This window comes from Mesorhizobium sp. ESP6-5 (assembly GCF_020164695.1).
GTDB lineage: Bacteria > Pseudomonadota > Alphaproteobacteria > Rhizobiales > Rhizobiaceae > Mesorhizobium > Mesorhizobium australicum.
The window spans coordinates 1-57,671 of sequence record NZ_JAIUGR010000009.1 but is presented as its reverse complement, the minus strand read 5'-3'; the positions used below and the strand labels follow the sequence as shown (position 1 = coordinate 57,671).

General features: G+C 60.5%; 48 protein-coding genes and 2 pseudogenes (1 of these 50 running past the window's edge). 38 read left to right on the top strand and 12 right to left on the bottom strand.

What is annotated here, in order from left to right; translation table 11 throughout:
• The 7 genes and pseudogenes from LB524_RS16350 to LB524_RS16320 all read left to right on the top strand — a co-directional run.
• Window positions 1-333, top strand: partial view of a YidB family protein gene (locus LB524_RS16350; protein WP_015316679.1) — the 3' portion only. Its footprint begins 135 nt before the window's first position; only the last 333 of its 468 coding nucleotides appear in the window; the start codon falls outside the window, past its left edge; its stop codon occupies window positions 331-333.
• Window positions 334-339: 6 nt separating this feature from the next.
• Window positions 340-789 (top strand): DUF4112 domain-containing protein, encoded by a 450-nt coding sequence (locus tag LB524_RS16345; protein WP_015316680.1) that lies wholly within the window; start codon window positions 340-342, stop codon window positions 787-789.
• A gap of 376 nt (window positions 790-1,165) precedes the next feature.
• Entirely contained in the window at window positions 1,166-1,675 is a 510-nt protein-coding gene (locus tag LB524_RS16340) for an EF-hand domain-containing protein (RefSeq protein ID WP_224528192.1), read from the top strand.
• A gap of 239 nt (window positions 1,676-1,914) precedes the next feature.
• Complete coding sequence (locus LB524_RS16335; protein WP_015316681.1) at window positions 1,915-2,208, top strand: hypothetical protein; 294 nt, start codon at window positions 1,915-1,917, stop codon at window positions 2,206-2,208.
• Between the two features lie 195 nt (window positions 2,209-2,403).
• Window positions 2,404-2,927 (top strand): annotated as a pseudogene (gene folP, locus LB524_RS16330) (dihydropteroate synthase); the annotation flags it as partial.
• A gap of 3 nt (window positions 2,928-2,930) precedes the next feature.
• A complete protein-coding gene (gene folB, locus LB524_RS16325; RefSeq protein WP_015316682.1) occupies window positions 2,931-3,290 on the top strand; it encodes a dihydroneopterin aldolase in 360 nt (119 codons plus the stop codon).
• A 709-nt stretch (window positions 3,291-3,999) separates the two neighbouring features.
• Window positions 4,000-4,326, top strand: a complete 327-nt coding sequence (locus LB524_RS16320; RefSeq protein ID WP_015316683.1) for a SemiSWEET family sugar transporter — start codon at window positions 4,000-4,002, stop codon at window positions 4,324-4,326.
• 78 nt (window positions 4,327-4,404) lie between these two features.
• On the opposite strand, the gene LB524_RS16315 is transcribed toward LB524_RS16320, so the two are convergent.
• Window positions 4,405-5,037: a protein adenylyltransferase SelO family protein gene (locus LB524_RS16315; RefSeq protein ID WP_263486618.1), complete on the bottom strand. Its 633-nt coding sequence runs from the start codon at window positions 5,035-5,037 to the stop codon at window positions 4,405-4,407.
• Entirely contained in the window at window positions 4,940-5,368 is a 429-nt protein-coding gene (locus tag LB524_RS28875; RefSeq protein WP_263486617.1) for a protein adenylyltransferase SelO family protein, read from the bottom strand. Before LB524_RS28875 ends, LB524_RS16315 begins: the two co-directional genes overlap by 98 nt.
• On the opposite strand from LB524_RS28875, the gene LB524_RS16310 reads away from it, so the two are divergent.
• The 4 genes from LB524_RS16310 (at window position 5,348) to LB524_RS16295 (ending at window position 9,586) form a co-directional block, all read left to right on the top strand.
• Window positions 5,348-5,578, top strand: coding sequence for a helix-turn-helix domain-containing protein (locus LB524_RS16310; protein WP_263486616.1), 231 nt, complete (start codon window positions 5,348-5,350; stop codon window positions 5,576-5,578). The two genes, LB524_RS28875 and LB524_RS16310, sit on opposite strands and share 21 nt — an antisense overlap.
• A gap of 17 nt (window positions 5,579-5,595) precedes the next feature.
• Window positions 5,596-5,949: a DUF6894 family protein gene (locus LB524_RS16305; RefSeq protein WP_224528186.1), complete on the top strand. Its 354-nt coding sequence runs from the start codon at window positions 5,596-5,598 to the stop codon at window positions 5,947-5,949.
• 452 nt (window positions 5,950-6,401) lie between these two features.
• Window positions 6,402-6,665: a hypothetical protein gene (locus LB524_RS16300; RefSeq protein WP_224528183.1), complete on the top strand. Its 264-nt coding sequence runs from the start codon at window positions 6,402-6,404 to the stop codon at window positions 6,663-6,665.
• Window positions 6,666-6,976: 311 nt separating this feature from the next.
• On the top strand, window positions 6,977-9,586 hold the full coding sequence (locus LB524_RS16295) for an EAL domain-containing protein (RefSeq protein ID WP_263486636.1): 2,610 nt from the start codon (window positions 6,977-6,979) through the stop codon (window positions 9,584-9,586).
• Between the two features lie 80 nt (window positions 9,587-9,666).
• Here the strand turns inward: LB524_RS16295 and LB524_RS16290 are convergent, their stop codons facing one another.
• Entirely contained in the window at window positions 9,667-10,737 is a 1,071-nt protein-coding gene (locus tag LB524_RS16290; RefSeq protein ID WP_224528180.1) for a LacI family DNA-binding transcriptional regulator, read from the bottom strand.
• 213 nt (window positions 10,738-10,950) lie between these two features.
• Between LB524_RS16290 and LB524_RS16285 the strand changes: the two genes are divergently transcribed.
• The 3 genes from LB524_RS16285 to LB524_RS16270 all read left to right on the top strand — a co-directional run bounded on the left by LB524_RS16285 (window position 10,951) and on the right by LB524_RS16270 (window position 14,579).
• Entirely contained in the window at window positions 10,951-11,760 is an 810-nt protein-coding gene (locus tag LB524_RS16285) for an ABC transporter substrate-binding protein (RefSeq protein WP_224528663.1), read from the top strand.
• Between the two features lie 89 nt (window positions 11,761-11,849).
• Entirely contained in the window at window positions 11,850-13,391 is a 1,542-nt protein-coding gene (locus LB524_RS28995; RefSeq protein WP_141907393.1) for an amino acid ABC transporter permease/ATP-binding protein, read from the top strand.
• Window positions 13,392-13,457: 66 nt separating this feature from the next.
• A complete protein-coding gene (locus LB524_RS16270; protein ID WP_224528177.1) occupies window positions 13,458-14,579 on the top strand; it encodes an NAD(P)/FAD-dependent oxidoreductase in 1,122 nt (373 codons plus the stop codon).
• Window positions 14,580-15,146: 567 nt separating this feature from the next.
• Here LB524_RS16270 and LB524_RS16265 read toward each other — a convergent pair.
• Window positions 15,147-15,374 carry a hypothetical protein gene (locus LB524_RS16265; RefSeq protein ID WP_141907391.1) on the bottom strand — a complete coding sequence of 76 codons (228 nt, stop codon included), beginning with the start codon at window positions 15,372-15,374 and terminating at the stop codon, window positions 15,147-15,149.
• Between the two features lie 398 nt (window positions 15,375-15,772).
• On the opposite strand from LB524_RS16265, the gene LB524_RS16260 reads away from it, so the two are divergent.
• From LB524_RS16260 to LB524_RS16245, 4 genes and pseudogenes are all read left to right on the top strand, one after another.
• On the top strand, window positions 15,773-16,669 hold the full coding sequence (locus tag LB524_RS16260; RefSeq protein ID WP_224528651.1) for an SIR2 family NAD-dependent protein deacylase: 897 nt from the start codon (window positions 15,773-15,775) through the stop codon (window positions 16,667-16,669).
• Window positions 16,670-16,695: 26 nt separating this feature from the next.
• A complete protein-coding gene (locus tag LB524_RS16255; protein WP_140792713.1) occupies window positions 16,696-17,883 on the top strand; it encodes an NADH-quinone oxidoreductase subunit D in 1,188 nt (395 codons plus the stop codon).
• Between the two features lie 114 nt (window positions 17,884-17,997).
• A pseudogene (gene glnQ, locus LB524_RS16250) lies at window positions 17,998-18,185 on the top strand (glutamine ABC transporter ATP-binding protein GlnQ); the annotation flags it as partial.
• A 127-nt stretch (window positions 18,186-18,312) separates the two neighbouring features.
• Window positions 18,313-18,528, top strand: coding sequence for a hypothetical protein (locus LB524_RS16245; RefSeq protein WP_140792711.1), 216 nt, complete (start codon window positions 18,313-18,315; stop codon window positions 18,526-18,528).
• A gap of 2,452 nt (window positions 18,529-20,980) precedes the next feature.
• Here LB524_RS16245 and iolD read toward each other — a convergent pair.
• Window positions 20,981-22,822 (bottom strand): 3D-(3,5/4)-trihydroxycyclohexane-1,2-dione acylhydrolase (decyclizing), encoded by a 1,842-nt coding sequence (iolD, locus tag LB524_RS16240; RefSeq protein WP_224528175.1) that lies wholly within the window; start codon window positions 22,820-22,822, stop codon window positions 20,981-20,983.
• A 35-nt stretch (window positions 22,823-22,857) separates the two neighbouring features.
• Here iolD and LB524_RS16235 point away from each other — a divergent pair, with 35 nt between their 5' ends.
• The 4 genes from LB524_RS16235 (at window position 22,858) to LB524_RS16220 (ending at window position 27,181) form a co-directional block, all read left to right on the top strand.
• Window positions 22,858-23,892 carry a MurR/RpiR family transcriptional regulator gene (locus LB524_RS16235; protein WP_224528172.1) on the top strand — a complete coding sequence of 345 codons (1,035 nt, stop codon included), beginning with the start codon at window positions 22,858-22,860 and terminating at the stop codon, window positions 23,890-23,892.
• Window positions 23,893-24,266: 374 nt separating this feature from the next.
• Window positions 24,267-25,208: a sugar ABC transporter substrate-binding protein gene (locus LB524_RS16230; protein ID WP_224528170.1), complete on the top strand. Its 942-nt coding sequence runs from the start codon at window positions 24,267-24,269 to the stop codon at window positions 25,206-25,208.
• A gap of 108 nt (window positions 25,209-25,316) precedes the next feature.
• The gene (locus LB524_RS16225) at window positions 25,317-26,393 is read left to right on the top strand and encodes an ABC transporter permease (protein WP_224528167.1); all 1,077 of its coding nucleotides are present in this window, start codon (window positions 25,317-25,319) and stop codon (window positions 26,391-26,393) included.
• Between the two features lie 2 nt (window positions 26,394-26,395).
• Window positions 26,396-27,181 (top strand): ATP-binding cassette domain-containing protein, encoded by a 786-nt coding sequence (locus LB524_RS16220; RefSeq protein WP_224528166.1) that lies wholly within the window; start codon window positions 26,396-26,398, stop codon window positions 27,179-27,181.
• 118 nt (window positions 27,182-27,299) lie between these two features.
• On the opposite strand, the gene iolE is transcribed toward LB524_RS16220, so the two are convergent.
• Window positions 27,300-28,199 carry a myo-inosose-2 dehydratase gene (gene iolE / locus LB524_RS16215; RefSeq protein WP_140789754.1) on the bottom strand — a complete coding sequence of 300 codons (900 nt, stop codon included), beginning with the start codon at window positions 28,197-28,199 and terminating at the stop codon, window positions 27,300-27,302.
• A gap of 280 nt (window positions 28,200-28,479) precedes the next feature.
• Here iolE and LB524_RS16210 point away from each other — a divergent pair, with 280 nt between their 5' ends.
• The 5 genes from LB524_RS16210 to LB524_RS16190 all read left to right on the top strand — a co-directional run bounded on the left by LB524_RS16210 (window position 28,480) and on the right by LB524_RS16190 (window position 34,265).
• Window positions 28,480-29,916, top strand: coding sequence for an NAD-dependent succinate-semialdehyde dehydrogenase (locus LB524_RS16210; RefSeq protein ID WP_224528164.1), 1,437 nt, complete (start codon window positions 28,480-28,482; stop codon window positions 29,914-29,916).
• Window positions 29,917-29,927: 11 nt separating this feature from the next.
• Window positions 29,928-30,743 (top strand): HpcH/HpaI aldolase family protein, encoded by an 816-nt coding sequence (locus LB524_RS16205; protein ID WP_140789750.1) that lies wholly within the window; start codon window positions 29,928-29,930, stop codon window positions 30,741-30,743.
• The gene (locus tag LB524_RS16200) at window positions 30,743-31,708 is read left to right on the top strand and encodes a hydroxyacid dehydrogenase (protein ID WP_140789748.1); all 966 of its coding nucleotides are present in this window, start codon (window positions 30,743-30,745) and stop codon (window positions 31,706-31,708) included. The genes LB524_RS16205 and LB524_RS16200 overlap by 1 nt, the downstream gene beginning before the upstream one ends.
• Entirely contained in the window at window positions 31,683-32,822 is a 1,140-nt protein-coding gene (locus LB524_RS16195) for a Gfo/Idh/MocA family protein (RefSeq protein WP_224528615.1), read from the top strand. The genes LB524_RS16200 and LB524_RS16195 overlap by 26 nt, the downstream gene beginning before the upstream one ends.
• 156 nt (window positions 32,823-32,978) lie before the next feature.
• The gene (locus tag LB524_RS16190; protein ID WP_140789743.1) at window positions 32,979-34,265 is read left to right on the top strand and encodes a substrate-binding domain-containing protein; all 1,287 of its coding nucleotides are present in this window, start codon (window positions 32,979-32,981) and stop codon (window positions 34,263-34,265) included.
• Window positions 34,266-34,335: 70 nt separating this feature from the next.
• Here the strand turns inward: LB524_RS16190 and LB524_RS16185 are convergent, their stop codons facing one another.
• Window positions 34,336-35,154 carry an SDR family oxidoreductase gene (locus LB524_RS16185; RefSeq protein WP_140789741.1) on the bottom strand — a complete coding sequence of 273 codons (819 nt, stop codon included), beginning with the start codon at window positions 35,152-35,154 and terminating at the stop codon, window positions 34,336-34,338.
• Between the two features lie 147 nt (window positions 35,155-35,301).
• On the opposite strand from LB524_RS16185, the gene iolG reads away from it, so the two are divergent.
• The 4 genes from iolG (at window position 35,302) to LB524_RS16165 (ending at window position 40,316) form a co-directional block, all read left to right on the top strand.
• Window positions 35,302-36,315, top strand: a complete 1,014-nt coding sequence (iolG, locus tag LB524_RS16180) for an inositol 2-dehydrogenase (protein ID WP_224528150.1) — start codon at window positions 35,302-35,304, stop codon at window positions 36,313-36,315.
• A gap of 379 nt (window positions 36,316-36,694) precedes the next feature.
• On the top strand, window positions 36,695-37,759 hold the full coding sequence (locus tag LB524_RS16175) for a sugar ABC transporter substrate-binding protein (protein WP_140620354.1): 1,065 nt from the start codon (window positions 36,695-36,697) through the stop codon (window positions 37,757-37,759).
• Between the two features lie 29 nt (window positions 37,760-37,788).
• Window positions 37,789-39,273, top strand: a complete 1,485-nt coding sequence (locus tag LB524_RS16170) for a sugar ABC transporter ATP-binding protein (RefSeq protein WP_224528148.1) — start codon at window positions 37,789-37,791, stop codon at window positions 39,271-39,273.
• A complete protein-coding gene (locus LB524_RS16165) occupies window positions 39,270-40,316 on the top strand; it encodes an ABC transporter permease (protein WP_140789735.1) in 1,047 nt (348 codons plus the stop codon). Before LB524_RS16170 ends, LB524_RS16165 begins: the two co-directional genes overlap by 4 nt.
• A 449-nt stretch (window positions 40,317-40,765) precedes the next feature.
• Here the strand turns inward: LB524_RS16165 and LB524_RS16160 are convergent, their stop codons facing one another.
• Complete coding sequence (locus tag LB524_RS16160; protein WP_140789733.1) at window positions 40,766-41,845, bottom strand: hybrid-cluster NAD(P)-dependent oxidoreductase; 1,080 nt, start codon at window positions 41,843-41,845, stop codon at window positions 40,766-40,768.
• Window positions 41,846-41,934: 89 nt separating this feature from the next.
• Window positions 41,935-42,792: a LysR family transcriptional regulator gene (locus tag LB524_RS16155; RefSeq protein ID WP_140789731.1), complete on the bottom strand. Its 858-nt coding sequence runs from the start codon at window positions 42,790-42,792 to the stop codon at window positions 41,935-41,937.
• 134 nt (window positions 42,793-42,926) lie between these two features.
• On the opposite strand from LB524_RS16155, the gene LB524_RS16150 reads away from it, so the two are divergent.
• From LB524_RS16150 to LB524_RS28990, 5 genes are all read left to right on the top strand, one after another.
• Entirely contained in the window at window positions 42,927-44,009 is a 1,083-nt protein-coding gene (locus LB524_RS16150; protein ID WP_140789729.1) for an amidohydrolase family protein, read from the top strand.
• An 11-nt stretch (window positions 44,010-44,020) separates the two neighbouring features.
• Window positions 44,021-44,374, top strand: coding sequence for a Rieske (2Fe-2S) protein (locus LB524_RS16145; protein WP_140789727.1), 354 nt, complete (start codon window positions 44,021-44,023; stop codon window positions 44,372-44,374).
• Window positions 44,375-44,574: 200 nt separating this feature from the next.
• Window positions 44,575-45,507 (top strand): glycine betaine ABC transporter substrate-binding protein, encoded by a 933-nt coding sequence (locus LB524_RS16140; RefSeq protein WP_181171232.1) that lies wholly within the window; start codon window positions 44,575-44,577, stop codon window positions 45,505-45,507.
• An 86-nt stretch (window positions 45,508-45,593) separates the two neighbouring features.
• Window positions 45,594-46,724, top strand: a complete 1,131-nt coding sequence (locus LB524_RS16135) for a glycine betaine/L-proline ABC transporter ATP-binding protein (protein ID WP_224528145.1) — start codon at window positions 45,594-45,596, stop codon at window positions 46,722-46,724.
• Window positions 46,711-48,237 (top strand): ABC transporter permease, encoded by a 1,527-nt coding sequence (locus LB524_RS28990; protein ID WP_210241771.1) that lies wholly within the window; start codon window positions 46,711-46,713, stop codon window positions 48,235-48,237. Before LB524_RS16135 ends, LB524_RS28990 begins: the two co-directional genes overlap by 14 nt.
• A 69-nt stretch (window positions 48,238-48,306) precedes the next feature.
• Here the strand turns inward: LB524_RS28990 and LB524_RS16125 are convergent, their stop codons facing one another.
• From LB524_RS16125 to LB524_RS16115, 3 genes are read right to left on the bottom strand one after another with little or no spacing between them, the layout of a single operon-like run.
• Complete coding sequence (locus LB524_RS16125; protein WP_140789722.1) at window positions 48,307-49,869, bottom strand: trimethylamine methyltransferase family protein; 1,563 nt, start codon at window positions 49,867-49,869, stop codon at window positions 48,307-48,309.
• A gap of 14 nt (window positions 49,870-49,883) precedes the next feature.
• A complete protein-coding gene (locus tag LB524_RS16120; protein WP_140789720.1) occupies window positions 49,884-52,349 on the bottom strand; it encodes an FAD-dependent oxidoreductase in 2,466 nt (821 codons plus the stop codon).
• The gene (locus LB524_RS16115) at window positions 52,346-54,793 is read right to left on the bottom strand and encodes an FAD-dependent oxidoreductase (protein WP_224528141.1); all 2,448 of its coding nucleotides are present in this window, start codon (window positions 54,791-54,793) and stop codon (window positions 52,346-52,348) included. Before LB524_RS16115 ends, LB524_RS16120 begins: the two co-directional genes overlap by 4 nt.
• A 118-nt stretch (window positions 54,794-54,911) precedes the next feature.
• Here LB524_RS16115 and LB524_RS16110 point away from each other — a divergent pair, with 118 nt between their 5' ends.
• Both LB524_RS16110 and LB524_RS16105 read left to right on the top strand, forming a co-directional pair.
• The gene (locus LB524_RS16110; RefSeq protein ID WP_181171230.1) at window positions 54,912-55,889 is read left to right on the top strand and encodes a LysR family transcriptional regulator; all 978 of its coding nucleotides are present in this window, start codon (window positions 54,912-54,914) and stop codon (window positions 55,887-55,889) included.
• A 98-nt stretch (window positions 55,890-55,987) separates the two neighbouring features.
• Window positions 55,988-57,316 (top strand): aspartate aminotransferase family protein, encoded by a 1,329-nt coding sequence (locus LB524_RS16105; RefSeq protein ID WP_210241769.1) that lies wholly within the window; start codon window positions 55,988-55,990, stop codon window positions 57,314-57,316.
• The last annotated feature ends 355 nt before the right edge of the window (window positions 57,317-57,671 follow it).

Below are 57,671 nucleotides of genomic sequence, written 5' to 3'. Positions count from 1 at the left end.
AAGGGCGTATCCGGCACGGCGCTCGGCGATATTCTCGACCGCTTTAGAAACGCAGGTGCCGGGTCGAAGGTAGACTCCTGGGTCGGCACCGGGCCGAACCAGCCGATCGAGCCGCACGAGGTGGTAACGGCGATCGATGCGCCGACGCTGGAAGCACTCTCCCACCAGACCGGCCTCTCGCGCGAGGAGCTGATTGCAAGGATCACCAGGGATTTGCCCGACGCGGTTAACCAGATGACCCCAGACGGCACCCTCCCAGCAGACGACCGAACAAATGCTCCAGACCAGCCCAACCTGCTCGACGACGTGCCTTCCCGGCCGATACAAAGCTAATTCCACATGACGGAAGCGGACTGGAGAGGTGCGAAACCGAGGAGATTGGATCGAGCGAGCAATGGCAGCCGGAAAGTAGGGACAAGCGAAACGCCTATTGTGGATCGCCAGACTGCGAGGGCAATCGCCGAGCTCGACCTCTTGGCAGTGCTGCTTGATTCGCGCTGGCGAATCCCGGGAACGCCAATTCGGTTCGGACTGGATGCTCTGGTAGGCCTGGTGCCTGTGCTGGGAGATACAGCAACCGGGTTGATCTCGGCTTACATTGTGCTGCGAGCCCGCAAATGCGGCGCTGGGAAGCTGTTGGTTGCTCGGATGTTGGCCAATGTGCTGTTTGATACCGTCTTGGGAAGCGTGCCCGTCCTCGGATCGATCTTCGATGTTTACTACAAGTCGAACAACCGCAACATCCGCCTGCTTCGTGGCCATCTAAGCCGTCAGGTTGCTGAACGGTAGTTCGCAGGGCATCGCCCATGCGGCGTTCGCGACCGGGAAGCGGCCGGTGTTGGCCGGAGACGATGCCGTTGCCGCCAACTTGGAATGTTTCATCCAGCCGCACTCTCGGAACTGGCTGCGGAATCTGCGCCACCTTTGTCGACGTGGGTTCAATGAGTTCGGCAAAATCGGTGAAGACCGATCTTTGTTGCGCCGCTGGCAAATCTGCGCAGCGATCAGGTGATCGGTAAGGTCGATTCCGACAAAGACAGCCAGCGCTTTGCTGAGGTGATCGGAGCTATGCCGCTTTTGCGCCCGATGCCTAGGAACCATGAACCGAGCTGCTGGTTTGGACAGCACGCCGGGTGGTCGGCGTGGCAGTTAATGGAGAAACCCAATGACACGAGCATTCACGACTACAGTATTGGCGGCCGCGTTCGCTATGCTCGCCCCGTCCGCCTTTGCGCAATCGGCGGATGTTCCCAAGCCCGCATCAACAGCCCAGGATCGGACGGCGGACGAAGCCGGACAGAACCAGCAAGCAATGCGTCAAATGATGCGCGAGATGATGGATGAGATGCTGCAGGAAAAAACAGCAAAGGATCGAGACCCCGAGGCAGATTGGCGACACAGGGGCCCAAGGCTTCAGGACGACGAGATGAGCGATCGTGATACGGGACGTATGAAGCACGGCCGCAGGGCGGGAGCCGATATGATGCAGGGTGCCAAAATGAGGATCATGTTCGCCATCATGGACACCGACGGTGATGGTACACTGTCGCGGACGGAGGTTCAGGATTTCATCGGGCGAATTTTCAACGCTGTCGACGAGGACGGCGATGAAAGCGTCGACATGCAGGAACTCCAATCCTTTTTCCGTCCCGGAGGAGACCAGGACCGACGTTAGCACCGACAGGTTGTACCTCGGCCTGCTCGACGTCTGAAGCTAGGGCCCACAGGAGATGGCTCGGAGCACGGTATTTGGCTCCCCACCGTCTCATGCTCCGCCGATACTCGGTAGGATCAACGGGGTAAAGACCTGCGCAGAGCTCGCACGAGGCTGGACGGCTGTGCCCGTCGACGACTATAAGCCAAGCGTTCCAAAGAAGTGGCTCTAGGCAAGCATTGCGAGGTTTAGGGGCAAACATGCATCTGGTCCAGATTCTGCTACCTCGCGCCGACAACGCAGGAAAGCCCTTCGCCAAGCAAGAGTTTGACCGTGTGAAGGAGGAGCTCGCGCTCCGCTTCGACGGTGTCACCGCGTATTTGCGCGCGCCTGCGGAAGGTGTGTGGAGGCAGGGAGCAGACGAGATCGTCATCTTCGAGGTTATGACTCACGAAGTCGATCTGCCCGATTGGCAAAGGCGGCGTTCGGAATTGGAGCGGCGGTTCCGCCAGGAGCAGGTTGTGATTCGATATCTGCCGATGGCTTTGGTCTAGCGCCTGCGGCAATGGTGTGGCCCAGACGATGACCGAGTGCATGCCGCTTCACGTCTGAGGTATACTGCAGGGCAGCTTCGGACTCAGTGCGCCAAACCGCTGATTCAAACTCAGTCAACGGTGGCTCGGCTGTCCTCAAAGGACGATGGCTAGCTGACGGTCTGCACTTCCTGACGGCCACTTTGACAAGATAAACGCCTAGCTCATGCGAGCGGTGCGCATATCGTCAACGACGTCTGGGGTCTGCAGCGCGAGCCCGACATTGCGCGGGTGGCGGCCGATACCGGCGCCGGGCTCGTCATCATGCATACCGGACGGGATCGCGACAAGCTGCCCGATGTGATCGCCGACCAGCTGGCGTTCTTGGGAAAATCGCTTGAGATCGGGCGCGGGCAAGGTGTTGCCGACGGCATATCGTGCTCGACCCCGGCTTCGGCTTCGCCAAGGAGACGGCGGAGGAAAACCTCGATCTGATGGCACGGTTTGCCGAGCTTGGCGCGCTCGGCTTCCCGCTGATGGCCGGTACGTCGCGAAAGCGTTTCATCGGCACCGTCACCGGCCGCGACGCCGCCGACCGGGCGGCCGGCACGGCGGCGACCAGCGTCATTCTCCGGCTCAAGGGCGCGCATCTGTTTCGCGTCCATGATGTCGCAATCAACGTGGACGCGCTGGCGGTGGCGGATGCTATGCTGGCGCGGGAAACCGGATCGGAACGCTGAGCCATGTATGTCATCCGCATGAAGAATTGCGCCTTCTTTGCCCGGCATGGCGTGCTGGACGAGGAAGAAGCGCTGGGGCAGCGCTTCTATGTCGATGCCTCGCTCACCGTCGAGCCGGGACGCGCGCTCGTCGATGACGCCATCGGGGAAACGGTGAATTACGGCGTCGCCTTCACCGTCATCGAGGAGATCATCACCGGACACCGGCGCTTCCTGATCGAGGCGCTGGCCCTGGAAGTCGCGAAGGCTCTCAGCGGGCGCTTTCCCCAGATCCGGAAAGCCGAGGTCACCGTTCGCAAGCCCAATGCGCCGGTGCCTGGCGTGCTCGATTACGTCGAGGTGACCGTTGTCTGGCCCGAATAACACCGTCTATCTGAGCCTCGCCGGCAATCTGGGCGATCCGGCGGCGTCGCCCTCAAGCTCATTTCCTGTAAATTTGCATGTTGGAAGATCCCTCTGGACAGGGTTCGAACTGCCTCAACCCTGGCTTCGTCAACGCACCGCACCTTCTGCCGCCCAGCGTCACCGGTCAGCCGCCGGCGAGACGGACGACGTGTCAGGGCTCGTTGTTGCCCAGACGCACTGCTACTTGGTGGGGTATCACAAAGATCCGCTTGCCTTAACACACGTTAGTTTCTTCCGCTTGCTTCCAACTTATAAAGTCGAGCGATGAGTGATCCCCGTCAAGCACGCAAGGTCTATTTGGAAGCAGCTCACTTCGCTAGCCGTCGGGCCCGGGCGAGCGCTGAAGACTTGCTTCGTACGATTGAGGAGACAAGGCGCCTTATCCAAGCGTCCCGCGACTTGCTGTCGCGGCTCAAAGCGGCTGAGCTTCGAGCCTGATCACCACCTCCAGAACCGCTCTGATCTGCTGGCCGACTATGTGGAAAAATTCGCGTGCGGCAGGGCGTCCCTGCCCATCTCAGGCCAGTGCTGTGATTGGCTTTCGCTGGGCGGCTTCCAACCGGGGAAGCACTGTGCCCTCGGTACCAAAGACTTTGCCAGTGTCTCCGAGGTCGAAGAAGCGGGCCTTTCGGGCGTGCGAATGAGCCGATAGTTGGAGGTTGGTTGCGTGGAAAAGGTCACGCTCATCGGTTCGCTGGCAGCACTGTGCTCAATGACCAGTTTTGCCCCGCAAGCCTGGAAGATCATCAAGACCCGGGACACGGCTGGCATATCGGCGTGGATGTATGCCATCACTGCGCTGGGCTTCGCGCTGTGGCTGACTTTCGGCATCATCAAAGGCGAATGGCCCATCATAGTCACCAACGCTGTCTGCCTCGTGCTCGCCACTTTTATCCTGCTGATGAGGGTCCTTCCCAGTTCCAAGAGGGACATGGTGGCGGACGCAATCGATCCTTCGCCTGGCTCCGAGAGGCCTCGCCCGCCCGCGTCCTGAGGCCTGTCTCGTTAGCTTGACCCCCGGCCCTACAGAGTTCGCCCGCGTTGGTGGCGTCTCGCCGGTATGGCGGGGATGTCACGTGCCACAGAAGGTCTGCAGAACGCGCTCGTGCGGCTTGGGTGGTTCCGCGTAATAGGACAGTGTGGGCTGTTCCTCGAACGGCCGTGACACGACTTCCACCAATTGCTCGAAGATTCGGAAGTCATCGTCCTCCACCGCAGCCTTGATCATTGCCTCGACGCGATGGTTGCGAGGAATGAACTTGGGATTGCTGCCGTGCATCGCGGCTTTGCGCGTCGAGGTGGCGCTGCCGTCCCGCGCCAAGCGATTTCGCCAGCGCATCGACCAGGCATCGAAGGGGCCGGGATCCTCAAACAGCCGCCTCGCGGTAGCTTGGGCGCCAGGGATGTCGAGGTCATCTCCTAGCAAGCGGAAGGTGAGCGTGAAATCCGCTCGCCCACGCGCCATCACATCCAACAGATCGTTGGCAAGGTCCAAGTCACCGTCAGCTTCATTCAGCAGCCCAAGCTTTGCCCTGAACCCGCGATGTAAAATAGCTTCGTAGCGAGCGTGAAATTCCCCTAGTGCCTGCTCGGCCTGCGAGATTGACTCACCCTCGCGCTCGCTCAGGAGCGGCAGCAGAGTCTCGGCGAAGCGTGCCAGATTCAGACTGCCACCCGAGGTTGGTTGCCGTAGGCGTGCGGCCATGTTGATCGATGGAGCTGAACACCGCTTGCGGATCATATGAATCCATGAACGCGCACGGTCCATAGTCAATCGTCTCTCCGGATATCGGCATGTTGTCGGTGTTCATGACGCCGTGGATGAAGCCGAGCAACATCCACCGCGCCACCAGTTCCGCTTGCGCCGCGATCACAGCCTCGAGCAGAGCCAGGTTTTGGGGCTCGACGCTGATCGACGCGGCTATATATCGAGAGTGGGTCACCAACGTTGGAAGGCGCGACGCGTATGCCCGTATGGCGCATATCTGTGCGAACTCATCGTCCGCCTTCGCTCTATGGGGCTTATCAAGGACCATGTGGCGGAGCTTCCGATTAGGCAGGCGGAACTTGCCGACGCCTTGGGCTTGTCGGCCGTGCACGTGAACCGAACGCTGCAGGATCTTCGAGGCGACGGACTGGTTGTTACCGAGGGCTCCCGATTTCACGCTGTTGACTGGCCTGGCCTCGTTCGAGCCGGAGACTTTGAAACCGGCTACCTTCACCAAAGGAACGCGACGAGCTTGTGAGGGTGGAGGTGGGTTCGATGGCGAGATATTTCTTTGACACCTATGAAAGTGATGCGCTCATCAAAGATGAGACAGGCATCGAATGTGGGGGGATCGAAGCCGCACGAAACGAGGCGCTAGCAGGTCTAATCGACTTGGCTAGAGACCCGCTGAAGGGCGTCGACGGACATCAATTGGCGATTGAAATTCGGGACGAGAATGACAAGAAGCTGGTCAGGCTGAGCCTCTCTCTTCAAATGCTGCTAACGCGCCGTCCTAGTGCTCCGACTGCCCGATTGTTTCATTGCTTTTGGAAATTGCGGAGAGATGGTCCAGCCGCTATGCAACACAGCGGGCCGGGGTCGAGACGTCATGACAACGGGCAGGTTTAGAGCATGCTGGGGTCACTCGGCATGAAGGGTCGCGCCATGGATTTCCTTGGCAAATCTTCGCGGCGCTATTCGGCAGCAAGTCATCCCCGACCAAGAACATCTGGCGACATGCGGAAGGCGACTGGTGCTGGTCCGGCAATGGCGGCCCGTTCAAGAGATGCCAAACATCCGTGCAAGCGGATAAGCCGCAAAAGCAGCGAGAAAGTCCAAGTGAACAGGCCAGGCACATTGGCAGTATTTGTAGATGGTTCGCTCTATTGTGATGCGCCAGAGCGCGAGCTGGTGGGTGCATCGCGACGGCCGTTCGATTGTCGGATTGATACCAACTCCCTTCATTTATCATTTGAGTTTGCTCGGTCAGATACCCGGCTTAGTTTGTATACGTCGCTCGATCAATCCGGCCTGCGAACGCTTGGTGGTCGACTCGGGTGCTTTCGCCCCCCAGAACAGGCATGGAAGTTATGCTTCAAGATGAAACCACCGATACCCGAAAATTTCTCCAGGTTGCGGCAGATGAACTTTCCGACGCAACAGATCCACGCCTGATTGCCGCGCTCAGATTGGTCGCCCGCTCCTATCGAGCGCAATCCGTCGAGGCTGCAGATGATCTGGTGGAGCTCACGCTGCGCACCGCCATTCAGGAGGCGGAGGGGCGACCTGAGGAAATCAGTCTGTTCAACTGGCTCAGCGCTATTATGGCGCGATATCGAAAGTGAGAGTGACGGGGGCCGCCGGCCCGCTCCCAACCTGCAGGCACGTCAAATTGCCTTTCCGATGCACCCAGAAGGCGCCGCGTCTTGCTCGTCCAGGCAGGTGGGGCATGCTCGTCGGGAGCGCTGCTTGCAAGAGTGCCGCTGTTTGAGATCCCACTGCCGGATCGTGACCCTTTGCGAGCGCCACCCAATGCTGAAATTGCCCGGCATGATGGAAAACCAAATTTAAGTACTTTCTACTAGGATCGGCCGAGGGTTAGTCCCGAGAAAGGTATTTGGGTCACTTGGCCAGCACTGCATCCAGTCTCAGCCGGTTGAGACACTCGGTATTTTCTTTCGCGAACCTGCCGGCGGCGATCGCTTTTGTGGTGCTTGTGATCTGCGCCATTCTCGCCGACCGCGAAAATAGGATCGTTTCAGACCAATTGGCGCGCGCCGACGTCTTGGCCAAGGTGAACATCATAAGGGCCAAGCTGGAAGGCAACATCAACGGTAACCTCCAGCTTACGCGCGGCCTCGTTTCGGCGATCGTGACCGAGCCCTATATGGGGCAACAGAGGTTTGCGGCACTGGCAAGCAACCTGTTCGAGCAGAAATCTCAGCTGCGCAACATCGCCGGCGCGCCGGACCTCGTTATCTCGCTCATGTATCCAATGGCTGGCAACGAAAAGGCCATCGGCCTCGATTACCGCAAGAGCGATGCCCAACGCACCGCCGCCCTCAGGGCGCGCGACCTGCGGGTGCCCGTGCTGGCCGGTCCAGTCGACCTGGCGCAAGGAGGGCAGGGCTTCATCGGCCGCTTTCCGGTGTTCGTGAAGACGGCGGGGGGCGGCGATCGCTTCTGGGGCATCGTCTCGGTCGTCGTTGACGTCGAGCGCCTCTACAAGGCAAGCGGTCTTACCGACGGTGATCTCGACATCGAGATCGCCCTGACCGGCAAGGACGGCCTTGGCGGGACGGGTGATCGCTTCTTCGGTGGCGAGAGTATAACGCGCGCCAACCCAGTGACCGAGACGGTGCATCTGCCCTCCGGGTCCTGGCAGATCGCGGCGATCCCCAAAGGGGGCTGGGCCGCATCGGCGAAGAATCCCTGGACCTTGCGGGCCATCATGGCATTGGCCGGTGCGCTTGTGGTGCTGCCCATTCTCGTTGCGGGGCGGCTGTTTGGCGAAAGGCAGAAAAACTTCGCCGAGCTCAGGGGATTATCCGGTCGCCTTGAACTCGCGCTGGATGCGTCAGGGATCGGTGTCTGGGAGCACAACATCGCTACCAACGAGCTGGTGTGGGACGACCGCGTCAACGAAATATACGGTAAGCCGGCTGACCGGAAGCCGCGCGGCTATGATGACTGGGCGTCAGTGATTCATCCGCAGGACATCGAACGGGCGCAGCAGGATTTCGATGCCGCGGCGGCGGTGAAGGGACCCTATTCCTCGCAATACCGGATTGTCCATCCGAATGGAGAGATCCGGCATGTGCGCACGCGCGCGACCTATTTCCAGGAGCGCAACGACACGCCCAGGATGATCGGCGCCGAATGGGACGTGACAAGCGACGTCGTGCTCAACGAAAACCTTGTGCGAGAAAGGCAGTTGTCGGAGCTCAGGAACGCCGAGCTTGAAGTGGCCAAGGCGCGCATCGAACATGTGGCGCTCCACGATTCGCTTACCGGTCTGCCGAACCGCCGCTATCTCGACGACATGCTGGCGACGAGCACGCGTCCGGGAGAACGAACCGCGCTCCTGCATTTGGATCTCGACCGCTTCAAGCAGATCAACGACACGCTCGGGCACGCCGCCGGTGACGCCATGTTGATGCATGCCTCGAAGGTCATCACGGCCAATGCGGGACGAGCCGACTTCGTCGCGCGCATTGGCGGCGACGAGTTCGTGGTCATCTGTGCCAGGCGCGACGACGCCGAGCTCGCCGCACTGGCCGACCGCATCATCGAGGAGATGCGGCAACCCGTCGATTTTCGTGGCCACCAGTGCCGGTTCGGCGTTAGCATCGGCATTGCGACGAATACGGGCGAGGGGCTCGACGCACGGCAGCTCCTGGTCAACGCCGATCTTGCCCTTTACCGGGCGAAGAGCCGGGGCCGAAACCGCTACGAGTTCTTCAATGATGAGCTGCAAAGTGAAATCGTGGAGACCAAGCAGACCGCGGACGAGATCCTGGGTGGCCTCGAGCGCAACGAATTCATCGTTTTCTACCAGCCGCAGTTTGACGCCGGCACGTTGGAAATTGTCGGCGTGGAGGCCCTGGCACGCTGGCAGCACCCGACGCGCGGGATCCTGGGCCCTGACGTCTTTTTGAGGGTAGCGGAGGAGCTGAACGTCGTCGCGCTGATCGACCGAACGGTCCTCAAAAGGGCGTTGGCCGATTTTGAGCGCTGGCAGCTTCAGCACCTCGACATTCCACACGTTTCGGTCAACGTCTCGGCACGCCGGCTTGAGGACAAGGACCTGATCGATGGCCTTCGCAAGCTCAACATCGGCGAAGGCACGGTCTCGTTCGAACTTGTCGAGTCCATCTTCCTCGATGAGAATGACGACCTCGTCGCCTGGAACATCGAGCACATCAAGGACCTCGGTATCGACATTGAGATTGACGACTTTGGCACCGGCTACGCCTCGATCGTCAGTCTGCTCAAGCTTCAGCCGCGCCGACTGAAGATCGATCGCCAGCTGATCACACCCATCACCAGCTCGCTGCCGCAACGGCGTTTGGTGTCATCCATCATCGAAATCGGGAAATCGCTCGGAATCGAGGTGGTGGCCGAAGGCGTCGAGACGATGGAGCATGCGCGCATCTTGAAAGATCTCGGCTGCGACCTGCTGCAGGGCTACGCGCTCGGCCGCCCGATGGACGCCAAGGCTCTAGAACGCTTTGCGCAATCTCGCAAATGGCCGGCCACGGGATAGTTACTTCCAACGTCCTCCGGGCGTCGTCGCTCCGCTGGACGGAAGTGAGCGTACGGTCAGGGCCTCTAGCTGTGGTGGACTCACGGATGTGGTGGACCCACCGAGCCTCGCGTGATGATTGCGGTCCGCAGGACCAGCCTTTCCGGCGGTTGGATATCGCCTTCCAGGCGACGAATGAGCAGTTCCGCGACGCTATGGCCAAGTGCATAGACCGGCTGGTCGACGACGGTGATCGGCGGAGTTGTGACCCCGGTCCAATCCGCATCGTGAAAGGTGATCAGCGAAACGTCGTCGGGAATCTTCATGCCGCGTCGGCGAATAGTCCGCAGGATTTCCAGTGCAATGACACTGTCAGAGGCAAGTATCGCAGTGGGTCGGTCTGGCTGGGATAGCAGTTCTTCAGTGATCCTGCGTGTCGCCTCGGAGCTTGTCGCGCCGAGGCGGACGTGGCGCTCAGGTCGATCGACGCCGGCCCCGCTGCACGTGGTGAGGAAGCCATCGATGCGCTCGCGAACCGACGACGTGTAGATTTGCCGGAGGTCAAAATATTCGTGGCCCTTGGCTTCCACCGCAGTGACATAGGCGATCTTGCGATGACCGGCGTCTATGAGCACTCGCGTCGCCTGCATAGCGGCCTTGCGGTCGTCAACCGTGACAGTGTCGACATCCAGATCGGGCAGGGCTCGGTCAAGCAGGGCAAGCGGCCGACCGGAACGATGGATGTCGCGCAGATGGGCGATGTCGCGTGACTCCGAGGGTGTCACGATCAGCCCATCAACGCGCTTGCCGATCAATAGCCGTACAGCCGCTTTTTCCGCTTCGATCTTCTCGCCGGAATTCGCCAGAATGACGTTGAAGCCGGCCCCTTTCGCCACATCGCTGATGCCTCGCACCGCCAGACTGAAGAACGGATTCTCAATGTCGCCGACGACCACCCCGATGATGCCGGACCTTCCGGTCGTCATGCTGCGGGCGAGTTCGTTCGGCCGATAGTCGAGGGCCTTGGCGACCGCCGTGACGCTCGCACGGACCGTGTCGCTGACCACCCCATACCCGCCCAGCACGCGCGCGGCCGTCGCTTTCGAGACGTTTGCCGCTCGCGCAACGTCGGCGACCGTTTTGGGTCGGGCTCTGGATGGGGCTTTCGTCATCGTACGAACGACTACAAGAAATGTTGACGGGAGGTCAATCGGGCGATAGCTTTATCAATGAGACCGGTCTCATTAAAGAGAAACCGATCTCTTTTGCGGGGCATAAGCCGCAGTAGGGTGACGAGCCGGCTGAGGGGCGGCCAAGTCCGCAAGAAAAACAGACCTTCAGAGTGGAGAGAAGACGTGAACAAGTTCGGAACTCTTAGATGGCTGATGGCGCCGGCCTGGGCGGCCGCGGTGGCTCTTGCAATCGCATGTGTCGCAGCTTCTGTTGCCCAGGCCAGTGCGGCGCAAGACAATCCCTATGGGCTTATCGATGCCAAGATCATCAGCGTCGGCACAATGGGCGACGCGAAGCCTTACGCCTTCACCCAGGCCGACGGCACTTTCACGGGTTTCGACATTGAACTATTCCGGAATGTCGCCAGCCGGCTAGGATTCACGCCCGATGAGGTGATCTTCACCGGTCAGGAGTTTTCGGCCCTGATGCCATCGGTTGCCAACGGGCGCTTCGATGTCGCGGTGGCGGCGATCGGCACGACGGAAGCGCGCAAGAAGACCGTCGATTTTTCGGACGGCTATCTCGCCGGTTACCTGTCGGTGCTGACCGCCGACAAGGCGATCACATCGGCGGACGGGCTCAAGGGCAAGCGTCTCGGCGTCGTGCAGGGCACGCTGCAGGAAATCTATGCTGCGAAGAATTTCGTCGGAACCGATCTGGTCAAATTCCCAGACAACAATTCGGCCGTCTCGGCGCTCAACAACGGCACGGTGGACGCTCATTTTCTCGATTACGAGGCGGCCAAGGACTATGGCCAGCGCTACCCGGAGCTGAAGATCGCTGTCAATATTCCATCCTTCGACGCGCCTGCGGGCTTCGTCATTCGCAAGGGCAACGACAAGCTGCGTACTGCGCTGAACACTGCCCTGCATGCAGCCATGCAGGACGGCACCTGGAAAAAGCTTTATGAAAAGTGGTTTCCCGGTTCGCCGATGCCCGATCAATACCTCCCCAAGAAGTGAATACCCCAGCCGCCGGCCGGGTCGGCGGCTGGGAACCTCGCTGGCAGCATTTCGATGAGTTCGCACCCGCGCAATGAGAAGGGGACCGAATGAACTGGCTTGAAAACCTGCGTCGCAGTTTTCTCGACTGGCAAGCCATGGCCGACGTGCTGCCCAGCATGATCACCATCGGACTGAAAAACACCTTGGTCCTCGCCGCCGCTTCGACGGTGCTCGGTGTGGCAATAGGCATGGTCCTGGCAATCATGGGCATTTCCCAATCGCGTTGGCTGCGCATTCCCGCCCGTATCTATACGGATGTCTTCCGCGGGCTTCCGGCGATCGTCACGATCCTGCTGATCGGCCAGGGCTTCGCCCGCATGGGCCGCGAACTCTTCGGGCCGTCGCCTTATCCGCTTGGCGTTCTTGCACTCAGCCTGATCGCCGGCGCCTATATCGGCGAGATCTTCCGGTCGGGCATACAGAGCGTCGAACGCGGCCAGATGGAAGCCTGCAGGGCCCTCAGCATGAGTTACGGCCAAGGCATGCGCCTGATCGTGGTCCCGCAAGGCATCCGCCGCGTGCTGCCGGCCCTGGTCAACCAGTTCATAGGCAATGTCAAGGATTCGAGCCTGGTCTATTTCCTCGGCCTGCTCGCATCGGAGCGCGAGATTTTCCGTGTCGGCCAGGATCAGGCGGTGGTCACCGGAAATCTGTCGCCTTTGCTGCTGGCGGGCGTTTTCTATCTCGTCATCACCGTGCCCTTGACCCATGTGGTCAATCACATCGACAACCGGCTGCGGACTGGAAAGCAAAAAGCTGGCGTGGTCACAAGCGGCCTGGCCGAGGTAAGCGAACTGGAAAGCGCCACCAGCAGCCCATCGTCGGAGGCAAGTTCAGAATCCCATTCGGCGCGTCCCGTGTTCAAGGGCGGCAGTCTCGCAGTCAGCAAGCTGGATATGGCCTATGGCGAGCTCGACGTCCTCAAGAGCGTCAGCCTGAGGGTCAAGGCAGGTACGGTCACCTGCATCATCGGTCCCTCGGGTTCGGGCAAGTCGACCCTGTTGCGTTGCCTCAATCGTCTGGTTGAACCCAAGGGCGGCGACGTGTTGCTCGACGGAGCGAGCATCCTGGCGATGAAACCCGAGAAGCTGCGGCGGCGGGTCGGCATGGTGTTTCAGCAGTTCAATCTCTTTCCGGATCATACCGCCCTTGAAAACGTCATGCTGTCTTTGACCAAGGTCAAGGGCATCCCGGCCCAGGAAGCCTCGCGCGTCGCCGAAGCGCGGCTTGCCGATGTCGGCCTTGCCGCACGCAAACACCATCGCCCCGGCAGTCTTTCGGGCGGACAGCAGCAGCGTGTGGCAATCGCCCGCGCGCTTGCCATGGATCCGGAGGTTATCCTGTTTGACGAAGTGACCAGCGCCCTCGATCCAGAACTGGTCAAGGGGGTCCTCAATCTGATGGCGGACCTCGGTCAGCGCGGCATGACGATGGTCGTCGTGACCCATGAAATGGGCTTTGCCCGCAAGGTCGCGGACCAGGTCGTTTTCATGGACGAAGGCCGCGTCATTGAGGCCGGCACACCCGCAGCGATTTTCGATACCCCCAAGAGCACGCGTCTAAAGCACTTCCTGGCCGAAGTGCTTTGATTTGAAGCCGAAGAAAACCAGGACGAACCGGTCCGCTCACACTTCTCCACACAGAAAGAACATTCCATGCCTACACACCCGGTCTCAAAAGTCGTCGTTGTCGGGGGCGGTATTTTTGGAGTCTCGTCCGCCGTTCATCTGTCGCGGCTCGGCGTCGAAACTATACTCATCAACGACGGACCGCTGGCCAGTGGGGCGTCCGGACGCTCACTTTCCTGGCTCAACTCCTCACGCAAGCGCTCGGCTGAATATCATCAGCTGCGCATGATCGGCATCGACCGGTACCGCACCTTGGCGGCAAAATACCCTGATGCTGCCTGGCTGCGTTTCGACGGTGGTTTGACCTGGGATGCGGACGACGCCTCGAATGAGATCATGGAAGCTTTGGCACATGAAAAGAGCCTTGGATATGACGCGCGCCATTTGCTCGCAGGCGACATCCCTTCGGCGACGCCAGGCGTCGCGGCAAGCGCGGTCACGCCCCAGGGCGCGATTTTCAATCCGGGCGAAGGCTGGGTCGATCTTCCGTCGCTGATCAAATTCCTGGTTGGGGAATTCGTGGAGCGGGGCGGTCAACTCGTCACCGACGCGGGGCGCGCAACGGTGACACTCGCCGCTGGGCGCGCCACTGGCGTCGCGACGGAGATGGGCGCCACGTTTGCTGCCGATGCGGTTCTCTTGGCAACGGGCAGCGACGTGCCGCGCTCGGTGGCACAAACCGGCCAGCATATCGCGGACGGAACGCCGATCGCTTTACTGGTCAGGACCAAGCCTGTCGCCCTTCCACTTCGGGCGGTGCTCAACACGCCGCGGGTCGCTGTTCGCCCGACGCCGGACGGAGCTCTCGCTCTCGATTCCGCATGGTCCGAAGAAGAGGTACTCGTCAATTCCGACGGCACGTATGGCGTAAAAGCTTCGACCCTCCAGGGGCTTCTCGACGAAGCCTCGAAGGTGCTTGAGGGCAATCCGAAGCTGGAGGTGGAGACCTACGGGGTCGGTCCCAAGCCGATTCCTGGCGATGGCGAGCCGGTATTTGGTCGGCTGAAGCACACAGACGGATATTACGTTGCCTTCAGTCACAGCGGCGCGACGCTCGGGCTGATCGCGGGCGAACTGCTTGCAGGCGAGATTGCCACGGGAAACGAACATCCCTTGTTGGCCAAATTCCGCCCAGCCCGGTTCGGTTGAGGAAGCGTCGAATATGCTATCGACTGTCAATTCTTGAGGGACGGCAACGATCTTGTCTATCCATCCTGCGTGAAACTCGCTGGGCTGAAGCCGCCCGAGGGTGACCTCGCAACGACCTGCGAAAACATAATCAGACCGGACTAATGCCCGAGGCTGCAGCTCAATCACGGGTAAGGCCTGGATGCTCGCCGGGGGCTCTGAGGTCCCAACCCGGGAACAAACTGGACCGTCCTGCGTTGGGCAGCAAATGGAACAGCTTGGATCAGATTTGGCGGCGATGGCGCAACCTGGCTACTGGTTGGCTATGGTGTTTTTGTTCGTCCCTTACGCAATCGGCGTGTTGTTGCTGATCAGGTCGTGCCACTGCCTTTGACTTATCCGCCGGCGTTAATCTGCAGAGCGCCACGGTAATAGTGCAATGCACGATTGACCGAGTTCGCGCGATCAGTCACGTGTGACGAGCAGTCCGAGGTCTTCTTGCAGAGCTATCCGCACCCGCGCCCCAATTCCAGCCGGCTGGCGACTCCCTGCCGCGAGGATTGGTCGAGCTACCTGCGTCGATCGGCCCTATGCCGTCTGCGCAGGCTCATTGAGGTCGAACTCGATAACCTGTCCTCGATCGATCGCAGCTCTGGCAATAAGCGTTGCCAATTCACGATCAGAAGCGAGGCTTTCGCGGAAAACTGTTCGTATCGCCACCACGGCCGCCGATACTGACAGCGGCCAAGGTTTGCCTCGCCTGCAGTCAATATAGTGCTGAATAAGGTAGTCCAGATCACGGCGCTTTTGGCTCATCGCAGCCTCCATTCCTCGTGAACGTACAAGAACGAGCCCCGGCTGCACTTAGATTTGTTAAAGGCCCCGATTTGTTTTGCTCGAGAACAATTCAGCACAAGGGTGCTTGGCTAAGGAGAAGGTCCATCGTCTGATCGGAACCTCTCGCCTTGGCTGCTTCCGGTTGTCGCCTTCCTAGGTGGTTGTTGCCCCTACCATTGGGAGCCGCTGCCCTGCTCGTCTCAACTCGTCACCAAACGCGACCGCGCTGACGGCAAGTTTCGGACCGCGTCCTGGAACACAGCGTGGCTCTCTTGGTTTGGTCGCCAACGAATGCCAGTGACGCGAAAGAGAACCTCGATGCCCTCTGCGACGGCCGCAACTGTTTGGAGCGCCTCAGCCAGCACCGGCACCTGTTCATGAACGATGGTCTCGAATCACTGGCAAAAGCTATCGGCCGCGGTAGTGCAATCCTCTTCGTCGGGGCGGGTGTCTCGATCAGCGTTGGGCTTCCGTCTTGGGAAAAACTGATCGAGCAGATGGCAAAAGAACTTGGGATCGATGACGAGTTTTCGATGCGCCGCGACCGATTTCAAACTCTGGCCGAGTACTATCGGATACGGCATGGCAGCATCGGACCACTGCGCAGTTGGATGGACAGAAACTGGTCGGTCGCCAAGGATCGGATAGAAAAATCGGAGTTGCATCGCCTCATCGTGATGCTCAATTTCCCCATCATCTATACCACGAATTACGACCGGAATCTGGAACTGGCGTTCGAAATATACGGTCGACGATACGTCAAGGTGGCCAATGCACGGGATGTAGCTCAAGCCCGCCAGGGGGTCACCCACATCGTCAAGTTCCATGGCGACTTCGACGAGGATTCTTCTCTTGTCCTGACCGAAACGGATTATCTTGACCGGCTTTCCTTTAATTCCCCACTCGATGTGCGGTTTCGTTCCGATGCACTTGGCAGCACGATCCTGTTCATAGGCTATAGCCTCTCCGACCCGAACATCCGGTTGCTGTTGCATCGCCTGTGGCAAACCTGGCATCGATCTGGGTATGAAAAAGATCGCCCTCCTTCTTTCATTTTCATGACCAGCCGAAATCCTGTGGAGGAGGCGGTGCTTGGGCGTTGGGGTATTTCAGTGGTCGTCGGCGAACTCGATGATCCGCAAGCTGCTCTGGTGAATTTCCTCAGTCAATTGGCGGAAGCGGTTGAGCATGAGCCGAAGTTTCAACTGGCGGAGCCTGGTGGAACAATGCCGGCCGGGCGCACAAATGGAACGTCCGGCTCGGAGGGAGGTTAGGCGAGCCTCTCGAAGGAGCCCGCTAGATGGCAGAGAATTCCGTCCGAAATTTCAATCTCAATTTCGGTCCCCAGCATCCTGCGGCGCACGGCGTGCTACGCCTGGTTCTCGAGCTCGACGGCGAGGTCGTCGATCGTGTCGACCCTCATATCGGCCTGCTTCATCGCGGCACCGAGAAACTGATCGAAACCAAGACTTATCTCCAGGCGTTGCCATATTTCGATCGTCTCGATTACGTGGCACCGATGAGCCAGGAACATGCCTGGTGCCTTGCAATCGAGAAACTGATGGGTCTAGCCGTGCCGCGGCGTGGCCAGCTGATCAGGGTTCTATTCAGCGAGATTTCGCGGATACTTTCTCATCTGCTCAATGTCACCACCCAAGCCATGGACGTGGGAGCACTGACCCCGCCCTTGTGGGGGTTTGTCGAACGCGAGAAACTGATGGTCTTCTACGAACGGGCCAGCGGCTCTCGGATGCATGCCGCGTATTTTCGTCCCGGCGGCGTGCATCAGGATCTGCCGCCAGACTTGATAACAGACATCGGCAATTGGATCGACCCGTTCCGCAAAACCGTGGATGACCTGGACAGGCTGCTGACGGACAACCGCATCTTCAAACTCCGCAACGTGGACATCGGTCAGATCTCGCAAAGCGACGCCTGGGCGTGGGGTTTTTCAGGCGTGATGGTGCGGGGATCAGGTGCCGCCTGGGACTTGCGGAAGTCCCAGCCATACGAGTGCTATGCCGAGATGGACTTCGATATACCCGTCGGCAGGAACGGCGATTGTTTCGACCGCTACCTGGTGCGCATGGAGGAGATGCGCCAGTCGGCCAAGATCATGCGGCAATGTATCGACCTGCTCGCAAGCGAAGGACCTGGGCCGGTTTCCAATAGCGACGGCAAGGTCGTCCCGCCCAGACGTGCGGCAATGAAGCGTTCGATGGAGGCTTTGATCCATCATTTCAAGCTCTATACGGAGGGCTTTCGTGTGCCGGCCGGCGAGGTTTACGCGGCGGTGGAAGCGCCGAAGGGGGAGTTTGGCGTCTACCTCGTCGCCGACGGCACGAACAAGCCTTACCGATGCAAGCTGCGTCCTCCGAGCTTCGCTCATCTCCAAGCAATGGACCTACTCTGCCGTGGCCATATGTTAGCCGATGTCACGGCCATTCTAGGTTCACTGGACATTGTTTTGGGCGACGTGGATCGATAGTCCTGCGGAGCCGCCAGCCCAGCCGATGGCGACAGGTTTTCAGCAATGATGCCAGCGATAGCCTTACAGCTAGCCGCCGGTTGTCTTTATTAGCTCTTGAATTGGGATGCGCCGACCATGGCGGGCTTTGCCCGCGACGGCACGATGGTGTGCGTCACGCATGAAATGCGATTTGCTCGCGCGGTGGCCGACCGCATGATCTTCACGGATGGCGGCCAGATCGTCAAGGAAGGCAAGCCCGACAGCTTCTTCGGGACTCCCCGCATGCCCGGACCAAGCTGTTTCTCAGCCAGATTTTGAAGCAACTGACGCGAATTTTGCCAGGCCGCAGCCGGCGAGTTAGTGTGTCCGAGACACGCTCTTTTTTATGCTTTCCCTGGACATTCGCAGGGCGGCACAGCATTCATTGCTGTCGTATGTGAGGGTGAATTGGAAATTTTCGAGGGCATCGAGGCTTTGATAGACGTGCCCAACGCGGCAGCGGTGGAGCACGCGCGAGAGCTGTTAGCACGGCTAAGGGAGAGGTCAGGCGCTGCAACCGACACGATCGACCAGTTTCTGCTCGATCTGATGACGTTGAACTTTGTGGTCAAGTCCTGTCACCCGCAATTCCATGCGCCGGTCCGGAAAATGGCGCGAATTTGAGTGACAATGCTCAAGATGCTATGCGGAGCTCCCGCCTGAGAGCGCCCGCTGCGCCCGAGGCAACAGTTTCGACTTGCCGCTAATCCAGCAGGAACTTGCCGACACGATGGGATGTCGCTCGTCCACATGAACCGGACGCTTCAGGGATTAAGGAGCCGAGAGCTCATTACCACAAACGGCCACACGATCACCGTGGAGAACCCGAGGGCTCTTATGAAATTCGCCGCGTTCGATCCTTTGTATCTCCACCAGCAGGCTCACAAATTCAGGAGCTTGATGCAGGCAAAGGTCGCACAGCGTCTCTGCCAGACCGGGTTCGAAATGGACTATAGCAGCGAGAGGCTGTCCACCTCCTCATCAGTCTCTTCCCACGTTATGCAGAGCGCCTTGGCGTCGGCATCAGCTTGTGAGTCAGTTCGTCAACTGAGATGACGTCCGCCTCAGGCGTCTGGGAAACGGTATCGCGAGCCGTTGGTCCAGGAAGCTAATACCGCGCGTGTTCATCTAAGCGTGATCTGGCGATGATCTGCCTGCGGACGCTGTGCGGCCTGATCCAGGTCAGCAATGAGGGCAGTCGATGACGCTGACCGGGCTTGCCGACAGCTGGGCCTATACGATCTTCTCCAGCCAGCGTTACGCCATCCCGGTGCAGATCATCTGGGACGTCGCTTAGATCAGGGTCGTGAGTTAAGATCGAGACCCAACAAGTCAATGCATGACAGCAACGAAGGACAAGGAGAGGTGGGCCAAGCGGCTTAAAGTCGTGATCCAGGACGTTGGTCGTGGTGACTTAGAGACGTTCTATGTCCGTGTCGGAAGTCCATTCTGATTGATGTTTTCTTTCGCCATTATCTACGTGAAGATCAACCATCAAAAAGTTTTGGATTGACAAAAAGCCACAGCATAGCGGGTTGTCAGCAGTACTGAATCGAATTCGCATCATGGTGGCGTGGATGGTGGCCGGCGAGCCGAATGACGTGCGGGTGAAATCTGCCGGCACTGAGTGGATAGTCCGCGTCGTCGAAAGGGGCACGGCAATAGTTCACCTCTTCAAGGTTCAGACCTCGGCGGAAATCTTCGCCGATGTTGAAAGGAGCAGGCTCGGTTTGCCTGCACAGCCGCCGGTTGACAATGGCCCTTGATATCCGACCGCCGAAGAGACGAGGCCGAATGCTATGGCCAGGTTGCTGCGTTGTACTGAAGGAGAAAATCTGACGGGGAATCAAATGACGTGCAGGAAGTCAGTAAAGGCAGCGGATCGGACCGTTCTTTCCGGGCTGCAATGAGTCAATATCCGCATTTCAAATGCTGAAGATCTTCTCTGCGGGCGAAGGAAACCGCTCTCTCACGCACTCTCGAATTTGAAGGACGTCGAATGGATGATCCATCTGAAGCACAAGATTTCGTTCTCAAGGATGTTCTACAATTGACCGGTTATTCTGAGTATGCGGCTGTCGTAACCATAGTTGACGTGGGGGGAAGACGTCTTCGTCTGCACCTCAGCATCATCGGAGGAGAACAGCTTTGCGAGCGGATTGCGGAGGCGCTGGAGTGCCGGTATGGGACTTAAACCCACCGAACACCCAGAAGAGTCTTGCGCGACATCGCTGCAGATGCGGTTCAAACTGATCGACTACTTTGTGCTGAGATCCATCCGCTCGTGCTTGGGCGAGGCCTCCGGCTTGTCGACGATAGCGCTCCGTTAGCTAGACTCCTGCCTGACTCTGAGATCCCTTACAAAGCCAAGGTTCATCGGCTGTTCTTGCCGCAGTCATGGCCTCCCGGGACGGGCCCGGGAGGACCGCAGCCTTCGTTCTTGAATCAGGTCGCTTTGCCCGCCAATTGCGTCTCCTGGGGCGATCTGCGAATTCAAACGCCGCTCTGGTCTGCCCGCTGATCTCGCTGCGGCGGGCTCAGTTCCTCAGGAATCTCCTGCTCCTGGTCGATGGAAAGCAGCCCGTCGCGCAACGCGGCGCCCCGGATCTTGACGTGGTCGGCAATCCTGAACGCCTGCTCGGAATTGCCGGTGGCAAGGCCTTGGTGCAGGATCTGCCACCCTTCCTGCCTGGTTTCTTGTTAACCGGTGCCCGTCAGAACGGGCCGCGCTGGGTGAACTTAAGCTCATCTTCGGTAAACCCAGCCACCATCACGGGCATTGGGATAATTGTGCTCGCCGATCTTCTCGATGTTGTAGGCCGGCCAGTCCGGGCGCGGGCCACTGTCGAGCATGTTGCAAGCGACGGTCGTGCGACAGGAGGTGCATAGTCAAAGCTTCTCATGTCCGTATCCTCCGAAAAGCAACGTGGGTTCTCAACGCTTGCGAATGCTAGCCGCCGAGCCTGACGGCCTCGACGCTATTCGATTTGGGCTGAGGCGCCTTGAGAACTCAGCCCATACGGTTTCGCGGGGTCGCGCAACTCGACAATGAGTTTTACCTCCGGATTGGACGAAGTCACACGCCTACTCGCTGCTTCTTGCGAGCTTGGGCCTGTTTCACATGGGCTTCGCGCACCTGCGGCCTGGCGCTCACCTCGGGCACACCCACATCCCACCACGCATCACCAGGCGTCCAGGTGAAACCATCGGACACCAGCGTGATGACCGTCGTCCGGTCCGTTCCGAGGGCCCAATCGACGGCTTGACCGAGGTCCGCGAGGCTGTCGACGCGCCGCGTGAGTGCGCCCATCGATTCGGCGTGCTTCACAAAGTCGACGCTGAACGACTCCTTGACGCGGCAATCCTTGATTAGGTTGTTGAATGACGCCGCGCCCTTTGCATTCTGGAGGCGATTGATGACGGCGTAGCCGCCATTGTCGCAGACGATCACCACCATCTTATGGCCTGACAGGACAGTCGAATAAATGTCCGAGTTCATCATCATGTAGGTGCCGTCACCGATCATCACGATCGGGGTTCGGCTGGGATCGGCCAGCGCGGCGCCCCAGCCGGCGGCGATCTCGTAACCCATGCAAGAGAAGCCGAATTCGCAGTCGAACGTATTGGGCGCCTTGACGCGCCAGTTTTTCATGACCTCGCCCGGGAGGCCGCCCGCGGCCGTGATGACCAGGTCGCGTTCGCCTGCGCGCGCATTCACTATGCCGATAACTTGGGCGTAGCTGGGAACGGGCTGGTTGGTCGGCTGCTGATACCCGTCCAGCGCCTTGTTCCACTTGGCGAACTCTGTTCGGCCCTTCTCCGTCCATTCGCGTGGTGCTTGCCACTCAACGAGTGATTGCCCCAATTCGTTGAGCGTGGCGAGAGCATCGCCTACCACGGCCAAGGCACGATGCTTGGTCGCGTCCCAGCGGGCAGCGTTGATGCAAATGAATTTGGCGTCCGTTGCGAAAGCGCTCCAGGAGCCGGTGGTGAAGTCCATTAGACGCGTGCCGACGGCAACGATCACGTCCGCTGAAGCGGCAAGCGCGTTAGCCGACGTTGAGCCGACGATGCCGATGGGGCCGACATAAGCAGGATGATTGTGGCTTACGGTACTTTTGCCGGCGATCGTCTCACACAACGGAATGCCGTGGATGAGGGCCAGGTCGGCCAACACGTGCTCGGCGCCCGAATAACGGGCGCCGCCGCCAGAAATGATCAGCGGACGCTTGGCTGCCTTCAGCAGCTTCACCGCTTCAGCCAGCCGATTGGCGTCAGGGCGCGGTCGCGGGATCGCGTGCACGATCTCGGCGAAGAATTCCTCTGGGTAGTCCCAAGCCATCTCCTGGACATCCTGCGGCAGTGCGATGAATGCCGGACCGCAATCGGCGGGATCCAGCATCGTGGCTACTGCCTGGGGGAGGGATGAGATAATGCCTTCAGGATGGACGATGCGGTCCCAATAACGGGTCACCGCCTTGAAGGCGTCGTTCACATTGATAGTCGGATTGCCGAAGTGTTCGACCTGCTGCATGACTGGGTCGGGGCGGCGATTGATGAAAGTATCGCCAGAGAGCATCAGCACCGGCAGACGGTTCGAATGGGCAACACCGGCGGCGGTGACCATGTTGAGGGCGCCGGGGCCGATCGACGTCGCGGCCACCATGATCTGGCGGCGGCGCTTGGCTTTAGCGAAACCGATTGCCGCGAGGGCCATCGACTGCTCGTTCTGCCCGCGCCACGTGGGCAACCGATCCTGGACCGCTTCCAGCGCTTCCGATAGGCAGGTGACGTTGCCGTGCCCGAAGATGGCGAAGACGCCCGGAAAGAGCGGTACCCGCTCCCCGTCGACGATCGTGAACTGATTGCAAAGATAGCGGACCAAGGCTTGCGCCATGGTCAGACGGACGACTGACATTTGATTCCTCCGGGCATCGCGGCAACTCATGCCGAATGATGTATTCAATTCTTATTGCAGAATTTTCTTTTTTGCAAGCACCATTGCAGAAGGTAACGCAGACTCGGACCACCGGTTTTCAACGTGTAATTTCAACACTGGTAAACCAAGCGCAAAAAAGCCATCATGCAACGAAAATTGCAAGGATGTCGGTCGTGGAAGAGAAAGTCAAAGCCCCAAAGGACTACGAGGGACTCATCCGCTTGATCCACGATCGGTATGAGCAGATGAGCAAGTCTTACCAGAAGATAGCGTTGTATCTCACGCAGAACCCGAATGATGTCGCGGTGCGATCCGTGAACGCGATCGCTGAAAGCAGCGGCGTTCACGCATCGAGCTTCGTGCGCTTTGGCCAGGCACTGGGCTATGAGGGTTTCAAGGATCTCCAAACCCTTTTCCAGAAGCGATTGTCCACCGCGGCGCCCGGCTTTGAAGCGCGCGTCAAGGCGCTGGAGACGGAACTGGGGGCGCGAACCGACCGCAGCGAGTTCGCTTTGATGCACGATCTGGTGGTCCGTGACATCGCCTCGCTGCAGGAGATGCTGACTGCTATCCCGCCGGGGGACTTGGCCGAAGCGGTCAACCTTCTGGAGAAAGCCGACGTCATATATTTGATCGGGCAATTGCGCTCGGCGCCAGTGGTGGAACTCCTGCGCTACATATTGACGATGCTGGGTAAGCGATGCACGCTGCTGGACCCTGGCGGCGGGCTGGCCACGCACATGGCTCGTGCGATCCGCCCGCAGGATGTGCTTTTCGCGGTGTCGTTTCGCTTCTATGCAAACGAGGTCGTGAATGTTGTGGAAGAGGTTGCCAGCAGGGGCATTCCCATCGTGGCGATTTCGGACAGCACCCTGTCGCCGCTGACCAAGGGCGCACGCGTGCTTTTTGCTGTCCCAGAGCACGAATACACGTTTTCAAGATCGCTTGCGGCCCCGATGTGCCTTGCTCAGGCGCTGACCGTGGCGCTGGCGGCGCGATTGCAGAACAACGGCGTTGACCCGCGCATCCCGATAGTCACCGGGCAATAGCTCCTACTTCGCAGATTGGGTTCCAGTCCTCTTCTTGGCTCTCACCATGGTAGAGACGTTGGCGGCGGCAGCATAATTTCGATTGCAGACAGGCAGACGTTGCGGTCTGCCCTCGCAATGAATTTTGCAATTCATGTCTCTTTTTTGAAACGAATTGACTCACAAATCGTTGCAGAATATCCATGTTTGCAATTGCCGTTGCGGATCGACTGACGAGAACCGTGCTTCACTGCGGGGCAATCCTTGTCATTTGTCATCCAATCTCTGGATGGTGGCTTCGGGAACCGAAACGACATCAGGGAGAGATTCCTCGGGCGATCGGGGATTCCGGAGTGATCGGTGCAACCGGACACCAAAAGTGGAGGAGAAATACAATGAAGAAACTGCTTTTGGGCGTCGCCTTCGCGGCGCTGATGAGTTCATCGGCCATGGCCGCCAAGATCGGCGTGTCGATGGCCAAGTTCGACGACAATTTCCTCACCGTGCTGCGCAACGGCATGATCGAGCAGGCCAAGGGCATGAGCGGCGTCGAGTTGCAGGTCGAGGACGCGCAGAACGACGTCGCCAAGCAACTCGACCAGATCAAGAACTTCGCCGCTTCGGGCGTCGACGCCATCATCGTCAACCCGGTCGACACCTCGGCCACGCAGGCGATGTCGGATGCGGCGGCCGCGGCCAAGATCCCGCTGGTCTACGTCAACCGCCAGCCGGTCAATGTCGACACGCTGCCAGACAACCAGGCCTTCGTCGCCTCGAACGAGGCCGATTCCGGCACGCTCGAAACCAAGGAAGTCTGCCGCCTGTTCAAGGAAGCCGGCAAGAAGGAAGCCAATGTCTATGTGATCATGGGCGAGCTTTCCAACCAGGCCGCCGTGCAGCGCACCAAGGACATCGACGATGTCATCGCCACACCGGACTGCAGCTTCATCAAGATCATCGACAAGCAGACCTCGAACTGGGATCGCGACCAGGCGCAGAACCTGATGACCAACTGGCTGTCGGCCGGCAAGAAGTTCGACGGCGTCATTGCCAACAATGACGAAAGCGCCATCGGCGCCATCCAGGCGATGAAGGCCGCCAACATCGACATGAAGTCGGTTGTCGTCGGCGGCGTCGACGCCACCCAGGACGCGCTTGCCGCCATGCAGGCGGGCGACCTTGATGCCACCGTCTTCCAGGACGCCGCCGGCCAGGGCGCGGGGGCGCTGGATGCCGCGCTGAAGCTCGCCAAGGGCGAGAAGGTGGAACACAAGGTCTATGTCCCGTTCCAGCTGGTCACGCCGGCCAACATCGACAAGTTCCTGAAGAAGAACTGAGCCGCGGACATACGGAGCGGCGCTCTCGCGCAGCGACAGCGCCGCTCCGCTTCCCTCGGCGCCCGAAGGTGCTCGGGGAACGACCGCGGCTGACGGAGGATAGAAGAATTGGCACAGACATCTCACGGCGTCGGCGGGGTCAGCTATGACGCCAGGAAGCGCACATGGCCGGCCGAATTCAACGTCTTCCTGGCGCTCGTCATCCTCGTCGTCGTCTTCGAACTGATCGGCCGGGTCTTTCTCGGCGACAGCTTCCTGTTCAACACCCGCAGCGACGTCTCCGGCCTCTTCAACGAGGCGCGCCTGCAGATCATCATTCTGCAGGTGTCGATCGTCGGCATCATCGCCATCGGCGTCACGCAGGTGATCATTACGGGTGGCATCGACCTGTCCTCCGGCTCGATCGTCGGCGCGACGGCCATGATCGCCATGAGCTTTGCCCAGGTCGCGACCGTGAACGGCAATCCCAACCCTAAGGCGATGTTTCTGGCCCAAGGCTGGACCGACCTGCCCGTGATCGTCCCGGTGCTGGTGGCGATCGGCTGCGGCCTGGTCGCCGGCCTCGTCAACGGCGCGCTGATCGCCTACACGCGCATCCCGCCCTTCATCGCCACGCTCGGCATGATGGTGACCGCGCGGGGCATCGCCAAATGGTGGTCGAAGGGCCAGCCGATCTCGTTCCCGACGGACAGTTTCGCCGCCATCGGCAAGGGCCTGATGCCCGTCATCATCTTCCTGTCGCTGGCCGTGCTGTTCCAGCTGATCATGACCTACACCAGATATGGCAAGCACTGCTACGCGATCGGCTCCAACGAGGACGCCGCGCGCATGTCTGGCATCAAGATCGCCAACCACAAGATCCTTGTCTATGTCATCGCCGGCATTCTTGCAGCACTCGCCGCCGTCGTGCTCTCCTCCAAGAACCTCACCGCCCAGGCCGGCATGGGCGTCATGTACGAACTCGATGCCATCGCCATGGCGGTCATCGGCGGCGTCTCGCTGTCGGGCGGCCGCGGCTCCATCATCGGCACGGTGATCGGCGCGCTGATCTTCGGCGTCATCATCTCCGGCTTCACCTTCCTGCGCCTCGACGCCTACTACCAGGAGATGGTCAAGGGCGTGATCATCGTGGGCGCGGTCGTTCTCGACCAGTGGCGTCAACGCATGCGGGCATTGAGGGCTTGACCATGCCAGATATCTCCACGACAGACATCGTCCTGAAGACCGAAAACCTGACCAAGCGCTATGGCGGCGTGCATGCGCTCGAAGGCGCCAATTTCGAGCTGCGCAAGGGCGAGCATGTCGCCATCATGGGTGACAACGGCGCCGGCAAGTCGACCTTCGTGCGCCAGATCACCGCCGTCGAGCAGCGGACCAGCGGCCAGGTCTGGTTCGATAGCAAGGAAGTGAATTTCGCCGGACCGATCGAGGCCCGCGAGGCGGGCATCGAGACGGTGTTCCAGAACCTGGCGCTGGCCGACGACCTCGACGTGCCGTCGAACCTGTTCCTCGGCCGTGAAAAGGTGCTGTTCAATCTCGGGCCATTCTCGATCCTCGACCGCAAATACATGCGCAAGGCAACCGAGGCGGCGCTGGTCCGCACCGCGGTCAAGATCCCCAACCTCTCCAACACCATCCGCCATATGTCGGGCGGCCAGCGGCAGTGCGTGGCGATCGCCAGGACGGCGACCTTTGCCTCCAAGCTGATCATCATGGACGAGCCCACGGCGGCTCTCGGCGTGCAGGAGACGGCGCAGGTCGAAAACATCATCCGCACGCTGAAGGACAATGGCGAGCCGCTGATCCTGATCAGCCACAACATGCGCCAGGTGTTCGACCTTTGCGACCGCATCGTGGTGTTCCGGCGCGGCCGCATCGTCGCCAATCTGCGCAAGGAAAATACCGACGGGCAGGACATCGTATCCTATATCACCGGCGCCAAGACCGGCGAGGCGGAGTTGCAAGCCGCCTGAGAATGGAAAAGACGTCTATGCCGCAAGAACCCCTGGCGCCGGCATCGACCAAATGGCGGCGCCCGGACCTTGCGTGAACTCGTTATGACGCAAGACTTTCGGTCCGTCTGTTTATGGATCAGCCCTCAACAGTGTAGCCCGCCGATGCCATGACGCGCAGCAGCTCGCGATGGCCGATCCTGGCCATTTCCAGCGGCGGGTTCTTGATCGGGTCCTGCTCGGCCTCGACGACAAACCAGCCTTCATAGCCGTGGCCGGCGAGCCGTTTGACGATGGTCTCGAAGTCGAGCGAGCCATCGCCCGGCACGGTGAAGGCGCCCTTGACGACCGCATCGAGGAAGCTTTCGCGGGAGCGATCCAACCCGTCGATAACGGGCTGGCGCACATCCTTGGTGTGAACGTGGCTGATGCGATGGTGGTGATTGTCGATCACGCGCAGCACGTCGCCGCCGGCAAAGGCCATGTGGCCGGCATCGTAGAGGAGGGGTAGCGCCTCGCCGGAATGCTTCATCAACAGGTCCACGTCCTGCTCGGATTCGATCGGTGCCGCCATGTGGTGATGGTAAGCGATTGGCATGCCCTGCTCGGCGCACCATTCGGCGAAAGCGGTTATCTTCCGGCCATAGGCCTTGATCTCCTCTTCGCTCAGGCGACGACGGGTGACGAGGGGCGCCGAACGGTCACCCTGGATTGTGCCCGCGGTCTCGCCATAGACGATACAGGGCGCGCCCACGGCCTTGAACAGCGCCATCTGTTCGGCAATGCGGTCCTTCTCGCGGGCGATGTCGCCATCAAGCAGCAAGCCCGAGAACCAACCGCCGCAGACTTTCATGCCATAGGTGTCGAGGATCGGTCCGAGGAAGCCTGCATCCATCGGAAATCGGCGCCCGGTCTCCATGCCGGAAAAGCCAGCCTCCCGCGCTTCGGCAAGGCATCCCTCGAGCGAAATGTCACCACTCAGTTCCGCAAGATCGTCGTTCCACCACGCGATCGGCGCGATGCCAAGCTTGGCTTTCATGCTCTGATTTCTCCTTCCACAGAGGACGCAAATGGCTGCGTTGCGATCTATTATGAAATGTCTATTGACAAATCAATAGATGCTGCAATGATTATTGCAATACGGTTTTAGGGAGGACTGCGCCAACTCGCGCAGGGCACGCGGTCCATCGGACATGCCGAGGATCAGCGGCGCCGGAGGCTGCTCCGAACGGAGTTAAACACCCGTCCCGCAATGCCGGAATCTTGTGACCGCCGCGCTCTCTGCGTAGCGTGTCTCGTGCTGTTTTCAGGATGCTCAGATGTATGGCGACTACGGACTTTTCATCGATGGAGCCTGGCACTCAACAGGCGGGGGAGGCCTTACGCCGGTATTCAGTCCGGTCACCGAAAGGGCGCTCGGCGAGGTAGCTTGCGCCAATGGGGAGGACACTCGCGACGCACTCGAAAGTGCCCAACGGGGGTTTCGTTCATGGAAAGCAAAATCCGCCTTCGAGCGGGCTGATGCTTTGCATCGGATTGCCGACGAAATGCTGCGCCGCAAGGACGAAGGGGCGCGGATGATCTCCAGCGAGACCGGCAAGCCGCTGGCGCAGTCGGAGCGGGAATGGGCTCTCGCGGTCGATCAATTCCGCTGGCATGCCGAGGAGGCGCGTCGCATTTACGGGCGTGTCATCGAGAGCCGTGTCCCGGGCGGGCGTTTTGAGGTCCTGCATGAGCCTGTCGGCGTCGCCGCGGCCTTCACGGCCTGGAACTTCCCCGCAGCACTGGTGGCCCGCAAGGTCGCGCCGGCGCTGGCCGCAGGCTGCTCGATCGTGGTGCGTCCCTCAAGCCAAACCCCGGGCACGGCCATGGTCATGATTGACTGCATGCGAGCGGGCCAGTTGCCTGCAGGCGCGGTCAGCCTGCTGGTAGGTCCCACGGAAGCCACCTACACGCCCATCATGGCGTCGAAAGTAGTCCGCAAAGTGTCCCTGACCGGCTCAACGCGGGTCGGTCAGCAGATGATCCGCGATGCCGCCGATACAGTCAAAAAGGTCTCGATGGAGCTGGGCGGCAACGCGCCGCTGATCGTCTTCGACGATGCCGATCTCGAGACGGCGCTCGGCGTGGCGGTGCCGACCAAATATGCGAATGCCGGCCAGGTCTGCGTCACGCCGGACCGTTTCTTCATCCACGAAAGCCTGCATGACAGTTTCGTCGAGGGCTTCGTCTCCAGGACCAGGGCGCTTAAGCTCGGCGATGGTCTCGATCCCTCGGTGCAGATGGGGCCGCTCATCAACGGCAAACGGCTCTCCGACATCGAGGCCGTGGTCGCGGAAGCCGAACGGCAAGGGGCCACGATCGCCGCCGGCGGCCGCCGTGCGGCGGCCTTCAATGCCGGGCATTTCTTCGAGCCCACGGTGCTGACCAACGTCAGCGACGACATGGCGGTCTTTGCGGAGGAGAATTTCGGTCCGGTGGCGGCGATCACCTCGTTCTCCAGCGACGACGAGGCGCTGCAACGCGCCAACACCTCCGACATGGGGCTCTCGGCCTACGCGTTCACGCAAAGTCCGAAGCGCGCACGCCGGGCGGTTGCCGAGCTGAAGGCTGGAATGGTCGGCATCAACAGCTTCGCGCTTGCGGCCTCGGAGGCGCCCTTCGGCGGCACCAATTTTTCGGGCATGGGGAGGGAAGGGGGGATCGAGTCGATCACGGATTACCTCGATCCCAAGCTTGCTCAGGTCGTTTTCTAAAGGTTGCCGCCATGATCCCCAATACCCTCAAGAAGCTCTGGGCCGAAGGCCGTCCGACCATCAATGGCTGGCTCTCGATAGGTAACTCATTCACCGCCGAGATCATGGCCGCGCAAGGTTATGACAGCATCGGCATCGACCTGCAGCACGGCGCGCTAGACTACAACGCCATACTGCCCATGCTGCAGGCCATGCGCGCCTCGGGCGTCACCCCGCTGGTGCGCGTCCCCTGGCTCGAGCCGGCCATCATCATGAAGGCACTGGACGCCGGCGCCTACGGGATCATCTGCCCGATGATCAACACCGCGGAGGAAGCTGCGAAGTTCGTCTCCTACCTCCGATACCCGCCGCTTGGACAACGGTCATTCGGTCCGACGCGTGCGAATTTCGCGGTCGGCGCCAACTATGCGGCCGAGGCCAATGGAGAAATTCTGGCATTCGCCATGGTCGAAACCGCCGAGGCGATGGCCAATCTCGATGCGATCGCAGCGACCCCAGGGCTCGATGGCATCTATGTCGGGCCGGCCGACCTCACCTTCAGCCTGCACGGCGGTCGCCTGCCTCCGGCCTTCGATCGCGAAGAGCCGGAAATGATCGAGGCTTTGCAAGCCATTGTGCGGGCCTGCCGCAAACACGGCATTCGCGCGGCGCTGCACTGCGGCACTCCGGAATACGCCGGGCGCGCCGTGGCATGGGGCTTCGACATGACCACCGTCTCCAATGACGTGCGTTTACTCGCCGGCGCCGCAGAAACCGCCGTCAAGCAGTTCAGGGCCCTGATGGCTGGAGCCTCAGCCAGGAGCGTCAACACCAAGGGGGGCTACTGATGCCTCACGTGCTTGTTGCCGGCAAACTGCATCCAAGCGGTATAGCCCTGCTCGATCGGTCGCCGGGCGTAACCTACGACTATGTCGAGGAGGTTTCCGAGCCGAGCTATGCCTCGCTGATCGGCAAGGCCGACGGGCTGGTCATTCGCACCCAGCCGCTTTCCGCGCCGACGGTCGAGAAGGCACGCAACCTCCGCATCGTCTCGCGGCATGGGGTCGGCTACGACTCGGTTGATCTGCCGGCGCTCAACAAGCGCGGGATCGCGCTGGCGGTCGTCGGCGATGTCAATTCGGTCTCGGTGGCTGAGCACGCCATGATGCTGCTGTTAGCTGCCAGCAAGCGCACGCTGCGCGCCGATCGGGCCGTCCGCGAAAAAGGATGGAACTGGCGCAACAAGCTCGAGTCGTCGGAACTTGCGGGCAAGCGGCTGCTCATCCTGGGTTACGGCCGGATAGGTCGGCATCTTGCCCGTATGGCTGCCGGCTTTTCCATGGAGGTTGAAGCATACGATCCGTTTCTCGAAAAGATTGGCTGGCCGGATGGTCCGGTGAGGCCGGGCTGCGACCTCGCCGCTGCGCTGGGCCGTGCCGACGCGATATCCGTGCACGCGCCCAAAGGCGAGAGGCCGTTGATCGGTGCCCGTGAATTCGAGCTCATCAAGCGTGGCGCCGTCCTGATCAACACCGCCCGTGGTGGCGTGGTCGAGGAGCTCGCTCTGATTGAGGCGCTGCGAACCGGCACGGTTGCGGCCGCGGGCCTCGATGTTTTCGACCAGGAGCCGCCAACGCCGGAGAACCCGTTGCTGGCGATGGATCAGGTCATCCTCACGCCCCACATCGCCGGTCTTACCGTTGAATGTGGGGAACGCATGGCAGTGTCGTCGGTCAAGAACGTCCTCGATTTTTTTGAAAGCAAGATCGATCCCGCGCTGGTCGTCAATGGAGCCGAAGTCATTGGGAAATGAGAAACCCAAGCTGCGGGTCGGGCTGATCGGGACCGGTTTCATGGGCAAGACCCATTCGTTTGGGTTCGCCGCGGCGGAGCGTGTTTTCGATCTGCCATTCGAGCTCGAGCTTCATACCGTCGCCGACCGTACCGAAGAACTTGCCGGCGCAGCCGCGCGGACGCTCGGCTTCAAGAACGCTACCGGCGATTGGCGCCGACTTGTCGGCGATCCGGATATCGATCTCGTCGACATCACCGCGCCAAACGCGTTCCACCGCGAGATGGCGCTGGCCGCTATCGCCGCCGGCAAGCACGTCTATTGCGAGAAACCGCTTGCTCCGCGCGCAGCAGAGGCCGCCGAGATGGCAAACGCTGCCGTGGCTGCCGGCGTACGCACGCAGGTCGGGTTCAACTACCTGTGCAATCCGATGATGGCCCTGGCCCGTGACCTCATCGTGACCGGCGAGCTTGGCGAAATCCGCAGCTATCGCGGAATCCACGCCGAAGACTACATGGGCGATGCTGAAAGTCCCTTCACCTTTCGCCTCGACAAGGTAGGTGGCGGTGCGCTGGCCGATCTCGGCAGTCATGCCTTGGCGACCGCCGAGTTCCTTCTCGGCCCGATCGAGCGCGTTCTTGGCGACGAGGTCACCGTCATCAACAGTCGTCCGGACGGCAAGGACGGCCGTACCGCCGTCGAGGTCGACGACATCGGCCGGGCTTTCTTGCGCTTCGCCAGCGGCGCCACCGGCAGCATCGAGGCAAGTTGGGTGGCGACCGGCCGCAAAATGCAGCACAATTTCGAGGTTTATGGCTCGAGAGGGGCGCTGGCTTTCAGCCAGGAGCGCTTCAACGAACTGCAATTCTACACCACTGCGGAGGCCGGTCGAGTTCGCGGCTTCCGTCGTATTCAGGCCGGCCCCGATCATCCGCCCTATGGGCTGTTTTGCGTGGCCCCCGGCCATCAGCTTGGTTTCAACGATCTCAAGGCCATCGAGGTCGCGCTGTTTCTCGAAGCTATCGCCGGGATCCGCGCAGAGCCATTCAGCTTCCGCTCCGGACAGCGCATCCAGGAACTTGTGGAAGCGATCCATACCTCAGCGACTGGAGGCCGCTGGGTCAGCACAGCTTGATGAGCAATCTCGAATGGGGCGCCCAGGCGGTCGCCGAAGAACTTCATTCGACGGGCTTGCGCGTTTTGCAGGGAAGGAACTTTACCCAGCGGGCGTCCACGTAGCCAGAATCCATCAGACAGATAGTATCGGCGCGTCCTATTTTGCCGATACAGGGTGGTGCACGCGAAGCCTGATGATGGCGAGTCCAATGGCGCCATCGCGATTCATGCGTTTTTGCAAGGAATATTGCTCGATCGCAAAGTTTCGGTATGGTGGGTGATCGAAAAAGGATCAGGCATGGACCACTTACGATCAAAGCCTCAGTCTGCCGGCGAGTTGATGACTATCTTGAACTCGGCTCAGGACAACATGGGCAGAGGCGGGCGTCGCGTGGCGAATTTCTTCATCGCGAACCTTGGCGAGACAGCCCTTCTGTCAGGTTCCGAGGTTGCCAGTCGCTGCGGTGTGAACGCATCCAGTGTGGTGCGTTTTGTCCAGACCTTGGGATTTTCGGGCTACCGGGAATTTCAATCAGTTCTCCAACAGCATCTGTCCGCCTCAATTGTGGAAGCCAGGCAGTCCGGCGCGGGTGGAATTACCTTGCCCGAGATTTCAAAACCGCTTCGTCTCGTTCTTCTTGCCGACTCAGGACGTTCGTTCAACGAGGCTGCGGAAGCCGCCGCGAAGAACTTCAGCGCGCAAAACGCATCGACTGAGATTGAAACGGAGTCGCATGCTTCATACGACGTCCAGCCTGAGGACTTTGCGCGCCGGATCGAGAGCGCGGCTGAAACGTCCGATGGCATTATCCTGGTCGCCAGAGAGCATCCAGCAATCAATGATGCCGTAAGGGCGGCCACCGGACGGGGCCTCCCGGTGATCTGCCTGACCACCGATCTCCCTTTGTCAGGTCGAGCAGCCTATGTTGGCTCGGATCAATATGTGTCGGGAGCTACGGCAGCCTGGCTGTGTGGTCGAATGCTCCCGCGTGGGACTGCCGGCAAAGTCCTGTTTGTTTGCAGCGTGCCGTTTCGCTGCCACCAAGACCGGGAGCAGGGATTCCGGCACGTCCTGCGATCCGAATTCTCAACCCTCGCTATCGATGAGAGGGTGAGCTCCAATGAGAGCATTGAGGTCATATACGAGGCAGTCCGGCGATACATCGCAAAGAGCGGTCCGCCGGCGGCCATCTACAATGTTTCAGGGGCTAACCTGGGGGTCGGGCGCGCACTGGAGGCAGAAGGTCTCAGTAATTCGACTGTGTTTGTCGGCCATGAATTGAACGCGAATTCCCGCTCGCTGCTCGAGCGGGGAATCATGGACGTGACGATCGGCCACGACTTCGATCGCGAAATTGCGCTATCGGTAGAGTGCATACGGACGGCGCGCCAAGGCATCCAGCCTGTAAATCGAATTACGCAAAGCCAGGTTTTTACCCGCTTCAACTGCGCCACCTTCTGATTGATCGCAGCGTTCTTCTGCGAGCGAGGATGTTGGGCAACCGAAGTGGTGGTTCCTTCCGATCGCCTCTCTAGATCGCCAACTTGGCGACAGGCGTTGGCGGGGCGAAGGGGTAAGCGCCCCAGACCGACTGGTCGAAATTGATCACAGAGCCAGTCATCATCCCGGCATCCTCCGAAGCTAGAAAGGTGGCGGCCTTGGCCACTTCCGCAGGAGCCAGCAGGCGCTCAAAAGGTTGTTCGGCCGCAGCCTTTTCGAGCCAGTTTGCGTCCGCGCCGTGATACTCGCGCTGGATGCGATCCTCGCCGTCGGAAGCCATCCAGCCGATATTAAGCTGATTGACCCGGATCTTGTTCCGCATCGTTGCAAACGCAGTGTTGCGGGTAAGTGTGGCAAGAGCACCCTTGGAGGCGCAGTAGGACGCGATAAACGGCTGCCCGGCGAGCGCCGAGGTGGATCCAATATTCACGATCGCTCCTTCGATATGGTCTCGGACCATCCGCCGGATGGCTTCTTGCATCAGGAAAAAGGGCGCGCGCGTGTTGATCGCGAACATCCGGTCGAACAGCTCTTCACTCGTGTTGAGGATATCACCTCGGTCCGTAAGGCCGGCGGCATTCACCAGGACATCGACGCGCCCAAAGGCCGTATCCGCGGCCTCAATCACCGTCCGGCAATCGGCCACGTTCGCCAGATCAGCCTGGACAAAGCGAAGGACGCAGCCCGTTTTAGCCTCGATTGCTGCAGCGACGGCGCCGCCCTTATCGGCGTTGCGCCCACAGGTGACAATTCCGGCCGCGCCCGCGTCTGCGAGATGCATGGCGATCGCAGCGCCCAGTCCCTGCGTCCCCCCGGTGACCACCGCGAATTTCCCATCGACTCTGTTCATTTTTCAAGGCCTCCTCGGTCTGCAATGAATTTTGCAGAAAAAATCAATGCGGAATTTGTATTGACACACGTGCGGAAATGCAAGATATTTTGCATCGTGCACGCAAAGATTGGTGCTTAGCTTGCACAACAGGCCGCAGGGAGGAACTTGATGTTGCGTATCGCCGTGCTCGGCTGTGGCCGAATTGGTCAAATGCATGCTGCCAATGTCGCTCGGCATCCCCGATCCACGTTGGCGGCGGTATTCGATCTCAATTCAGAGGCGGCCGAAAAGGTCGCGGCGGCTCAAGGCGTCAAGGCCGCAGCCAGCGCAGAGGATATCTTCGCGTCGGACATGGTGGACGCCGTTCTGATCGCCACGGCAACTCCCACCCACGCCGACTACATAGAAATGGCAGTCGCTGCGGGTAAGGCGGTGCTGTGCGAGAAGCCGATCGACCTTAGCCTCGCCCGCGTCGAGGCGTGCGCCGCCAACATCGGCGAGACCAAAATCCCGATCCAGCTTGGCTTCAACCGTCGTTACGATCCTGGGCACAGTGCAGCGCGGACTGCGATGCTGGCCGGCGATATCGGCGAACTGCACCAGGTCATTATCACGTCCCGTGATCCTTCGTTGCCGCCGAGAGCCTATCTGGAGGCTGCGGGCGGGCTGTTCCGCGATATGACGATCCACGACTTCGACTTGGCTCGCTTCATGCTCGGCGAGGAGCCGACCGAGGTCTTCGCGCTTGCCAATGCGCTCATCGATCCGGCACTCGGAAAGGAGCTCGATGAAGTCGACAGTGCAATGTTCATCCTGAGGACCGCGTCGGGCAAGCAATGCCACATCAACAATTCGCGCACGGCGGTCTACGGCTACGATCAGCGCGTCGAGTTGATCGGGAGCGCCGGAATGCTTCTTTCCGACAACCGAAAACCCCACGAATTGCGACGCTTTACCGGCACGGCCGCCGAGGCAAGCCAACCGTATCAGTTCTTCTTTCTCGAGCGCTACCAGGAAGCCTTCATGGCCGAGATCGACGGGTTCGTGGACTGTGTGGAGAAAGGCGCCGTTCCGCTGGCAAGTTTCGAAGATGGGCGCCGTGCGCTCATCCTGGCGGAAGCGGCTTACAAATCCATGAAAGAGGGACGTTTGGTGCGCGTCTCCGAGGTGGCTGCATAAAAGCATTCGGCGGCGGATTCGCAGGAGGATGAAAGATCCGCGCAGTGGGAGGAGTAGCGTTTGGTGAAGTATGGGCTCGCACGGATGGTCGTGTGGGGAAATGACCGAGACCGGCCCCGCAATGGCGCGGGCATCTTGGCCCGCCTTCCTTGCGATCACGATCGAAGGAGAACCGCGACAGCGTGCCCGCACTCCCAACTTCTCCACCAGGGCTCCTTCAGTGCTGCCGGGCCGGCACTGCAATTGCATTTGCGAGTGACGACATCGCGAACGGTGTCTCATCGCAAGGTCGAACCTTTCTGTGGTGAGCACAGAAGGCCTAAGCGGTGTCAGGCCCGGCTCAACGGGCAGTCGGACCGCGCAACAAAAGGAGGAACCAATGAAATTTCCAAGTCTCCCCATTTCTCGCCGCAGGGCCGCCAGCACAGTGGCTTTCGGCGCGCTGTTCCTTGCAATAACCGCTGGGACCGCGCTTGCCGAATACAAGGCCGCGGACGTGAGGATCGGTTTCACCCCGAAGTTTCTCAAGGATGATTTCCAGACCCTGATGTTGGATCTCTCGAAGAAGGCCTTCGATGCAAAAGGTTTCACCCTGGTCGGTGCTCCTGATCCGAATGGCGATATCGCTGCCGAAGTCGATGCGCTCCAGAACCTGATTGCCAACGGCGCAAACGTTCTGGTCTTCGCTCCCATCGACGCGGCGGGAATCGTTCCCGCGGTCAAGAAGGCGAATGACGCCAACGTCCTCGTTTTCTCGATCGATGACGCCCCCGCGGGCGGCAAAGTGACGGCAACGGTGCGCGCGGACAATGTCGACGCCGGCGTTCAAGGCGCCAAGGAGATGGCCAAGCGCCTGCAGGCCAAGCCGTGCTGGACCGACAACAGCTGCATCGTGCTTGAGCTACAGGGTGCCCTGACCACACCAAACGGCCGCGATCGCTCCGATGGTTTTTCCAAAACGCTGCATGAGCTCGCGCCCAAGGTGAATCTGATACAGCGCCCCACCGAATGGACTGCCGACATGGCCGCCGATGCTGCGCAGAACGTCCTCACGCAGAATCCTTCGTTGAGCGGCATCTTCATGGCGTCCGAACTCATGGCCTCGGCCGTGAACGCGCAGCTCACCAACGGCGGCAAGGGCGCTCCGGTGGGTGACCCGAACTCGGTGATCCGCATCGCAATCGATGGAACGCCTCAAGGGCTTCAGCTGATCCGCAGCAAGGCCCTCGACGCGACGGTGTCGCAGCCCCTGAGCGCCTATGCGACCAAGACGGCCGAGCTGATCGAACTCGTCTCCAAGGGTGGCAAAATCGAGATCGGGCCACGGGATGACGGCCAGGTTATCGATACACCCGTTGGACCGCAGTACCAGCTCAAGGCGACGCTGGTGACAGCCGATAATGTGGACTCACCTGATCTGTGGGCGAACAAGATCGGCAAGTAATCAGGACCCAAGGGGAGGAGCCGAAGATCATGGAAAACGCGCGACCCATCGTCGAAATGCGTGACATCGCCAAGACCTTTGGCTCGACCCGGGCTCTTCGCGGCGTGAATTTCACCGTCATGCGCGGTGAAGTTCACGCCCTGTTGGGCCGCAATGGCGCGGGAAAGAGCACGCTCGTTTCCACCTTGAGCGGATATGTTTCGGCCGATACCGGATCGATCAGAATCGGAGAGGTCGAGGTAGAAGCGGTCGGCCAACACTATGCGCCCAGCATTCGTAAGCTGATCGCCCACGTTCAACAAACCCCTCAGCTGTTCAACCTGCTGACGGTTGCGGAGAACCTTTTTGTAGAGAACCCTCTCGTCCGCAGAGGGTTCGGCGTGGTGAGCCACAAGCTGATGTTGGAGCGCGCCGCTGAGCTGCTGAGCGAATGGAATATGGACATCCAGCCCCGCTCGCTTGCAGGTGAGCTAGGCGCCGGGACGAGACAGCTGCTCGAGATCATGAAGGCCCTCAGTCGGGGTGTACCCATCATGATTCTGGACGAGCCAACCGCGGCGTTGAGCAATGCTGAAAAACGGATTCTGTTCGAGCATGTGCGGGCACTCAAAGCCAAGGGGGTCTCGTTCGTCTATATCTCGCACCACCTGGACGAGGTTTTCGAGATTGCCGATACGGTCACGATCTTGAGGGATGGCAAGGTCGTGAAGGAACGCGAGCCCGTGGGAGGGCTCGACGTCGAGACCATCGCTGACCTTATGATGGGTGAAAAGACGGTCCGAAGCACGCGACAGGACTTCCTGACGGAGGAAGCCCCTGTTCTCCTCCAGGCCAAGGGAATTCGGCTCGACAGCTTTTCGGAAAAGGATATCAACTTTGCCGTTAAGGCGGGCGAGATCGTGGCCCTTGCAGGTCCCGTAGGTGGCGGGAAGGAAGCACTCGCGATGGTCCTTGCTGGCCAGCAAAGGCCTGAAAGAGGCGAGGTGATCAGCCCGCGTGGAAAGCTACCGATTATCGGGCTGGTTCCGACCGACAGGCATGCGAGCGGCTACGTTGGCATTCTGGGTGTTCGTGAAAATGTGGCGATCGGTGGCCTTGACGTCCTGTCCGGCAAACTGGGTTTTATCAGCAAAGGTAAGGAAGCCAGGCATGTCGGGCGCCTTGCCCAGCAGACGAACGTAATCGCATCGTCTCTTGAGCAGGCGGTGAGCCAGCTCAGCGGCGGCAATCAGCAGAAGGTCGTTTTCGCGCGCGCGCTTTGTCGAGCTCCCGAGGTCATCATCGCTCTCAGCCCAACCCGCGGCGTCGATGTGGGAGCCAAGGAGCAACTCTATTCGCTGTTGCGCGATCTTGCCAGCAAGGGGTTGGGGGTTGTGGTCGTCTCGGACGAAGAAGACGAAATTGATCAGCTGGCCAACCGGGTCGTTATCGTATTCGAGGGCCACGTCGTTGATGAACTGGTGGGCGGATACACAATCAAAGATCTAATCCTGCGAATGGAGGGCGTCGTATGAGCACCGATATCGTGAGCAAATCCACGCCGAAGAAGGAACATTCCGGACAGTCACGGCTGTCCGCGTTTGGGAGCGCCTTTGTGGCGGGTGGATATACGATGTACCCGGTCCTTCTCATGCTGGTGATCGTTGGTGCCATCGTTGCTCCCCGGTTCGCCACAGCGGCCAATCTTCTGAATATCCTCGACCAGGTGAGCGTCCTGGGCCTGACGACAATCGGATTGACTTTTGTCGTCCTGATAGGTCGACTGGATCTCTCACTCGAGGGAATTGTCGGCTTCGCTCCGATGTTGGCGGCTGTCACACTCGTGCCTGCGGCGGCTGGCGGGCTTGGATTGGAGTTGCCGAGTTGGACTGGCCTATTCGTTGCCCTGGGTACTGCGGGGCTGATTGGATTTTTCAATGGTTTCATGGTCGTCAGGGTGGGTCTCAACCCGTTCATCTCGACGCTCGGGCTGCTTGTGCTGCTTCGCGGCGGAGTGCTGATCATTTCCAATGGGCGTTCGATCTATTCTCCCGGCAAAGCGCTGACTTACCTCGGATCTGAGAGTTGGTTCGGTGTTCCTGTGTCGGTGATCGTATTCATTGTGGTCGCTACCGTGGTCGGCCTTGTCTTTCACTACCACCGCTATGGCCGCGCCTTGTATGCGATCGGCGGCAATGAGGACGCCGCAAGGGCCGCAGGCATTAACGTGGATAGGGTCATTTGGTCGGCTTTTATATTCGCGGCCCTCTTGGCGGGCCTGGCCGGTGTTCTGATGACGGGGCGCCTTGATTCGACGGTGACAACTCAAGGACAGGGGATCATCTTCTCCGCCTTTGCCGCCGCGGTGATCGGGGGCGTAAGTCTTGGCGGCGGCCGAGGGACAATCGTCGGAGTTACTAGCGGGGTGCTCTTGATTGGCGTCATCAACAACTTGCTCACGTTGGCGCAGGTTCCGTCCTTTTACGTTCAGGCATCGACCGGCGCCGTTATCATCGTGGCGGCGGTGCTGACGACGATCGCGAGCCAACGCTCAAGCGGTGTGCGAACCCGAACGTGAGATACGCTGCCAGGCCAAGGTTTTTTTGCCAGCATCACTGCCAGACTTGAATAAGATGCCGCACGACTGCAACGCAGCGGACCTGGATGAGTGCGCTCTTTCTTGCGTGGAGGTGGCGGTGAGAGGCTGGGCAGAGGTGCGAGTCCCGGCCGGCGCTGCTCGGGACGGCGCGCCTGTCTATACCGTGGCGCTCGCCATCGCTTTCCGACATCCTGTAATCAGCTCTCTGGTCCGAGGTGATCCAGAGCCGCAACGTGCCCGATAAACCGGCAGCAGGCCATTGCCACTTCTTGGCAGCAGCCTGAGGCGCCCCAAAAGCCGTCCGGGAGGCACATGGACACAGCTTTGAAAGGTGCCTTTCTAGACCACGAACACAGGCGTGGAATGAAGAAATCTCAAACGACCAGCTTGCCGTCAATGAGACGACCCGTTCAGAACCTGAATCGAAGTCAAAGATCAAGTGTAACAGCGCCTTTCGCGCGGCTGCAACAGGCCAGGACCAAGCCCGAGGACTTTTCATCGGACGTGAGTCCGCCGAGATCCTGCATCGTGACTTCGCCAGAGAGCTTGGCTATTCGGCACGTACCGCAAACTCCCTGCTGGCAGCCACTGGGAACATAGACGCCACAGTTGCGCGCCGCCTCCAGCAGGGTCTCTCCGGGCGCGCAGCGATGCTCCAATCCGGACCGAGCGAAATGCACCGAGGACGAAACGGCAGATGCTACGTCCGAAGTAACACCGCTCAGGCCGCCACCGAAGCTCTCCTCATGATAACGACGTGCATCAACACCCGTCTGGCCAAGACCGTCCCGCAGCGCCTTCATGTACTGTTCGGGGCCGCACGCGTAGACCGTGCGCTCGCGAAGATCGGGGACCAGGCGCAGGAGCATGGGACCGTCTACCCGGCCGGTGGGTCCTGCCCAAGTGGGATCTCTCCTAGAACAGACGCATGTGACGCTCAGGTTCCGAAACCGGGCAGCGAGCACATCGAGTTCCAACCTGAAGATGAGATCTCGCGGCGAGCGCGCGCTGTAGATGAGGCACAGGTCCAGATCCGACGCTCGGTCCGTCAAGGTGCGCAACATCGACATAAGAGGCGTGATCCCGCTGCCTCCGGCAAGAAAGAGAGGCTTCTCGCTGTGGAAGCCGTCGAGTTTGAACGAGCCCAGGGGGCCTTCGATGTTGATTTCGTCGCCCGCTCGAAGGTTGTCGTGGAGCCAATTGGAAACGAGCCCGCCTGGTGTCCGCTTGACCGTGATGTGCAAGTCGAGCGGTCGTGTAGGTGGCGACGATACGGAATAGGAACGGCTTACCGTAGCGCCACCGATTGTGAGGTGAAGGACAACGTATTGCCCCGCATTGAAGCAGAACATGCGGTCTGACGCAGCCGAGAAGACAAATGTCTTCACGTCGTGTGTCTCGTCGATGATCGCGCGGCAGAGCATCGCCTGTGAGGATGCCTCGGCCCATTGCCGCTGCCGCATGGTTGCGAAAAAATCGGAAGCCGAAAAGGAAGTGTGTGCGTTCATGGCCGGGCTCTTCAGTGACGCCCCAACATGCCAGCCGAACCATCTCCCGAACAGGGGTTCAGCCCCGCTCTTTAATCGGGAATTTCGATTTAGGTCTCGAGCGACATCACCGCAAGCTGCAGTGCACGGAGTCCTTTGCGAATGATCGGTTCGTGTCTGCGCCGAGCGAGCATAGCCGTGTGGACAGGCTGGTGGAGCGTCGGTGCGCCCTCGACCAGGAAGGACGGGCACTCGGCCGTAAATCTGCGGGCATCGTCGTTGCGCATGTAACAGCTCCCCCCGGCTCGCCGCAGCATCGCTTCGGCCAGGCTCTCGGATCCCACGGAAAGTCGCGAAATTGCCAGAGAAGGGATCAGCTCCGCATGGGTCTTCTCAAGTAACACGGTGTAGCCCGGACGAATGTAGCTGTCAGGATTGACCTCCGACATCGTCCTGGCGAAGGTCGACACCATTACGTATTCCTCGACCATGAGGTGGTCGTAGGCAATTTCGGGAAGATAGCGGGGTGCGTAGAGCACGGCGATATCGAGATTCCCCATGCTGAGATCTGTCACCATCTGGTTGGAATAGTCAGATTCCACGTGAATCGAGGCTTGGGGAAGGGCCTGACAGAGCGCCTCCACCCAGCCAGGCAGCACTGAGCGTGTCATGCCAACCTGCGCTGCCACGCGCAGGGTTCCTTCGAACCGGTTGAAGGCCCGCACGTCATGGCGCGCTTGCGACCAGGTCGACAGCATCGCCCGCGCGTAGGCTTCGAAACGTCGCCCCGCCGCTGTCGGTTCAGCGCCAGCGCGACCACGATGGAAAAGCTCCGACCCGACTGCGCTTTCAAGACTCTTGATCCGGCTGCTGACAGTCGACTGCGTAATGTTCAGCCGGTCGGCAGTCCGGTTAAAGTTTCGCGATTCGATGATGTCGAGGAAGGTCTCAATGTGGTCCAGCTGCACGGTCTAACCTCTCCGATCGAAAAACTCGATCATTACCCAGAAATCATTGGCTTGATCCGGCATTTGTCAAGGCGGAAGCTGAAGAGACTAAACGGCTAGCGGAACGCGGCCTGCGGAGAGGGAGCGAAGCTAAAGTGTTTATCGTCGACTGCGATTGCCACAACTACTGGTCCAGCGCCACGGTGCTGGAGCCCTACCTCACCGGTGTCTGGAAAGACATGTTCATAGAGGGCGAAAAGACCGGTCCCCGCGGATCCTTCCCGCATGGCCACCGTCCCTGGTTTCATCCGCAGGATTTCTCGCGAAAGGACGTGCGGCCCGAGACCGAAGCCGACAACTACCGCATCATGAAGGAAAAGCATCTCGACAAATACAATGTCGGCGTGGCGATCCTCACCGGCGACGAGCCAATAGAAGCCTCGACTCTGGCCAATCCCTATTACGCAAGTGCGCTGGTCAGTGCCTACAATGACTATCAGATCGCGGAGTGGCTGCCGAAGGACAGCCGCTTCATGGGTTCTATTGTCATCGCGCCTCAGGATCCGACGCAGGCGGCGGCCGAGATCCGTCGGCTCGGCAGCCACCCTCGCATGGTCCAGGTTCTCGCCTCCCAAGGCTCTGTGCGGCCGTATGGTGATCCCTTCTACCACCCGATCTACGAAGCCTGCGCGGAAATGGGCCTGCCATTCGCCATCCACCTCGGCGGACACGGGGGGATCAACTGGAACGCTGTCGCGCCTGCCCCCACGACTTTCTTCTGGGAGACACACGCTATCCTGCACATGTCGGCGATCAGCCATGTGGCCAGCATGATTGCCCATGGAGTGTTCGAGAAATGGCCGGAGCTCTACTTCGTGGTGGTCGAGTGCGGCGTGGCCTGGGTGCCGACGGTGCTGTGGCGCCTCGACGCCGACTACAAGGCCCTTCGCAAGGAGACGCCTTGGCTGAAGATGCTGCCGTCCGAGTACTGCCGCCGAAACATTCGGTTCTCCACACAGCCCCTGGAGCAGCCGGCGAATGTGCAGCATCTCTGGTCCATTCTGGAGGCAATGGACGGCGAGAACACGCTTATGTTTGCGTCCGATTATCCGCACTGGGATTACGATGACGTCAACACATTGCACATTCCGCCGGGGTGGCGCCGCAAGGTGCTCGGCCAAAATGCGCTTGACGTCTATAAGCGCATTCGCCGCCCGGAAGCCGCCGCGGCAGCATGACGAGGGTCGACATGGCTGAGAAGACGTATATTTGTCGCGCCGACGAGATCCAGATCGGAACGCCATTCATCGCTAAGGTGCGCAGCCTGTCGATCGGCGTGTTCCGGATCGGCGAGAGTTTCCATGCGCTGCTGAATGTCTGCCCTCATCGAGGGGCTCCGCTTTGCGAAGGGCCGCAATGCGGCACGACCGCTCCCGTCGAGGGACCCGAATTCATTTACCACCGCGAGAACGAAATCGTTCGCTGCGCCTGGCATGGGTGGGAATTCGACATCAAGTCGGGTGCGGCCCTGGTCAACGCGAGCGTTCGTGCGCGGACCTTCCCAGTCACCCTCGAAGCTGGGAGCATTTACGTGACGGCCTGATATGGAGGCGGGACTTTGGGAGCTAGTTGGGCATCGCAACCATGATCAGCGTCTTATGCGCTTCATCGTTTTTGCTAATGCGACGCAATTTGGGATGGATTGCCTGCACGTTCCGCTAACGTGACAATAGTCTGAGAAAAATCAGCGCAACTCGACTGGGGAACACCATGAAACATGATCTTCTTGCATCGGCTCTTGGCATGCTGTTGCTGGCGCCGATCGCATCGGCAACTGCTGCAGACGTCACCATGCCGGACCCAAATTACGCTACCGCGACGGCGGTCATGAACGTGATCAAGGACGCCGCCGAGCAGGAGCTCGGGCTCGACGTTTCGACCGTGACCACCACGGCCGTCCCCGTTATTTGGGAAGCGATGGACCGTAACAAGGGGGAAGTCGATATCTGGCCCGATGTCTGGCTGCCGAACCAGCAGGGTCTTGTCGACAAATATGTCAAGGGCGCGGGCACCGTGAAACTCGCGCAGAATGGCTATGAGGCCAAGCAAGGTTACTGCGTGACCCAAGTTACGGTCGATAAATACGGCGTCAAGGACGTATCCGACCTCGCCAACCCCGATAACGCCAAGATATTCGACACCAATGGCGACGGCAAAGGCGAAATCTGGATCGGCGCTTCAGGCTGGCAGTCGACCAACATCGAAAAAGTGAGGTCCCGTGATTACGGCTTCGCCGATTTCTTCGATCTGCAGGTCACCGACGAAGCGGTAGCTGCGGCATCGCTCGATCGTGCCGCGAAGGCCGATAAGCCGTGGGTGGGCTACTGCTACGGTCCGCACCAGAATTTCGCGCGCTACAAGCTTGCCTTCCTTTCCGAGCCGAAACACGATCCAGCCAAGTTCGTGATGCTGCAGCCGAGCGAGGACCCTCAATGGTTCGAAAAATCGAAAGTGTCGTCGGCCTACGCTGACACCACCGTGCACATCGCTTATGCTGCTTCGCTGGCGCAGCGGCAACCGGAACTGACGGCCGCTCTGGATCGGATTACTCTCAATCCGGATGACATCAGCAAGTGGGCCTACGCAATCATCGTCGACAAGAAGCCGGCAGATGATGTGGCGAAGGAATGGATCAAAACCCACCCCGATGAGGTGGCGAAATGGTTTGGGCACTGAAGTCGAGGGCTGAGGCTGCGGGCTCTAAACGGGCCCGCATCGTCGCCAAGCCGCGCGATCCTGTTTTTAGACGGGGACTGTAGCCGGTGGACGCCGCACCGGTCAGGGCGTCGGGCCGAGCCGACCCGGCGGACCGCGCCGACGCGGCAACCCATGCTGCCGCCATTGTCATGAAGGGCGTTTGGAAAATCTTTGGCGCCCGCGCGCCGGAGGCGATTGCGGCGGTTTTGCGCTATGGCCTCGATAAGGACGAAATCGCCAGGCGGTTTGGCTGTGTCGTGGGCGTGGCCGAGGTCAACATTTCAGTTCGGCCGGGTGAAATCTTCTGCGTCATGGGTCTGTCGGGCAGTGGCAAATCGACATTGATCCGCCATATAAACCGCCTTCTCGAACCATCCGCGGGCGAGATTTTCGTCGACGGGGAAAACGTTATGGCGAAGTCGCCCAAGGAGTTGAGGGCATTGCGGTCCCGCAAGATAGCCATGGTTTTCCAAAGCTTCGGGCTGCTTCCGCATCGGACCGTGCGCGACAACGTCGCGCTTCCGCTGGAGATCCAAGCGGCAAACAAGCAGCGGAGATTCGATGCCGCCGAGGCGGCGCTCGCCAAGGTAAACTTATCGGGCTGGGGGGATCGTTACTGCCATGAACTCTCCGGCGGTATGCAGCAGCGCGTCGGGCTGGCACGCGCTTTGGCTGCCGAGCCGGCCATCCTACTAATGGATGAGCCGTTCAGCGCGCTCGATCCGCTGATTAGGCGGCAGTTGCAAGATGAGTTCCTGGCCCTTTCGCGCTCCATGGGCAAGACAGTGATTTTCATAACCCATGACCTCGACGAGGCCATACGGATTGGCGACCGGATCGCGATCATGAAGGACGGTGTAATCGTCCAGACTGATACGCCTGAGGAGATAGTCACATCCCCGAAGCATGACTATGTGGCGAAGTTCGTCGCCGACATTTCGCGCCTGAAGGTGATCACAGCTGGACGGATCATGGAGTCGGTCCAGAATTTCAGGACCCGGCACCGTTCGGAGTTGGATGTCACCCGGTTGCGCAGTGTGGATTCACGGCAACCCCTGGCCGAACTGGTCGAACTCGCGGCACAGGATGGCGCACCGCTGGCTGTGACTGCTCCCGATGGGTCAGTTGTCGGAATTATCGATAGGCAGATCCTTCTCGACGGTTTGCGAAAGGGCAAAGCCCGTGAACGCCCATGATCCGGCCCCCGTGCGGTCGACAGAACAGGCTCAAACGGCAGAGGACGCGCTCGTACTGGAGTTCGTTGTGCGCAATCCGCATTATTACGCGCAGGTGTTCGCCCGTATCCGGCGAGCTTCCGGTGCCATCTGGCCGTTCAACTTGGCGGCCGCGCTGCTTGGGCCAGTGTGGGCCGCGGCCAGAGGCATCACGCTGTTGTTCTGGCTTACATTCTTCCTGGAGACACTAGCGGTTGTTCAAATCGGCGTCGGCGCGGCTCGAAACCTCGGCGTCACAGAGCAAGCACGAGCCGAACGCGTCAGCAAACAGGCGCAGGTGCGTGCGCAACAGGCGGAGGCCGCCGAGGCGGCGGGGCAGGACAATGCAGCAGGACTGAAGTCATCAGCCGCCGCTCTGGAGAAAGCTGCCGACAGCGCCAGGATGCAGGCTGAGGCTGCGAAGGCGAAAGCCCCGCTTGTAATTGGGTCCGGTCTTGTCACTTTGCTGCTGGCCAGGCTGCTCGCCGGTTTCGTCGCCAACCGGATGCTCGAGCGACGCTTCGCGCTCTGGCGGTCGAAGTCGACACTTCAGCGCGGGCTCAATCTTCCGCTGGCCTTATGTGCTTTTACCTTTTGTATCGCAGCCTACGGGCTTTCGGCTTATCGCTTCGCCTCGTCAACGCCAGCGGGCTGGCTAACTGCTGCCCCCTCGAACCGCGAGTGGCAGGCGACCTTGTCATCAGCGCTGGACAGCCTAATGGCAGCGGTATCGCATCTGGGGGACGGCTTTTTCGGCGGCATCACCGCCGCAATCTCGTTGGTGCTCGATGGCTTGGCCTATGGGCTGACAGGCATGCCGTGGCCCGTTACGATGGCGATCATTCTCGTCCTTGCCTGGCAACTGGCTGGGCCGCGCATAGCCATCTTCAGCGCTGCTGCGCTCGCCTATCTTGCCGTCCTCGGCTTTTGGGAAAAGAGCCTGGAAACCGTGGCCCTGTTGGGCACATCGGCTATTCTCTGCCTGTCGACCGGAATCCCGCTTGGGATATGGTGCGGACGCCGGCCGCGCGTCTACGTGTCTGTGCGGCCGGTGCTCGACTTCATGCAGACCATGCCGGCGTTCGTCTACCTGATCCCAGTGATTGCGTTGTTCGGCATCGGTAAGCCGCCCGGCGTCATCGCCACGCTGATCTTCGGCACGCCGCCCGTTGTGCGCCTGACCGCACTCGGCCTGCAAGGCGTCCCTCCGGCCATAAGAGAGGCCGCGCAGGCCTATGGCGCTACAAGATGGTTTCTCTTAACGCGGGTCGACCTCCCGCTTGCCATGCCTTCCATCATGGCCGGAATAAACCAGACCATTCTGATGTGCCTTTCAATGGTGGTCATCGCTTCCCTGATCGGTGCCAAAGGACTTGGAGAAGATGTCCTCAACGCCCTTCAATATGCGGCCGTGGGGCAGGGATTGCTCGCGGGCTTCGCCATTCTTCTGTGCGCGATGATCATAGACCGCATCGTGCAGGGAAGGGTCGAGTAGCGGTCTGCTGATTTTCGGCACCGGCCAGCACGTCCCGAACCGGGCACCACAGGACCACGATACCCGCGCTCAGAAATAGTCCTGGTCCGGCATGCTCTCCTTACGTTTGGCGATGAAGGCCTGCAGCGCTTCATCGATCGCGGGATCGAGGCCAGGGTCCACATAGTCGCTCAGAAGCTTCTTCCACTGGCGACTGGCGCGCTGGGCGGCATCCAGGCCGCCTTCGGCATTCCACTGCTCGAACGAATTGTTATCGCTGACGGTCGAGCGGTAGAATGCGGACAGGAAGTTCGACTGCGTATGGGCGCTGCCTAGGAAATGCGATCCGGGCCCGACTTCCCCGATGGCATCCATCGCCTGACCGTTCACCGACAAGTCGATACCTTCGAACAGGCTCATTACCTTACCGCAAAGGTCGGCGTCGATTATGGTCTTCTCGAAGCTGGTGACAAGACCTCCCTCCAGCCACCCCGTCGCGTGGTTGATGACGTTGGCGCCGGCGAGAAGCGACATCAGCAGGCCTAAGGTTCCCTCCTGCTCAGCCTGCGCGTCTGGCAGCTTGGACGCCGAAAGCGTGCCGACCGTGTGGAATGGAACACCGACCCTTCGCGCCAGTTGTCCGGCCGCCAGGACCATCTTTGCCGCTTCCGGCGTGCCGAAAGTCGGCGCGCCGCTCTGCATGGAGATGGTGCTTGCAAAGCTCCCCATCAGACAGGGCGCTCCTGGATTGATAAGCTGGACTAGGGAAAGGCAGGCAAGCGCCTCTGCGAGCACCTGGGCTAGAGTACCGGCGACGGTGCAGGGGCTCATTGCGCCGGCGAGCGTCCATGGCGTGCAGGCGACCGGCTGATTGTTGCGCGCGCAGACCTTGAGCGACCCGGACATGTTCGCATCGAGCACCAACGGTGCGTTGGTGTTGCTGACGTTGTAGAGCACGGCGTTGGTTGCGACGAACTCCTCGCCGAAGACGATTTTGGCGATGTCGACTGCGTCCTGCGCCCGCATGGAGCCGATAAACGCCCCCATGAAGGCGCGATCCGAATGGCGGACATGCGCATAAAGCATGTCGAGATGCCGTTTGTTGGCCGGCAGGTCGACAGGCTCGCAGACCACACCGCCCGAATGATGCAGATGCGGGATCATCTGATGGATTTTCACCAGATCGCGAAAGTCCGCGATCGTGGCATAGCGACGGCCCCGATCGAGATCATGGACAAAGGGCGGCCCCCAAGACGGACAAAGCACGGTATTGTCGCCGCCGATCATCACCGTGTTTGCCGGGTTGCGGGCATGCTGCTTGAACTGCGAAGGCGCTGTGGCGCGTACGATCTTGCGGCACATTCCGAGCTCGAAGCGCACCCTGGTGCCCTTCACGTCGGCGCCCGCTTCGCGGAAGATGTCGAGGATCTCCGGATCGTCATGGAATTCCATGCCGACCTCCTTCAGCAAACGATCGGCATTTGCCTCGATTAGGCTCAACCCTTCTTCGTCGAGGATATTGAAAGTGCCAATCCTGCGGTTGAGGTAGGGACGCCGTGCCGCCTGCTGTGCCATCCGCTGGCCTTGCCTTCCGGCACGGCCCCCGCTTCGTGGCGCTGGAGCGGTGGGGATGTTCGTCGCGTCCTTATTCATCTTTATCTCCATGATCAGGCAGGTGTGCAGGCGACCAGCGCATCTGCCCGGACGCCGCGCACCCGCAGATTGTCCGGATCGTAAGGAGCTTTCCTCAACTCCCGCGCCGTCAGTTCCTTGCCGAGGATCGAGACGGTCAGATCTTCAACCGCAACGCCGGGCTTCAGATAGGCAAGTGCGATGGTCTTGCCGGTGCGGAAGCCATGAGCCCCGGAGGTGACGATGCCCACCGGGCGGCCAGCCTGCATTACTGCGTGAGCATAGAAGGGCAGCCTTTCGTCATCGTCTTTGATCTGAAGCAAGACCATTGACCAAGAGCTCTTGCAGACGCGCTCCAGCATTGCCTCGCGCCCCACAAATGTCCGGCCATCGGTCTTGACCAACGCGCCCAAACCGGCCTCCAGCGGCGTACGCTCGGTGGTCAGGTCAGCCCCCCAGGCGCGATAGCCCTTTTCCAGCCGCATCGCGTTCAGCGCGTAGACACCGAACGGACGCAGGTCGAACTGAGCGCCGGCTTTGGTGATTGCCTCGTAGAGCTTGCCGAACTGCGCGAGTTGCACATGCAGTTCCCAGCCGAGTTCGCCAGCATAGGAGACGCGGAGCGCTGCCGCTCTGATGCCCGCCACGCGCATGATCTGCGCTGAAAGCCACGGGAATGCCGCATTAGACAGGTCGGCTTCGCAGATCTTTTCCAGTAGATCCCGGGCACGCGGGCCCATTACGCCGAGCACGCCTCGCCTCTCCGTGACATTATCGATCGTCACGTCCGGAAAGGCCGCGGCGCGCGCCCGCAGCAAATCCTCGTCATGGCGTTCGGCAAGTGCTGCACTGGTCAGGTAGAAGACGTCATCGCCCAAACGCGTCACGGTGAATTCCGACGCCACGCCGCCCTTTGCCGTTAGCACATGAAGAAGCCCGATGCGGCCATGACGCTCCGGTGGCCGGTTGGCGCCGAGAGACGCCATGAAGGCGCCGGCGCCAGGTCCACCGATTTCGAACTTGGAGAAGGCCGAAAGGTCAATGGCGCCGACGCTGCCCTGCACGCCGAGGCATTCGCCGCGCACTTCGTCGAACCAACCGGGCTTGCGGAAGGTGAGCGGCGGATTGCGGTCGGCGCCGTTGGAGGCAAACCAGTTCGGCCGCTCCCAGCCATAGGCGGCGCCCAGCACCGCGCCCTGGCTATTTTGAAGCTCAAGCGCCGGCGTCGTGCGGCGCGGGCGGCCGGCCTCGCGTTCCTCATTGGGATAGTGGACGCCGAATTGCAGGCCGAATCCTTCGACCGCCTTTTCGATGCGATAATCACGATCGGCGTAGTTGCCGAACCGGCGCGGATCGATGGCCAGAGCATCGCTTGGCGGTGACCCGTCGACGATCCAGTCGGCAAGGAAGCGACCAGCGCCGCCGCCTTCCATCACGCCCATGCTCGAGCCGGTGAGCAGCCAGGCGTTCGCAAGGCCGAAGGCCGGCCCGACCAGGGGATTGGCATCCGGCGTGAAGGTGATCGGGCCGTTGACCACCGTCTTGATGCCGGCATTGGCAAGCGCCGGCACCCGGTCCATCGCCAGGGCGATGATGTGCTCGACCCGATCGAGGTCCGGCGGCAGCAGTTCCATACCGAATTCAGGCGGCACGCCATCGATCGCCCACGGAAGGGCTGACTTTTCGTAGGGGCCAACGATATAGCCGTCGCGCTCTTGGCGAAGATACCAGCTTTCCTCCGGATCGCGGATGATCGGCAGTTCCTTGGTGCCTGCGGCAATACGCTCGGCGACCTCGCGAACTGTGTCCGTCACGACATACTGATGCAGCATTGCCACGACCGGCAGGTCGATGCCCATCATGGCGCCGATCTCGCGGCACCATGTGCCGGCGGCATTCACCACATGCTGGGCGATGATGTCGCCCTTTTGGGTGCGGACAAGCCATTCGCCCGATGCCTTGCGTTCGATCCCCAGCACCGGATTGTGGCGCACGATCTCGGCGCCGCGCGAGCGTGCTCCAGTGGCCATGGCGTTGGTCGCGAGCGTCGGATCGACATGGCCGTCATTGGGCTCGTAGATGGCGCCGATGATCTCATCGGTATGGCAGAGCGGATAGAGCTCCTTGAGTTCGCTGGGGCTCAGGATGTCGAAGTCATGTCCGACGAACCGGCCGAGCCCCTGAACATGGCGGAATTCATCCATCCGCGCCTTTGAGCGGGTTATGCGCAAAGCGCCGCTGGGATGGAAGCCGGTCGGCAGTCCAGTCTCCGCGGTTAGGATTTCCCGGTAGAGCTGCACCGAATGCGCGCGCATTTCCATGATCGTCGCGTTGTGAGCGAAATGCGTACAAAGGCCCGCGGCGTGCCAGGTGGAACCCGCAGTCAGCTCCTGTCTCTCGACGAGCATGACGTCGTCCCAGCCGCGCTTGGCGAGGTGGTAGAGCAACGATACGCCCATGGCGCCGCCGCCGATAACGACCACACGGGCCTGTTGTCTCATGAATTTTCCTCCGCGCTTGCGCGCATGCGCGATCCGGTTGGGTCGTAAGGTGGTTTGTCGAGCGGCCGAAGCTTGTAGCGGACACCGGCTACCGTGATTTCGTAGTCGCAGGCGAGCAGCTGCGTTTTCGTTTCGCCCGGATCGAGGGCGACATAGCCCAGACAAAGGCTTAGACCCGTGCGAACGCCCAGGCCACCCGAAGTGGTCAACCCGGCGAGCTTGCCGTTTCGATAGATCGGCTCGTCATGCAGCAGAAGCGGATTGGCGCCGTCGACGGCGAAATGCATTAGCCGGCGCTGCACGCCTTCGGCCTTCTGCTTCAACAAGGCCTCCCGGCCAAGGAAATCACCTTTCTTCCAGGACACGGCAAATGAAAGACCCGCTTCCAGCGGCGTGTCCTTCGGCCCGATATCATGGCCCCAATGGCAGTAACCTTTTTCGAGGCGGCAGCCGTCGAGCGCGTAGTGACCGCAAAAGACCAGGCCGTGAGCACCGCCCGCCGAGGCGATTGCCGCCAATACGCTCTCGGCATGTTCGACAGGTGCGTAGAGCTCGAAGCCGAGTTCGCCGACAAAGCTGATGCGCGTGGCCCGCACATTGGCGGTTCCGATGTCGATGCGACGCGAGGTCGAGAACGGGAATGCCGCGTCGGAAAGATCGGCGTCGGTGAGGTTCTGGAGCAGCGTACACGAGCCTGGGCCCATGACGCCGAGAACGGCCTCCGCCGATGTGGCGTCGAAGACTGAGACAGCGAGGCCGAGATCCTCGGCACGGCGGCTGATCCAGGCAAGATCCTTCTGCCTTGTCGCGGCGCCTGAGATGATGCGGAACGCGTCTTCACCGTCGCGCGTGACCGTCACGTCGGCTTCGATGCCGCCGCGCGTATTGAGCATCTGGGTATAGACGGCGCAGCCTTCGGACCTGTCGACGTCGGCGGCGCACAGGCGCTCCATCAGCGCGGCCGCGTCGCGTCCGCGCACATCGATCTTGGTGAAGGGCGAAAGCTCGAACACGCCGACGCCTTGCGCCATCCGCTCAGCCTCGTTCCTGGCCGCGCTCCACCATTTCTGCGCGCCGACGCAATAGCCGCGTGTCTCCGCCCCGCCAAACCAGAGCGGTCGCTCCCAGCCGGTCGGCGCGCCGAAAACAGCGCCCGCTTCGGCGAATGTGCGGTGAAATGCGGAGCGCCTGACGTCACGCCCGGCGGTCGCCTGTTTGTAGGGCCAATGCATGTGGAAAAGATCGGCGACCGCTTCCTCCATCCTGGCGCCGACGAAGGAACGGGCCGCTGCCGAACGGTCGAAACGGGCGATGTCGAGGGCCCACAGATCGAGGCCAGGTTCGCCATCGACGATCCATTCAGCCATCGCCTTGCCGGCGCCGGCCGAAGACATCATCCCCGTCGAATTGAAACCGGCGGCAACAAAGAATCCGCGCAGGTAGGGCGACTCACCCATCAGCGGTCGCGTATCAGGCGTAAAACTCTCCGGCCCGTTCATGAAATGCCTGATGCCGGTTTCAGACATCGCCGGCAGAAGCTTCAATCCTGCCGACATGAACGGCTCGAACTGCTCCCAATCCTCCGGCAGCTCAAGGAATGGCCTGTCGCCGGCGGGTCCGCGAACGTCGAAGAGCTTGGCGTTCGGCTCGAACCCGCCCAACACCAGCTTGCCGGAATCGCCCTTGATGTAGATGCCTTCATCGAGGTCGCGAAGGATGGGGAACGGATCCTGGAGCCCCGCAATCGGCTCGGTGACGACATACATGTGCTCGACGGCCTGCAACGGCACTGGAACGTTGGCGAGCGCGCCGATACAGCGCGCCCAGGCGCCGGCGCAGTTGACGACGATCTCGCAATCGATGGTGATGCCGGAGGCCAGGTTGACGCCCGCGATCCGGCCGTTTCGGGCTATGAAGCCCGTGCAAGCGGCTCCTTCAAGGATGCGGATACCAGCGCTCCGCACACGTTTTGCATAAGCAGCACAGATGTCGACTGGACTGGCCTGGCCGTCTTCGTCGACCCACAGCGCGCCAACAATGCCATCGGCGCCGACCCCGCTCACCCGCTCGGTCACAGCGGCCGGACCGATAATTTCAACCGTCAGGCCACAGACATCGCCCATATGCGCGATGCGCTTCAGCTCGTCCATGCGCTCCGGGTGACGCGCCAGCCACAGCCCGCCGGTACGCCTGTAGCCGGACGCCTGCCCGGTGAGCTCCTCAAGGCGTGGGAACAGTTCAGTTGCGTATTGCGCGAGCCTTGTCAGGTTAAGGCTGGCGCGCAACGGGCCAACAATTCCGGCTGCATGCCACGATGTGCCGCTTGTCAGTTGGTGGCGCTCCAGAAGGACGACATCACCCACCCCCGCTTCGGCAAGGTGATAGGCTGTGCTGAGGCCAATGACGCCGCCACCAATAATTACGATGCGTGCACTGTCATTCACTTATCGGGCACCTTTGCTGGGTCGCAAGAAGGTGATCTTTTCCTGCTAAGCCTCTTGCGCTCAAGCCGAATTGCGCAACATTAGCAAAACTTATGGAACCTCACGGGCGGAGTTGCGGGTGACGAGCGGCAGTTTCGATTTCAACCTGTTTCGGGCGATCGAAGTGTTCGTCGCCGTTGTCGAGACGAGGCATGTCACCCAGGCGGCACAGATGTTGGGCATGACGCAGTCAGCTGCTTCGCAACATCTCAAGAACCTGGAAAGGGGCCTCGGCGTCACCCTGATTGACCGCAATTTACGGCCGATCGAACTCACCAAGGCAGGCATTGCACTGCACCGCCGCGCCGTCGCCATACTGGCTGAGGTCGAGGGCCTACGCACCGACGCACGCCGGGTCAACGCTGCGCCGCTGCCCTTGTTGCGCATTGCCCTTTTAGCCTCGATTGCGACCACGCTGGCGCCGGCGCTGTCAGTCCTCGCCCGCAAGAACTTCGGCATCCCCGAACTCAGCCTTTTCGCAGGTCTTGCGACGGATCATGTCGCCTTGCTGCGGGCCCGGCGCGCCGACCTCGCCGTCACCTCTGGCGAACTGTTCGAGATCGAGGGACTGACGCGCTATCCGGTAATCACCGAAAAATTCCTGCTGGTCACGCCAAAAGGCTTTGCCGGCGATGTCCGCGACATCGTCAAGCTCTCGAAGAAGCTGGCTTTCGTGCGCTTCTCGCGCGAAACGCCCGTCGGCCTTCGCGTCGACCAGCATCTCAGCCGCCTTCGCATCGAGATCCCACGCGCCATGGAAGGCGACCGTTCCAGCGTGGTGATGGCGCCGGTTGCGGCTGGCATGGGTTTTGCCATCCTGACGCCGACCTTGCTCATCGACGGTCTGGCGGAAGGCATGGAGATCGACGTCCACTCCCTGCCTTTCACCGGACTGTCGCGCAGCATTCTGCTGGTCGCGCGCGAGCGCGAACTCGGAAACCTGCCGGCGGCTTTCGCCGCGCGCACCGCCGAAGTGCTGACTGATGCGATCACCACCCGTCTGCCTGGCCTGCCCAACGACTGCTATGTCGTCGACCGCTCTTCGTCGCACGACTAATCAACTCCATCAGTTATCCTGATGAGGATGTTTGTCGGTGTGCGCGCCGAGCATTTCGTGCTTTCAATCTCCGCGATTTGCAACACGGGAGGCACGGCGTGAACGCTCCGCATGTCGATTCAAGTCTGGAGATTGATTGGTCGACCAACGCCATCGTCGATCGGCGGAACCGTTTCTACTCGGCCTCGCAGCGTAAGTTCGTTCCTTACAAGGAGCCGTTGATCCTGAAGCGTGGCCGCGGCCAGTATGTCTGGGACGAGCAGGATCGCAAATACATCGACCTGCTCGGCATGAACCTGTGCATCTCCGTCGGGCATGCTCACCCTCAGGTGGTGAAGGCAGCCACTGACCAGATGAGGGAACTGACGCATTGCACGACTATGTTCTACCATCCAGTCCCGGCCCAATATGCGGAGGAACTGGTGGCAACGATGCCAGCCGGTCACGATTGGGTTGTGCATTTCACCAACAGCGGCGCCGAGGCCATCGACCTAGCGCTGTTAATGGCGCGCTCGCACACCGGGAGCATAGACATGCTAGCGCTTGCCTCCAGCTATCATGGCGCCACCTTCGGCGCGCAGTCGGTGACCGGCATAGCTGGGTTCCGCCATCCCGTGCCACAGCTCGGCGGAGTCACGTTCGTGGCTGAGCCCAACCAGTATCGCGGCGTGCACGGCGAAGGTGTCGAGTCTTATCTCGATGAAGTAGAGCGTGCTATCGCTACATCCACGAGCGGACGGTTGGCTGGCATGATTGTCGAGCCGGTGCAGGGCTATGGTGGTATCGTGCCGATGCCCGCAGGCTACATCGCCGGGGCTTTCGAACGCGTACGGGCGGCAGGGGGTGTCTGCATCATCGATGAAGTGCAGTCGGGCGTTGGGCGTACGGGAGAAGCCTTCTGGGCGTTCGAATCGCACGGCGCCGTTCCAGATATTGTCGTCGTCGCCAAGGGCGTCGGCAACGGCATCCCGCTCGGTGCTGTCATCGCCAAACGCGCTATCGCAGAGTCCATGTCGGACAAATTCCTGTTCCACACCTACGGAGCCAACCCCGTTGCTTGCGCCGCTGGACGCGCAGTGCTCAAGGTGATGCGGGAGGAGCGGCTGCAGGAGAACGCAGCCGCGGTCGGCGGCGCGCTGAAACACAGGCTACAAGTTCTCCAAAAGGACTTCCCGCTGATCGGCGACATCCGGGGACAGGGTCTGATGCTCGCCATCGAGCTGGTAAAGGATCGGGCCACCAAGGAGCCAGCACCCGAAGCAACGATGAAGGTCTTCGAAGAGACTCGGCGTTATGGTCTCGTCGCCAGCCGCTCAGGCCCCTATCGCAACGTCATCAGGATGTGCCCTCCGCTCTGCCTGGCGATGGCCGATCTCGACGACGTGGTAGAAAGCTTCGTTCGCAGCTTCCGGACGGCGATATCTTGATAACCGACCACCGCGTTCTTCGCGGCGGCACGAGCCTGCCGATTTCGGGCCTGACCTATGGTAGGGCCTGTTCAGCACGGCCGCCTTCAGGCAGAACAGAGCGTGCTGGCGCATTGCGCGCTCAGCTTGCCCTTTCCATGATGAGGACGGCGGCGGGCGAGCAGTTCCCGCGAAGCTGAATATTTCTCCATGACCTTTGTTGATGAGCACCGCGAGGGCGCGGACGAGAGCTCCCTTTCAGATGGATTGCCTGCGCCGGTCCGGCGGCTCTCGCCGGGGTACCCCTCCGGTGAGGGCCGTCTTGTCAGCTGAGGGCGAACATCGGAAGTCCTAGGGATAATCCTAGGAGTAGCCC

Bases quoted from the DNA above. Each gene is read 5' to 3' on its own strand.
- LB524_RS16345 (WP_015316680.1), top strand. From the start codon at position 340: ATGACGGAAGCGGACTGGAGAGGTGCGAAACCGAGGAGATTGGATCGA.
- LB524_RS16340 (WP_224528192.1), top strand. From the start codon at position 1,166: ATGACACGAGCATTCACGACTACAGTATTGGCGGCCGCGTTCGCTATG.
- LB524_RS16335 (WP_015316681.1), top strand. From the start codon at position 1,915: ATGCATCTGGTCCAGATTCTGCTACCTCGCGCCGACAACGCAGGAAAG.
- folB (WP_015316682.1), top strand. From the start codon at position 2,931: ATGTATGTCATCCGCATGAAGAATTGCGCCTTCTTTGCCCGGCATGGC.
- LB524_RS16315 (WP_263486618.1), bottom strand. From the start codon at position 5,037: ATGGCCGCACGCCTACGGCAACCAACCTCGGGTGGCAGTCTGAATCTG.
- LB524_RS16310 (WP_263486616.1), top strand. From the start codon at position 5,348: ATGGGGCTTATCAAGGACCATGTGGCGGAGCTTCCGATTAGGCAGGCG.
- LB524_RS28875 (WP_263486617.1), bottom strand. From the start codon at position 5,368: ATGGTCCTTGATAAGCCCCATAGAGCGAAGGCGGACGATGAGTTCGCA.
- LB524_RS16305 (WP_224528186.1), top strand. From the start codon at position 5,596: ATGGCGAGATATTTCTTTGACACCTATGAAAGTGATGCGCTCATCAAA.
- LB524_RS16300 (WP_224528183.1), top strand. From the start codon at position 6,402: ATGGAAGTTATGCTTCAAGATGAAACCACCGATACCCGAAAATTTCTC.
- LB524_RS16290 (WP_224528180.1), bottom strand. From the start codon at position 10,737: ATGACGAAAGCCCCATCCAGAGCCCGACCCAAAACGGTCGCCGACGTT.
- LB524_RS16285 (WP_224528663.1), top strand. From the start codon at position 10,951: ATGGCGCCGGCCTGGGCGGCCGCGGTGGCTCTTGCAATCGCATGTGTC.
- LB524_RS28995 (WP_141907393.1), top strand. From the start codon at position 11,850: ATGAACTGGCTTGAAAACCTGCGTCGCAGTTTTCTCGACTGGCAAGCC.
- LB524_RS16270 (WP_224528177.1), top strand. From the start codon at position 13,458: ATGCCTACACACCCGGTCTCAAAAGTCGTCGTTGTCGGGGGCGGTATT.
- LB524_RS16265 (WP_141907391.1), bottom strand. From the start codon at position 15,374: ATGAGCCAAAAGCGCCGTGATCTGGACTACCTTATTCAGCACTATATT.
- LB524_RS16260 (WP_224528651.1), top strand. From the start codon at position 15,773: ATGAACGATGGTCTCGAATCACTGGCAAAAGCTATCGGCCGCGGTAGT.
- LB524_RS16255 (WP_140792713.1), top strand. From the start codon at position 16,696: ATGGCAGAGAATTCCGTCCGAAATTTCAATCTCAATTTCGGTCCCCAG.
- iolD (WP_224528175.1), bottom strand. From the start codon at position 22,822: ATGTCAGTCGTCCGTCTGACCATGGCGCAAGCCTTGGTCCGCTATCTT.
- LB524_RS16235 (WP_224528172.1), top strand. From the start codon at position 22,858: ATGATGTATTCAATTCTTATTGCAGAATTTTCTTTTTTGCAAGCACCA.
- LB524_RS16230 (WP_224528170.1), top strand. From the start codon at position 24,267: ATGAAGAAACTGCTTTTGGGCGTCGCCTTCGCGGCGCTGATGAGTTCA.
- LB524_RS16220 (WP_224528166.1), top strand. From the start codon at position 26,396: ATGCCAGATATCTCCACGACAGACATCGTCCTGAAGACCGAAAACCTG.
- iolE (WP_140789754.1), bottom strand. From the start codon at position 28,199: ATGAAAGCCAAGCTTGGCATCGCGCCGATCGCGTGGTGGAACGACGAT.
- LB524_RS16210 (WP_224528164.1), top strand. From the start codon at position 28,480: ATGTATGGCGACTACGGACTTTTCATCGATGGAGCCTGGCACTCAACA.
- LB524_RS16205 (WP_140789750.1), top strand. From the start codon at position 29,928: ATGATCCCCAATACCCTCAAGAAGCTCTGGGCCGAAGGCCGTCCGACC.
- LB524_RS16200 (WP_140789748.1), top strand. From the start codon at position 30,743: ATGCCTCACGTGCTTGTTGCCGGCAAACTGCATCCAAGCGGTATAGCC.
- LB524_RS16195 (WP_224528615.1), top strand. From the start codon at position 31,683: ATGGAGCCGAAGTCATTGGGAAATGAGAAACCCAAGCTGCGGGTCGGG.
- LB524_RS16185 (WP_140789741.1), bottom strand. From the start codon at position 35,154: ATGAACAGAGTCGATGGGAAATTCGCGGTGGTCACCGGGGGGACGCAG.
- LB524_RS16175 (WP_140620354.1), top strand. From the start codon at position 36,695: ATGAAATTTCCAAGTCTCCCCATTTCTCGCCGCAGGGCCGCCAGCACA.
- LB524_RS16170 (WP_224528148.1), top strand. From the start codon at position 37,789: ATGGAAAACGCGCGACCCATCGTCGAAATGCGTGACATCGCCAAGACC.
- LB524_RS16165 (WP_140789735.1), top strand. From the start codon at position 39,270: ATGAGCACCGATATCGTGAGCAAATCCACGCCGAAGAAGGAACATTCC.
- LB524_RS16160 (WP_140789733.1), bottom strand. From the start codon at position 41,845: ATGAACGCACACACTTCCTTTTCGGCTTCCGATTTTTTCGCAACCATG.
- LB524_RS16145 (WP_140789727.1), top strand. From the start codon at position 44,021: ATGGCTGAGAAGACGTATATTTGTCGCGCCGACGAGATCCAGATCGGA.
- LB524_RS16140 (WP_181171232.1), top strand. From the start codon at position 44,575: ATGCTGTTGCTGGCGCCGATCGCATCGGCAACTGCTGCAGACGTCACC.
- LB524_RS16125 (WP_140789722.1), bottom strand. From the start codon at position 49,869: ATGAATAAGGACGCGACGAACATCCCCACCGCTCCAGCGCCACGAAGC.
- LB524_RS16120 (WP_140789720.1), bottom strand. From the start codon at position 52,349: ATGAGACAACAGGCCCGTGTGGTCGTTATCGGCGGCGGCGCCATGGGC.